Annotated in this window: 66 protein-coding genes and 1 tRNA gene; 26 read left to right on the top strand and 41 right to left on the bottom strand. The window is 42.2% G+C overall.

Annotation, left to right across the window (positions count from 1 at the left end; translation table 11 throughout):
* Nucleotides 1–40: 40 nt before the first annotated feature.
* Together ytkD and EV207_RS13260 are read right to left on the bottom strand one after the other, a co-directional pair.
* Complete coding sequence (gene ytkD / locus EV207_RS13265; RefSeq protein WP_132746637.1) at nt 41–535, bottom strand: RNA deprotection pyrophosphohydrolase; 495 nt, start codon at nt 533–535, stop codon at nt 41–43.
* 239 nt (nt 536–774) lie between these two features.
* Nucleotides 775–954 (bottom strand): hypothetical protein, encoded by a 180-nt coding sequence (locus tag EV207_RS13260; RefSeq protein WP_132746636.1) that lies wholly within the window; start codon nt 952–954, stop codon nt 775–777.
* Between the two features lie 200 nt (nt 955–1,154).
* On the opposite strand from EV207_RS13260, the gene EV207_RS13255 reads away from it, so the two are divergent.
* Nucleotides 1,155–1,484, top strand: coding sequence for a hydrolase (locus EV207_RS13255; protein WP_132746635.1), 330 nt, complete (start codon nt 1,155–1,157; stop codon nt 1,482–1,484).
* 116 nt (nt 1,485–1,600) lie between these two features.
* Here EV207_RS13255 and EV207_RS13250 read toward each other — a convergent pair whose 3' ends face one another.
* Nucleotides 1,601–1,906, bottom strand: a complete 306-nt coding sequence (locus EV207_RS13250; protein WP_132746634.1) for a hypothetical protein — start codon at nt 1,904–1,906, stop codon at nt 1,601–1,603.
* A 246-nt stretch (nt 1,907–2,152) separates the two neighbouring features.
* Between EV207_RS13250 and EV207_RS13245 the strand changes: the two genes are divergently transcribed.
* On the top strand, nt 2,153–2,602 hold the full coding sequence (locus EV207_RS13245) for an Hsp20/alpha crystallin family protein (RefSeq protein ID WP_132746633.1): 450 nt from the start codon (nt 2,153–2,155) through the stop codon (nt 2,600–2,602).
* Between the two features lie 135 nt (nt 2,603–2,737).
* Nucleotides 2,738–4,168, top strand: coding sequence for an amidase (locus tag EV207_RS13240; RefSeq protein WP_132746632.1), 1,431 nt, complete (start codon nt 2,738–2,740; stop codon nt 4,166–4,168).
* A 130-nt stretch (nt 4,169–4,298) separates the two neighbouring features.
* Here EV207_RS13240 and EV207_RS13235 read toward each other — a convergent pair whose 3' ends face one another.
* On the bottom strand, nt 4,299–5,057 hold the full coding sequence (locus EV207_RS13235) for a fumarylacetoacetate hydrolase family protein (RefSeq protein ID WP_132746631.1): 759 nt from the start codon (nt 5,055–5,057) through the stop codon (nt 4,299–4,301).
* Nucleotides 5,058–5,132: 75 nt separating this feature from the next.
* Here EV207_RS13235 and EV207_RS23090 point away from each other — a divergent pair, with 75 nt between their 5' ends.
* Nucleotides 5,133–5,291 (top strand): hypothetical protein, encoded by a 159-nt coding sequence (locus EV207_RS23090; protein ID WP_165886936.1) that lies wholly within the window; start codon nt 5,133–5,135, stop codon nt 5,289–5,291.
* Nucleotides 5,292–5,329: 38 nt separating this feature from the next.
* On the opposite strand, the gene hutH is transcribed toward EV207_RS23090, so the two are convergent.
* A complete protein-coding gene (hutH, locus tag EV207_RS13230; RefSeq protein WP_132746630.1) occupies nt 5,330–6,853 on the bottom strand; it encodes a histidine ammonia-lyase in 1,524 nt (507 codons plus the stop codon).
* A 523-nt stretch (nt 6,854–7,376) separates the two neighbouring features.
* Here hutH and EV207_RS13225 point away from each other — a divergent pair.
* The 4 genes from EV207_RS13225 to EV207_RS13210 all read left to right on the top strand — a co-directional run bounded on the left by EV207_RS13225 (nt 7,377) and on the right by EV207_RS13210 (nt 12,203).
* Nucleotides 7,377–8,876, top strand: a complete 1,500-nt coding sequence (locus EV207_RS13225; protein WP_132746629.1) for a spore germination protein — start codon at nt 7,377–7,379, stop codon at nt 8,874–8,876.
* Nucleotides 8,877–8,900: 24 nt separating this feature from the next.
* Complete coding sequence (locus EV207_RS13220; protein WP_132746628.1) at nt 8,901–9,995, top strand: GerAB/ArcD/ProY family transporter; 1,095 nt, start codon at nt 8,901–8,903, stop codon at nt 9,993–9,995.
* Nucleotides 9,992–11,101 carry a Ger(x)C family spore germination protein gene (locus EV207_RS13215; RefSeq protein WP_165886941.1) on the top strand — a complete coding sequence of 370 codons (1,110 nt, stop codon included), beginning with the start codon at nt 9,992–9,994 and terminating at the stop codon, nt 11,099–11,101. The genes EV207_RS13220 and EV207_RS13215 overlap by 4 nt, the downstream gene beginning before the upstream one ends.
* Nucleotides 11,102–11,186: 85 nt before the next feature.
* Nucleotides 11,187–12,203, top strand: coding sequence for a DUF3231 family protein (locus tag EV207_RS13210; protein ID WP_132746626.1), 1,017 nt, complete (start codon nt 11,187–11,189; stop codon nt 12,201–12,203).
* 45 nt (nt 12,204–12,248) lie between these two features.
* Here the strand turns inward: EV207_RS13210 and EV207_RS13205 are convergent, their stop codons facing one another.
* Nucleotides 12,249–12,455 carry a DUF1657 domain-containing protein gene (locus tag EV207_RS13205; RefSeq protein WP_132746625.1) on the bottom strand — a complete coding sequence of 69 codons (207 nt, stop codon included), beginning with the start codon at nt 12,453–12,455 and terminating at the stop codon, nt 12,249–12,251.
* Nucleotides 12,456–12,586: 131 nt separating this feature from the next.
* On the opposite strand from EV207_RS13205, the gene EV207_RS13200 reads away from it, so the two are divergent.
* Nucleotides 12,587–12,769, top strand: coding sequence for a cold-shock protein (locus EV207_RS13200; RefSeq protein ID WP_132746624.1), 183 nt, complete (start codon nt 12,587–12,589; stop codon nt 12,767–12,769).
* 85 nt (nt 12,770–12,854) lie between these two features.
* Here the strand turns inward: EV207_RS13200 and EV207_RS13195 are convergent, their stop codons facing one another.
* Nucleotides 12,855–13,040: a hypothetical protein gene (locus EV207_RS13195; protein WP_132746623.1), complete on the bottom strand. Its 186-nt coding sequence runs from the start codon at nt 13,038–13,040 to the stop codon at nt 12,855–12,857.
* Nucleotides 13,041–13,452: 412 nt separating this feature from the next.
* Here EV207_RS13195 and EV207_RS13190 point away from each other — a divergent pair, with 412 nt between their 5' ends.
* From EV207_RS13190 to EV207_RS13170, 5 genes are all read left to right on the top strand, one after another.
* Complete coding sequence (locus EV207_RS13190) at nt 13,453–13,818, top strand: cupin (RefSeq protein WP_132746622.1); 366 nt, start codon at nt 13,453–13,455, stop codon at nt 13,816–13,818.
* Complete coding sequence (locus EV207_RS13185) at nt 13,815–14,354, top strand: ribonuclease FAU-1 family protein (protein WP_132746621.1); 540 nt, start codon at nt 13,815–13,817, stop codon at nt 14,352–14,354. Before EV207_RS13190 ends, EV207_RS13185 begins: the two co-directional genes overlap by 4 nt.
* On the top strand, nt 14,351–14,824 hold the full coding sequence (locus EV207_RS13180; protein ID WP_243647063.1) for a GNAT family N-acetyltransferase: 474 nt from the start codon (nt 14,351–14,353) through the stop codon (nt 14,822–14,824). The genes EV207_RS13185 and EV207_RS13180 overlap by 4 nt, the downstream gene beginning before the upstream one ends.
* 62 nt (nt 14,825–14,886) lie before the next feature.
* A complete protein-coding gene (sspL, locus tag EV207_RS13175) occupies nt 14,887–15,030 on the top strand; it encodes a small, acid-soluble spore protein L (RefSeq protein ID WP_132746620.1) in 144 nt (47 codons plus the stop codon).
* Nucleotides 15,031–15,240: 210 nt separating this feature from the next.
* Nucleotides 15,241–15,777 (top strand): hypothetical protein, encoded by a 537-nt coding sequence (locus EV207_RS13170; RefSeq protein ID WP_132746619.1) that lies wholly within the window; start codon nt 15,241–15,243, stop codon nt 15,775–15,777.
* Between the two features lie 45 nt (nt 15,778–15,822).
* Here the strand turns inward: EV207_RS13170 and copZ are convergent, their stop codons facing one another.
* The 14 genes from copZ to EV207_RS13100 all read right to left on the bottom strand — a co-directional run bounded on the left by copZ (nt 15,823) and on the right by EV207_RS13100 (nt 30,320).
* Entirely contained in the window at nt 15,823–16,029 is a 207-nt protein-coding gene (copZ, locus tag EV207_RS13165) for a copper chaperone CopZ (RefSeq protein ID WP_132746618.1), read from the bottom strand.
* A gap of 14 nt (nt 16,030–16,043) precedes the next feature.
* Nucleotides 16,044–18,461, bottom strand: a complete 2,418-nt coding sequence (locus EV207_RS13160; RefSeq protein ID WP_132746617.1) for a heavy metal translocating P-type ATPase — start codon at nt 18,459–18,461, stop codon at nt 16,044–16,046.
* Between the two features lie 19 nt (nt 18,462–18,480).
* Nucleotides 18,481–18,810 (bottom strand): metal-sensing transcriptional repressor, encoded by a 330-nt coding sequence (locus EV207_RS13155; RefSeq protein ID WP_279389193.1) that lies wholly within the window; start codon nt 18,808–18,810, stop codon nt 18,481–18,483.
* Between the two features lie 99 nt (nt 18,811–18,909).
* Nucleotides 18,910–19,668 carry a sulfite exporter TauE/SafE family protein gene (locus EV207_RS13150; protein WP_132746615.1) on the bottom strand — a complete coding sequence of 253 codons (759 nt, stop codon included), beginning with the start codon at nt 19,666–19,668 and terminating at the stop codon, nt 18,910–18,912.
* A 14-nt stretch (nt 19,669–19,682) separates the two neighbouring features.
* Nucleotides 19,683–20,507, bottom strand: coding sequence for a YihY/virulence factor BrkB family protein (locus EV207_RS13145; protein WP_132746614.1), 825 nt, complete (start codon nt 20,505–20,507; stop codon nt 19,683–19,685).
* Nucleotides 20,508–20,579: 72 nt separating this feature from the next.
* Nucleotides 20,580–21,362 carry an alpha/beta hydrolase family protein gene (locus EV207_RS13140; RefSeq protein ID WP_243647062.1) on the bottom strand — a complete coding sequence of 261 codons (783 nt, stop codon included), beginning with the start codon at nt 21,360–21,362 and terminating at the stop codon, nt 20,580–20,582.
* A gap of 5 nt (nt 21,363–21,367) precedes the next feature.
* Entirely contained in the window at nt 21,368–21,919 is a 552-nt protein-coding gene (locus tag EV207_RS13135) for a Uma2 family endonuclease (protein ID WP_132746612.1), read from the bottom strand.
* 126 nt (nt 21,920–22,045) lie between these two features.
* Nucleotides 22,046–23,710, bottom strand: a complete 1,665-nt coding sequence (locus EV207_RS13130; RefSeq protein WP_132746611.1) for a glycerol-3-phosphate dehydrogenase/oxidase — start codon at nt 23,708–23,710, stop codon at nt 22,046–22,048.
* Between the two features lie 941 nt (nt 23,711–24,651).
* On the bottom strand, nt 24,652–26,145 hold the full coding sequence (gene glpK, locus EV207_RS13125) for a glycerol kinase GlpK (protein WP_132746610.1): 1,494 nt from the start codon (nt 26,143–26,145) through the stop codon (nt 24,652–24,654).
* Between the two features lie 15 nt (nt 26,146–26,160).
* Complete coding sequence (locus tag EV207_RS13120; protein WP_132746609.1) at nt 26,161–26,994, bottom strand: MIP/aquaporin family protein; 834 nt, start codon at nt 26,992–26,994, stop codon at nt 26,161–26,163.
* A 178-nt stretch (nt 26,995–27,172) separates the two neighbouring features.
* Nucleotides 27,173–27,727, bottom strand: a complete 555-nt coding sequence (locus EV207_RS13115; protein WP_132746608.1) for a glycerol-3-phosphate responsive antiterminator — start codon at nt 27,725–27,727, stop codon at nt 27,173–27,175.
* A gap of 156 nt (nt 27,728–27,883) precedes the next feature.
* On the bottom strand, nt 27,884–28,390 hold the full coding sequence (locus EV207_RS13110; protein WP_165886940.1) for a DUF1259 domain-containing protein: 507 nt from the start codon (nt 28,388–28,390) through the stop codon (nt 27,884–27,886).
* A gap of 68 nt (nt 28,391–28,458) precedes the next feature.
* Complete coding sequence (locus EV207_RS13105; protein ID WP_132746606.1) at nt 28,459–29,217, bottom strand: SDR family NAD(P)-dependent oxidoreductase; 759 nt, start codon at nt 29,215–29,217, stop codon at nt 28,459–28,461.
* A gap of 140 nt (nt 29,218–29,357) precedes the next feature.
* A complete protein-coding gene (locus tag EV207_RS13100; RefSeq protein WP_165886939.1) occupies nt 29,358–30,320 on the bottom strand; it encodes a GH25 family lysozyme in 963 nt (320 codons plus the stop codon).
* Nucleotides 30,321–30,619: 299 nt separating this feature from the next.
* Between EV207_RS13100 and EV207_RS13095 the strand changes: the two genes are divergently transcribed.
* The 5 genes from EV207_RS13095 (at nt 30,620) to EV207_RS13075 (ending at nt 34,738) form a co-directional block, all read left to right on the top strand.
* The gene (locus tag EV207_RS13095) at nt 30,620–31,126 is read left to right on the top strand and encodes a peroxiredoxin family protein (RefSeq protein ID WP_243647061.1); all 507 of its coding nucleotides are present in this window, start codon (nt 30,620–30,622) and stop codon (nt 31,124–31,126) included.
* Nucleotides 31,127–31,245: 119 nt separating this feature from the next.
* The gene (locus EV207_RS13090; RefSeq protein WP_132746604.1) at nt 31,246–32,532 is read left to right on the top strand and encodes an NCS2 family permease; all 1,287 of its coding nucleotides are present in this window, start codon (nt 31,246–31,248) and stop codon (nt 32,530–32,532) included.
* A gap of 16 nt (nt 32,533–32,548) precedes the next feature.
* Nucleotides 32,549–33,568 carry an NADP-dependent oxidoreductase gene (locus EV207_RS13085; RefSeq protein WP_132746603.1) on the top strand — a complete coding sequence of 340 codons (1,020 nt, stop codon included), beginning with the start codon at nt 32,549–32,551 and terminating at the stop codon, nt 33,566–33,568.
* A gap of 113 nt (nt 33,569–33,681) precedes the next feature.
* Nucleotides 33,682–34,017, top strand: coding sequence for a L,D-transpeptidase (locus EV207_RS13080; RefSeq protein ID WP_132746602.1), 336 nt, complete (start codon nt 33,682–33,684; stop codon nt 34,015–34,017).
* Between the two features lie 256 nt (nt 34,018–34,273).
* A complete protein-coding gene (locus EV207_RS13075; protein WP_132746601.1) occupies nt 34,274–34,738 on the top strand; it encodes a hypothetical protein in 465 nt (154 codons plus the stop codon).
* Between the two features lie 68 nt (nt 34,739–34,806).
* Here EV207_RS13075 and EV207_RS13070 read toward each other — a convergent pair whose 3' ends face one another.
* The 3 genes from EV207_RS13070 to EV207_RS13060 all read right to left on the bottom strand — a co-directional run bounded on the left by EV207_RS13070 (nt 34,807) and on the right by EV207_RS13060 (nt 35,647).
* Nucleotides 34,807–35,028 carry a hypothetical protein gene (locus EV207_RS13070; RefSeq protein WP_132746600.1) on the bottom strand — a complete coding sequence of 74 codons (222 nt, stop codon included), beginning with the start codon at nt 35,026–35,028 and terminating at the stop codon, nt 34,807–34,809.
* Nucleotides 35,029–35,171: 143 nt separating this feature from the next.
* Nucleotides 35,172–35,247: transfer RNA gene (locus EV207_RS13065), tRNA-Ala, on the bottom strand.
* Nucleotides 35,248–35,350: 103 nt separating this feature from the next.
* Nucleotides 35,351–35,647, bottom strand: coding sequence for a YggT family protein (locus EV207_RS13060; RefSeq protein WP_132746599.1), 297 nt, complete (start codon nt 35,645–35,647; stop codon nt 35,351–35,353).
* Nucleotides 35,648–35,746: 99 nt separating this feature from the next.
* Here EV207_RS13060 and EV207_RS13055 point away from each other — a divergent pair, with 99 nt between their 5' ends.
* Nucleotides 35,747–36,505 (top strand): potassium channel family protein, encoded by a 759-nt coding sequence (locus EV207_RS13055; protein ID WP_132746598.1) that lies wholly within the window; start codon nt 35,747–35,749, stop codon nt 36,503–36,505.
* Here the strand turns inward: EV207_RS13055 and EV207_RS13050 are convergent.
* The 3 genes from EV207_RS13050 to EV207_RS13040 form a co-directional block, all read right to left on the bottom strand.
* Nucleotides 36,491–36,895: a YugN-like family protein gene (locus EV207_RS13050; RefSeq protein WP_132746597.1), complete on the bottom strand. Its 405-nt coding sequence runs from the start codon at nt 36,893–36,895 to the stop codon at nt 36,491–36,493. The genes EV207_RS13055 and EV207_RS13050 overlap by 15 nt on opposite strands.
* Before the next feature lie 93 nt (nt 36,896–36,988).
* Nucleotides 36,989–38,341: a glucose-6-phosphate isomerase gene (locus EV207_RS13045; protein WP_132746596.1), complete on the bottom strand. Its 1,353-nt coding sequence runs from the start codon at nt 38,339–38,341 to the stop codon at nt 36,989–36,991.
* A gap of 147 nt (nt 38,342–38,488) precedes the next feature.
* Entirely contained in the window at nt 38,489–39,652 is a 1,164-nt protein-coding gene (locus tag EV207_RS13040) for an iron-containing alcohol dehydrogenase (protein WP_132746595.1), read from the bottom strand.
* 153 nt (nt 39,653–39,805) lie between these two features.
* Here EV207_RS13040 and EV207_RS13035 point away from each other — a divergent pair, with 153 nt between their 5' ends.
* On the top strand, nt 39,806–40,036 hold the full coding sequence (locus tag EV207_RS13035; RefSeq protein ID WP_132746594.1) for a DUF378 domain-containing protein: 231 nt from the start codon (nt 39,806–39,808) through the stop codon (nt 40,034–40,036).
* 44 nt (nt 40,037–40,080) lie between these two features.
* Here the strand turns inward: EV207_RS13035 and yugI are convergent, their stop codons facing one another.
* Together yugI and asnB are read right to left on the bottom strand one after the other, a co-directional pair.
* Nucleotides 40,081–40,485: a S1 domain-containing post-transcriptional regulator GSP13 gene (yugI, locus tag EV207_RS13030; protein ID WP_132746593.1), complete on the bottom strand. Its 405-nt coding sequence runs from the start codon at nt 40,483–40,485 to the stop codon at nt 40,081–40,083.
* A gap of 196 nt (nt 40,486–40,681) precedes the next feature.
* The gene (gene asnB, locus EV207_RS13025; RefSeq protein ID WP_132746592.1) at nt 40,682–42,574 is read right to left on the bottom strand and encodes an asparagine synthase (glutamine-hydrolyzing); all 1,893 of its coding nucleotides are present in this window, start codon (nt 42,572–42,574) and stop codon (nt 40,682–40,684) included.
* A 333-nt stretch (nt 42,575–42,907) separates the two neighbouring features.
* On the opposite strand from asnB, the gene EV207_RS13020 reads away from it, so the two are divergent.
* A complete protein-coding gene (locus tag EV207_RS13020; protein ID WP_132746591.1) occupies nt 42,908–43,735 on the top strand; it encodes a cobalamin-binding protein in 828 nt (275 codons plus the stop codon).
* 25 nt (nt 43,736–43,760) lie between these two features.
* Here the strand turns inward: EV207_RS13020 and EV207_RS13015 are convergent, their stop codons facing one another.
* From EV207_RS13015 to EV207_RS12985, 8 genes are all read right to left on the bottom strand, one after another.
* A complete protein-coding gene (locus EV207_RS13015) occupies nt 43,761–44,351 on the bottom strand; it encodes a 3D domain-containing protein (RefSeq protein WP_132746659.1) in 591 nt (196 codons plus the stop codon).
* A gap of 159 nt (nt 44,352–44,510) precedes the next feature.
* Nucleotides 44,511–44,828, bottom strand: coding sequence for a YuiB family protein (locus EV207_RS13010; protein WP_132746590.1), 318 nt, complete (start codon nt 44,826–44,828; stop codon nt 44,511–44,513).
* A gap of 170 nt (nt 44,829–44,998) precedes the next feature.
* Nucleotides 44,999–45,121, bottom strand: a complete 123-nt coding sequence (locus EV207_RS23085; protein WP_165886938.1) for a YuiA family protein — start codon at nt 45,119–45,121, stop codon at nt 44,999–45,001.
* 498 nt (nt 45,122–45,619) lie between these two features.
* On the bottom strand, nt 45,620–46,840 hold the full coding sequence (locus EV207_RS13005; protein WP_132746589.1) for an NAD(P)/FAD-dependent oxidoreductase: 1,221 nt from the start codon (nt 46,838–46,840) through the stop codon (nt 45,620–45,622).
* Between the two features lie 795 nt (nt 46,841–47,635).
* Entirely contained in the window at nt 47,636–48,004 is a 369-nt protein-coding gene (locus tag EV207_RS13000; RefSeq protein ID WP_165886937.1) for a HesB/IscA family protein, read from the bottom strand.
* 73 nt (nt 48,005–48,077) lie between these two features.
* Nucleotides 48,078–48,944: a diaminopimelate epimerase gene (gene dapF, locus EV207_RS12995; RefSeq protein WP_132746587.1), complete on the bottom strand. Its 867-nt coding sequence runs from the start codon at nt 48,942–48,944 to the stop codon at nt 48,078–48,080.
* An 18-nt stretch (nt 48,945–48,962) separates the two neighbouring features.
* Nucleotides 48,963–49,193 carry a hypothetical protein gene (locus EV207_RS12990; protein ID WP_132746586.1) on the bottom strand — a complete coding sequence of 77 codons (231 nt, stop codon included), beginning with the start codon at nt 49,191–49,193 and terminating at the stop codon, nt 48,963–48,965.
* A gap of 77 nt (nt 49,194–49,270) precedes the next feature.
* Nucleotides 49,271–49,507, bottom strand: coding sequence for a YuzB family protein (locus EV207_RS12985; protein ID WP_132746585.1), 237 nt, complete (start codon nt 49,505–49,507; stop codon nt 49,271–49,273).
* Nucleotides 49,508–49,664: 157 nt separating this feature from the next.
* On the opposite strand from EV207_RS12985, the gene EV207_RS12980 reads away from it, so the two are divergent.
* On the top strand, nt 49,665–50,726 hold the full coding sequence (locus tag EV207_RS12980; RefSeq protein ID WP_132746584.1) for an NAD(P)/FAD-dependent oxidoreductase: 1,062 nt from the start codon (nt 49,665–49,667) through the stop codon (nt 50,724–50,726).
* 54 nt (nt 50,727–50,780) lie between these two features.
* Here EV207_RS12980 and EV207_RS12975 read toward each other — a convergent pair whose 3' ends face one another.
* The gene (locus tag EV207_RS12975; protein WP_132746583.1) at nt 50,781–51,101 is read right to left on the bottom strand and encodes a YuzD family protein; all 321 of its coding nucleotides are present in this window, start codon (nt 51,099–51,101) and stop codon (nt 50,781–50,783) included.
* A 178-nt stretch (nt 51,102–51,279) separates the two neighbouring features.
* Here EV207_RS12975 and EV207_RS12970 point away from each other — a divergent pair, with 178 nt between their 5' ends.
* Nucleotides 51,280–51,501 carry a NifU family protein gene (locus EV207_RS12970; protein ID WP_132746582.1) on the top strand — a complete coding sequence of 74 codons (222 nt, stop codon included), beginning with the start codon at nt 51,280–51,282 and terminating at the stop codon, nt 51,499–51,501.
* A 402-nt stretch (nt 51,502–51,903) separates the two neighbouring features.
* Entirely contained in the window at nt 51,904–52,476 is a 573-nt protein-coding gene (locus EV207_RS12965) for a YkoP family protein (RefSeq protein ID WP_243647060.1), read from the top strand.
* An 11-nt stretch (nt 52,477–52,487) separates the two neighbouring features.
* Here EV207_RS12965 and EV207_RS12960 read toward each other — a convergent pair whose 3' ends face one another.
* A complete protein-coding gene (locus tag EV207_RS12960; RefSeq protein ID WP_132746581.1) occupies nt 52,488–53,462 on the bottom strand; it encodes a 2-hydroxyacid dehydrogenase in 975 nt (324 codons plus the stop codon).
* Nucleotides 53,463–53,740: 278 nt separating this feature from the next.
* On the bottom strand, nt 53,741–54,721 hold the full coding sequence (gene yutH, locus EV207_RS12955; RefSeq protein ID WP_132746580.1) for a spore coat putative kinase YutH: 981 nt from the start codon (nt 54,719–54,721) through the stop codon (nt 53,741–53,743).
* A 144-nt stretch (nt 54,722–54,865) separates the two neighbouring features.
* Between yutH and EV207_RS12950 the strand changes: the two genes are divergently transcribed.
* A complete protein-coding gene (locus EV207_RS12950) occupies nt 54,866–55,354 on the top strand; it encodes a phosphatidylglycerophosphatase A family protein (protein ID WP_132746579.1) in 489 nt (162 codons plus the stop codon).
* Here the strand turns inward: EV207_RS12950 and EV207_RS12945 are convergent.
* A complete protein-coding gene (locus EV207_RS12945; RefSeq protein ID WP_132746578.1) occupies nt 55,351–56,115 on the bottom strand; it encodes a TIGR01457 family HAD-type hydrolase in 765 nt (254 codons plus the stop codon). The two genes, EV207_RS12950 and EV207_RS12945, sit on opposite strands and share 4 nt — an antisense overlap.
* Between the last annotated feature and the right edge of the window lie 113 nt (nt 56,116–56,228).

Below are 56,228 nucleotides of genomic sequence, written 5' to 3'. Positions count from 1 at the left end.
CTTTCTGATTAACTAAAAATAAACTTAAAGGCATCGCTGGTTATTCCGGCGATGCCTTTAAGTATTGCTTTTTAACTTGCTTCACACTGTGCGTTAGAACGTCATCCTTCATCATAAAACTGTATTTATCAATCCTTTTGATATCGCGGGGAATATCATGAACCAGCACCGGTCCATTTGTCTCTAAATAGTCATCTTTAACCTTAATCTGACTGATCGACGCATAATACACATTTTTTACAATTGAGCCGCTCTTGCCGTCTACCTTGTATTGTCCGATATAATATAAATCTAACACACTCGCTCCTGTCTCCTCATAAACCTCCCTCACCGCTGCTTCCTCAGCTGTTTCGCCCTCTTCTACTTTACCCCCTGGAAATTCCCAACCTCGTCTTGGGTGCCGGGTTAACAGCCATTGATTATGAAACCGGCAGATGATCCAAACGTGTTTTGGATCCTTTGAATAGGGGTGATCTGTAAAAGAAAAGGTCACTTCATTTTGATAATAATCTCTAAAAGTGTACGTATCATTCATACTAATAACTCCATCCTATGTGAGTGCCGTTCCTCTTTTTATTCGCGATAGGTCTATTTTAAAGAACTTCACCCTCTCTTGTCCAATACCACCCTAACCGTTTTAAAGAACATCATAGTTATAGTTATGGATAACTGGTCACAAATGTGAATGTTAAGGCCTTGCCAAATAGAAAAAAAAAAGCAACTTGGCGGCTGCCGGCCAAGTTGCTTTTTTTTTCCCGTGTTAATTAAGAAGGTTTACCCAATACCCGGTTCGTCTCTCCCTTGGTAGCGCTTCCATTCCTCTTCAAGCTCAGACAATGTTAAACTGTTGAGATGCTGTTCATTGTTTTCATTTTCCTCAAGAGTCATGAGGCAGCGGATCAAATGTTTTTTTCTGCTCTCAACAGCCATCCTTAATAAGTTTTTATGTTCCACAGCCGACACTCCACAATTGTTTTCTTTATCCATGGTCCTTAACAATGGGTTGGATTAGACGTAGTTTATGATGATTATTGTAAGTTATGAATAATCTAAATGATAGTTGCCAATTTGTAATAGAAATCAGCGGCCAGGATACAATATAGACATATAAAAAGTATAAGTGAGAATGCGGCACTTAAGAAGGGGCGGCGTAAATGAGCTATAAAAGGCGTTATTATATTACTGTTGGTTCGGGAGAGATTCTTCCTGAGCGGACCATGTCGGAGTGGGAATTCGAAATTGATGCATCTGAAGAAGAAGTCATGCAGCTGCAGTCAATGTTCGAGGAAGCTAATACGGATTCCTGGGAAGCCTATTGGCGCGCGCATATTCCTATTCTTCCATATCATCATGATGACTCCAATGATAAATACGACGATGACCTCGTTCTTATCTACCAAAAGCTATATGATCTGGGTACTCCTGAAACCAAGGAACATATTAAATCAATGGGTATTCTAAAAGAAGATGGTCAAAACAATTAAATTATTATTGAATATGTTTAAAAAATCTTCCTTAGGGAAAAATATAATCAACCCTAACCCCAACACACTTTCATCCTTATCCTGCCAACGAAAGATTTGGCAGGATCTTTTTTTCTTTAAGTTTCTTCAGACGTTTGATCAGCTGTTTGGGAATCAGAAAGACCCTGCAGCAAGGAAGGCAAAAATTGAGAGTCAGTTTCGGCAAGCATATCGATAAAGTCTGGATCGTTCAGCAACGCCCGGATCCCCTCAAGGTTATTGTTATCACCGGTAATACTCCCAAAACCCTGGTTCTGCTTTTTCTTGCTGTTAAAATGGCTTGGCTGGTTGTTGCCCATGTTCAAACAAGAAGCATCACTTATGGTTCCAACACGGATTTGCCCAATGAAAAAGGCCGGGGAAAATAAATGGCTCAAGGTCATATCCCTCCTTTGACAACGATTCAGAAAATAAAAGGCGGCGTCTTTATTGCTCACCCTTTTGCAAAGCTTGAATAAATTATAAGTAGGATAACTTAGCTATTGATATTAACATTTGATTGGATCACATAAATGCCACCAGACCCCCTCCAATGGAAAGGTCTTAATATAATGTTATTACTAATGAAATGAAATATTTCAGAGAATTATGGAGGTGGAAAAATGTTTCCTTTTTCAGGAGCAAATGATATGGATTCTTTTATGAATCGTCAATTCAAACAACCTTTTGCAGGGGGGTTACCCTTCAGCGGTGAAAACATACAAAAAATGGTGAACGATTCGATTGCAAACAGCATGCCTGATTTCCTAAAAAATAATAACCGCGGTGCCCCTTTTAATACTGGACCTGGACCAAAACAGCAGGCACCATCACACAATGTCTTTGAAACCCATGATATGGTCATAGCCCGTATCCCTGTTAATAATACAGCGGAGCAAGTCAGGCCTCGCATCCTTGTAGACAGCCATAAATTATATGTAAAAGGGTTAACGGACGAGGACGAGGGTCTGGACATCCCTTTACCGGCGCCTGTCAGGCCAAAGCAAACAAAAGCCGAATTTAGAAATGGCGTATTAGAGGTGATGATGCAAAAACGCGGACCAGAGCCATTGACTGAAATTAATATGAATGATATTTAAAGAAATACTTGCCGCTTAAGGCAGGTATTTTTTTAATGGATTTTACTCATAAAAAAAGCCTGGCATTTTAAAAAGGTGAACAGATCAACTATAATGTTGTTAACAACCATAATGCGAAAAAGGACGAAGAAATCAATGACAGACATTCACTCTTTAACAGCCGTAGAACTGTTATCCAAATATCGATCAGAAGAATTGACACCTGTTGAAGCCGTAAAAGCCCTTTTTGAGCGGATTGAAAAGTATAATCCCGAGATTAACGCGTTTGTCACTTTGAATAAAAACGGCGCCTTATTACAGGCTGAACAGGCTTCCCGGGTGTACAAGCATCAACACCCTGCGCGGCCGTTGGAGGGCATCCCGGTAGCTATAAAGGATTTAACACATACAGAAGGCCTTCGGACAACATATGGCAGCCCGGTTTTCAAAGATAATATTCCGGATCGGAATGCCACTATAGTTCAAAGGTTAATAGACGCCGGAGCGATTATCATGGGAAAAACCAACACCCCGGAATTTGGTTATAAAGCGACGACAGACAATCCTCTCTTTGGTCCGACGCGGAATCCTTGGAATATGGAAAAGGCTGCTGGAGGATCAAGCGGCGGTTCAGCGGCTGCTGTTGCCGCGGGTTTTGTACCCATTGCCGAAGGAAGTGATGGCGGCGGCTCGATAAGAATTCCTGCAGCTCTTTGCGGTGTCTATGGTTTCAAACCTAATTATGGCAGAATCCCGCATGACAATCATTTGGATGGTGTTTTTGGATCACATGAGCCGTACCTTCATTTTGGCACACTAAGCCGCTCCACCCTCGATGCCGCGCTTATGTTTGACATCATTCAAGGCGCGGCGGATACCGACCCATTCTCGCTGCCGGCTTTACAAGAATCAGCTTATAATGCTTTAGAACGTGTTGGAAAAAAGCATTTTAAAATTGGCTGGACAACTGATTTTGGCATTTATGAGATTGACGCCGAAGTCAGATCGTTATTCGAAGCGGCGGTTCAGAAACTCGAATCGACCGGCTGCGTGGTCACCCCGCTCCACATTAACATGAAAAAGACTCTGCCTGAGTACATTCATTACTTTGAGACATTATGGACTGCGGGTCTTGCAGCCGGAGCAGGGGATCTTTCCGAACAACACCCTGATAAGCTGTCCAAAGGTTTTAAAGAAATGGTTGAGAGGGGGAGAAAATTATCAGCTGTTGAATTTAAGAGCCTCGAGAAATACCGATCGTACTTATGGCATACATTACAAGATGCCTTTCAAACTTACGATGTCATTGTTTCTCCGACCCTTGCTGTCACTGCCTTTAATTATGACTTAGAAGGTCCCGGTCATATTAATAGCAAACCAATTAAAACTGATTCAGACTGGGTCATGACTCAGATCTATAACTTGACAGGCCATCCCGCTATGTCTATTCCTATCGGTTTTAACCATGAGCATCTGCCTGTGGGCATGCAAGTGTCCTGCCGGCGTCTGCATGACATTGACCTGCTCCAATTTACTAAAATGGCCGAAAATGTGCTTCAAACCGAGACATTGACGACACTTTTTTAACTAAATATTAAATTCAACTTGAATAATTTTGCATTCGGATGGCGTTTTACCATTTTGTTACTTATGAAGACGCTTTTGCACCTTTTTACGGTATCGTAAGGAAACGAAGGGCTACAAGCCCTTCGTCCTTTTACCCTATTATCTTATTTCTAAGCTGTCCAATTCCATCGATGTCAATTTCCACTTCATCTCCAAGGCACAATGGACCAACGCCAGCTGGTGTTCCTGTCAGTATGACATCTCCTGGGTAGAGCGTCATTACTTCAGTGACGGCCGCAATAATTTTTTCTATAGAATGGATCATATCCTTCGTTGTCCCGTCCTGCTTAACTTCACCATTTTTCTTTAGCCTAACTGACAGGCTTTGGGGATTGAGATTCGTTTCGATCCATGGACCGATGGGCTTGTATGTACGAAATGACTTGGCTCGGGTAAACTGCCCGTCCTTTTTTTGTAAATCACGATCTGAGATATCATTCGCACAAGTGTAACCAAAAATATATGAAGAAGCATCCTCCTCACCCACATCCTTGGCCTCTTTTCCAATGACAATGGCAAGCTCTGCCTCATAATCAATCCGGTGACCGTCGCGGGCAAGTTGTATCTCATCATTTGGACCAATAACAGCACTTGGCGACACCATGAACATCATAGGTTCTTCAGGAAGCTTTTTATTTTGTTCCTTTGCATGGTCACTATAATTTAGGCCAATCGCAATAACCTGCTTTGGGTCGACTGGGCATAACAGCTGGACCTCATTCAAAAAATGGACGCGATCCGTTGGAATGGACACCTCATTATTGTAGGATCCGACCAATTCAATCACCCGATCAGCATCCACCATACCGTATTTCACTTGGTTATCATCTAAGAAACGGCAATATTTCATATTTATTCTCCTTTCTCTATACTTTCTTATTTATTTTATCATAATATTAAGGCAAGTTGATATTTAAGGGAGGCGATGAAAATCAGGGAACCAGTCGGTCCTTGCATTGACTGCGGGAAAATGGTCTATTGCGTCAGCGGCTTTCTAAATGGCATCGTTCTCGACAATCATAACATCCGCTGCTACGATTGCCATGAAGAAATGGAAGGGCTCGAAAAAGAAGAAGGAGAGTAAAGGGTCAATGCCCTTCCCACTCTCCTTCGTGTCCTTAATTATAAAACCTTTTCCTGCTCAGTTTTGGTGAACAAAGTATTCCAATCCTTTGTTAGCAGCCATTCAGCCAATTTTTCTATATCCTTTGAGAACACACGGTCATTCTCTACAACCGGCGCCTGCTCCCTTCCATTCTTATAAATCGTCTTAGTCATCGTAGCCATTTTCGTTTTATCTCTATATTCCAGGGCCTGCATTGCGCAAAATAGTTCAATCGCCAAAACTCTTCTCACATTCTGAATGATTTGATGGGCATGTCTGGCACCGATTGTTCCCATGCTGACATGATCCTCCTGATTTGCCGATGACGGAATGGAATCAACACTTGCCGGATGAGCCAATGTTTTGTTTTCCGATACCAACGAGGCGGCCGCATACTGTAAAATCATAGCCCCTGATTCCAGACCCGGTTTGCCGCTCAAAAACGGCGGCAGATCATTAAGCTGTGGATTCACTAACCGCTCGACCCTCCGCTCAGATATATTGGCCATTTCTGCCATAGCTATACCAAGAAAATCCATTGCAAAGGCAATTGGCTGCCCATGGAAATTCCCGCCCGAAATAACTTTCTCACCATCATCAAAAATAAGCGGATTGTCAGTTGCAGCATTTATTTCTATTTCTAATTTTTCTTTGACATAATTCAATGTTTGCCATGTTGCCCCGTGAACCTGAGGAATGCATCGCAGCGAATAAGCATCCTGAACTCTAACTTCACCCTGTTCTGTCGTCAGTTTGCTATCTTTTAAATATTCGCGCATGCGGCGGGCAACATCGATTTGTTCAGCGTACCCTCTTGCTTGATGAACGTCATCATCAAAAGCAGTTATGATACCGTTGAGCGCTTCTATAGTCAATGAAGCAATCCCTTCCGCCTGGTTAACGAGATTGAGCGCCTCATTCATTGCTACAACACCTTGAGCGGTCATCGCCTGGGTGCCGTTAATCAAGGCGAGGCCTTCTTTGGCTGTTAATGTTAACGGGAAGATGCCAAGCTTTTGGAAGACCTTCTCTGTTGGTGTGCGTTCACCTTCATAGAAAACCTCGCCTTCCCCAACCAAAACTAAAGCAAGATGCGAAAGAGGCGCTAAATCACCGCTTGCTCCAAGCGAACCCTGCTCAGGAATGACGGGATGAACCTTTTTATTCAACAGCTCGATCAATCTTTCTATTAATACCGGGCGAACGCCAGAAAAGCCCTTCATAAGTGCATTGGCGCGCAAAAGCATCATCGCACGGCTTACCTTTTCAGGGAAAGGTTTTCCGACACCGCAAGAATGGCTGCGGATTAAATTAATTTGCAGGTCTGGAGCGTCTTCTTTATTGATAAGGACATCACTCATTTTTCCAAAACCGGTCGTAATACCGTATACCACTTTACCTTCCTGAACAATTTTCTCAACAGCCTCCCTGCTCTTCACGACACGCTTCATGCTGTCTTCGGAAAGCTGAACCTCTTCGAAATCATCTAATACCTTCTTAACCTGGTCCAAAGTCAAGTTATTTCCGTCTAATATAATCATGATGCCACCCCTTCTTTGTAAATTAAGATTTAACCATACACTTGCGTAAAAAAACAAAAAGAGGCCGCACACTGATCGATTAAATAAATCAGTGTACAGCCCCCTGATAACTAAATGCTATGGGCATTAATTAAATTAGTTTCCTTCACTAAAAAAAGAATAGATAAAACTTCGTCTAATAACTCATCACTATCTTTATTGTATCCGCATACAAACACGGTGTCAATAACCAATCGTTTACAAATGATTAATTCAAGCCCGCTTGGTTAAACTATCAGCAAAAATAATAAAAGGCGGAAATGATGTTGTCAACCTTATTGTATTTAAGCTTTTGGCCGCTTGTTATTTTATTTTTCATTTTTGTTCAATTTAGATTGCACATGCTTGCACTACTCAGTATGTATTGTTTGCTTGTCTGGTTTCTGTTCATACCCCTTTTAGCTATTTTTTTTGAAGAACGAAAGGGTGAAAACCACAATGAGCACCCATGAATAGGCAAGATATAAAGAAAGGGGGGAAGAAGATGTTTTGGCGAAATAGGCAAAAAAAGATCCCGACTAAACAGGAGAGAGCAGCAACGATTAAAGACCTTTTTCATGATCTTGAAGTATCCAATGATTTTACAACATTTGAACACAAAAAAGAGACCATGTCTTGCTGGATTTCCTTTTTCAAAACATTAGTGGATGTCGAATATGTCCACCGGGATGTTCTCCCTTTTATTTATGAAGGAAAGATCCAAAATTTAAAGGATATTAAGGCGAATCTCCCTGTGGAGGATATCATCCTAACTAGGGATGCACACACAGTGCAAGAAAAAGTCATGCAAGGGTATATTGTTGTACAAATGAAAAAATATGATTCCGAATGCTTAGTTTTCTCTGCCATTGCTATACAAGGAAGACAAATTGATAAACCTGAAATCGAAACGAGCATCATCGGCCCGAAAGAAGCCTTTGTGGAATCTATTGATGCCAATTTGAACCTGGTTCGTAAGCGTGTGCCAATCCCTAAATTCCATGTCAAAGAAATTCAGATTGGTAAGATTTCCAAAACAAGAGTTAACATGCTTTATATCGAAGGGATCGCAAATAAGGAAAATGTGAACACTGTCCTGCAAAGATTAAACGAAATCGAGTATGATCATATGATCGATGCCGCTGTCCTATCACAGATGATGGGGGATAATCAGCATTCACCCTTTCCACAATTCATTGATACGGAAAGACCTGACCGTGTCGCTGGCACGTTGTATGAAGGAAAGATCGTTATATTAGTGGACGGTTCACCGCATGCGTTGACATGCCCGACAACAATTGTCGAGTTCTTCTCAGCTTTCGATGATTACTTTCTTGTTTGGCATTTTGCTTCAGCCTTTCGTCTGCTGCGCTTATTCGCGGTCGCCTTTTCCGTCTTATCATCACCAATGTATGTCGCGGTCTTGACTTATCATTATCAGCTGATACCGAAAGATCTTTTGCAAACACTTATTTCATCGAGAAGCATGATCCCTTTCCCGCCCTTTTTAGAAGCTCTCATTCTCGAACTATTGATCGAGCTCTTAAGAGAAGCCGGGGCAAGGCTGCCGACCAAGATCGGTCAGACAATCGGTATTGTGGGCGGTATTGTAATTGGGACGGCTTCGGTCCAAGCCGGCCTGACAAGCAATGTATTGCTTATCATGGTTGCAGCGGCAGCCCTTGCATCATTTACAACACCGAATTACCTGATGGGTACAACCATTCGTTTAATCCGTTTTCCTTTTCTTATTGCTGCCCAGCTCTGGGGCATTATCGGAATCGCTCTCTGCTTTGGCTTTTTCGTTGCCCACTTACTAAAGTTAACGTCATTGGGCAGACCTTATATTGAACCGATTTATCCTTTAAGAATGACCGACTTGAAAGATGCGTTTATCCGCTTGCCTTATGGCAAACAATCGACTAGGCCTATGTTTCTCCGGCCGCAAGACCCAGGCAGATTTAACTACGACCGTGCCCGGGAAAAAAATGATATTGACGAGTAAGCAAGACGTAGTGGGAGGGATTTGATGAAAACAAATATAAGTGAAAAATCCCAAGTTTCTCCGGTTATGACTTTATTCCTTATTCATGCTATGCAGGTCGGGGTCGGTATCCTAGGCTTTGAACGGTATATTTCTGCCATTGCCGGCCATGATGCCTGGATGGCAGTCATTACTACCGGTATCAGCACTCATATTGTTCTATGGATCATGTACCGACTTTTGGAGAAAAGTAGTGGCGGTGATCTTATCGCACTTCAACAGGAGCTTTTCGGGAAGTATATCGGCTGGGGACTTAACTTTTTAGTTCTCATCTATTTCCTGAGTTTTGTATTAACCATATTAAGAACATACATTGAGGTCATCCAAGTTTGGATTTTCCCGGAATTTTCAGTGTGGGCACTCGGCTTTATCATCCTTCTATTAGCCCACAGTTTCGTTATTGGCGGCTTTCGAACGGTGACCGGCATCTGTTTCTTGAGTTTTATATACGGTGCTCCATTATTTATTGTAAAATATTTCCCGTTGCAGTACGCCAATTTTAGCAATCTCATGCCGATTATGGAGCAATCACCTCTTGCCATATTAAAGGCGACAAAAGTCATGACACTAAGTTTCTTAGGATTTGGTCTTTTTATGCTGTATTATCCATTCATTAAACGGCCGAAGCAGTCAAAGAAATGGGCCCACTTTGGTCTGCTGACCACGACCTATACATATTTAGTAACAGCACTCGTTTCATATGTCTACTTCAGTCAAGGACAATTAAAGCATACGATTTGGTCAACATTATCATTATGGAAAATCGTCAGTTTTCCAGTCTTTGAACGATTTGAATATGTCGGTATCACCATTTGGCTATTTGTTGTCCTTCCGAATATATGTCTCGGGATTTGGGCGGTCACACGGGGTGCCAAACTCTTGTTTTCTGTAAGACAAAAAATCATCATACCCACTGTCTTAATCATCCTGTTTATTTCTAATGGCCTTTTTCAAAACCGTATCCAAGTTGACACTCTGAACAGTTTGATTTCAACAGTTGGTTTTTACTTTCTCTATGTTTATATTCCTTTCATATTCATTTACCAATGTGTCCTGTTAAAAGTGAGGAAGCCATCATGAAAATTAAAAAGTTATGTTTGCCAATACTTTTATTATTCATACCGACCGGCTGCCTGCATTCTACTGTCATTGATGACATCAGGCTCGTTCAGGCCATCGGTTATGATTATGTCGGAGATGATTTGGTTTTAAGCACGGTCGCCGTCCCTAACTACACCATGGGAGGGGGAGAAAGCGGCGGAGGACCCAGTTCCTCAGCGACAACGGATTCGTTTTCAGTCATCTCTCACACTGGTAAGGCGATCCCGACAAAAATGCAAACGAAGGCACAACAACCTTTAAAGCTTGGCAAAGTGAATACCATATTATTTGATGAAGATTTAGCCAAGCATGGCATAGATGATTTTGTCGATTATCTCAATCGCGACCCTGTAATTGGCCGAAAACTTTACTTAGCTGTCGTTGACGGCAGCACACAGGAATTGCTTTCCGGCCAATATGAAGAGAGTCAAGCCGTCTCCATTTATTTAAATGATTTGATAAAACAAAACATCAAATATAATTTGCCTAGAATGAACTTGCATGAATTCCTATATAGTTATTTTGGGCAAGGCAAAGATCCAATACTGCCGATTTTGAAGAAATCAGGTGATCATATTGAAATTACAGGGATTGCCCTATTTAGAAATGGGAAATATGTTGGCAAGATTCCCATCCCTAATAAGACTTTTATTTTTAAACTCATGTCTCAGCCTTTTGAAGGGGGTGCATACGAATTTTATTTGAAAAATAATCCATCAGCATATATTTCAGTCCTAAATACGGGTTCCAAAGTGACATATAGCGTTAAAAACGGTAATAGTGCTTCACCGGATATTCTTATCCACGTCAAAATGAAAGCTATCATTACAGAGGCACCTCTAAGGTCAAACCCAAAAGAATATATTAATAAAATATCTAAGGCAATGGAAAAGGACATTGAAAAACAAGGTGAACAATTGGTGGAAAAGTTCCAAAAGATGAGTGTTGATCCCCTTGGTTTGGGTGCTAAGACGAGAAGTCAAACAAGAGGCTGGGATTTTGAGAAGTGGAAGGATCATTATCCCAATGCTGATGTGAAGCTGAAGGTTGACATTCAAGTTAAGCAAACAGGCATCACCGAGTAATAATACTATTTACTGCAATCAAGACTGAATGACTTATCCTTTTTTGGAAATAGTAAAAAAGATGCATTTCTAAGGAGGACCGAAAATGACTGAAAATCATATACCTTTGACCTCGTCCGAAATAGCTTCTCTTTGGACATCTTATTTAAATAACACAATGAGCCATTGTATCATGGGTTATTTTTTGGAAACAGTGGAGAATGCCGACATAAAACCGATAGTGGACTATTCATATCAATTAACCAAGGAGCATACCACTTTTCTAAAGAACACTTTTTCTAAAGAAAACTTTGCAATGCCCGTCGGTTTTACCGACTCGGATGTTAATTTTAAGGCTCCTCCGCTCTATTCTGACGAATTTATCCTTGAATATATAAATCAGATGGCAAAGGTCGGAACATTTGTATATGGCGGTTTCTTGGCCATGAGTACTAGGAAGGACCTGAGAGAACATTTTTCTGCCTGTCTAGCCGGAACCATTAACTTATATAATTTGGGTACGGATGTCAGCTTGGAAAAAGGCCTCTATACTAGACCTCCGACCATCCCCGTACCATGCCAAGCTGATTATATTGACAACAAGTCCTATCTTAGCGGACTCAACCCCTTTAGTGAGAAGAGACCGCTAAATGCCATTGAGATTTCCCATCTTTTCCTTAATATTGAAACAAACCTCTTGGGGAGTTTACTGTGCACCAGCTTTGCTCAAACGGCTAAGGATGAACACGTGAGGAAGTTCATGGTAAGGGGCAAAGACATCTCGAAGAAACATATTAAAGTTTTTGGTGAGACATTATTGAAAAGTGAGATTGAGCCCCCAATGGCATCATCATCAACATGCCTGACTGCTTCAACGATTGCCCCATTTTCCGATAAACTGATGATGTTTCATATCGACTTCTTAAGTGCCGGAGGAATGGGGAACTATTCAACCGCTGGCGCTGCAAGCCAGCGCACTGATGTCATCTTAAATTATCAGAGGTTAGCAATAGAAATCGGCAACTTTGCTAAAGACGGCGCGGATATAATGATAAAAAATAACTGGATGGAGCAGCCTCCATGTGCACCTGACCGGGATAAGCTGATAAATCAACCTAAATAATTAAAAAGAGAAGGTTAACTATTCACCTTCTCTCCTTTTATGGCTTTATTGTTGATTATATTGGGGTTCTTGGCCTTGTATATACTGAAGGCGTTGATTCAAGCCGTCCAATATGGTTTGTTGGGATTGGGCCATTGCTTGGTAGGCCTGCTTCGCATTTTGATCCTGTGTTTCTAAAGCAAAGCTATGAAGGTTGGCTAATGTGCTTTCACAGCTTGCAATTGACTGTTGGATTTTATTTGCAACTGTCATATAAATCACCTCCCCTATTAACATGTCTTTAGAAAAACGGAAATATGTAATGATGGCGGGGGTTCATTTATTTTATTTATTTGGAAATATAGGGTATAATAATAGTAATACCTAGAAAGGGGATCATTGATATGGCGTTTAATAAAGGCCCGCAAGAACCGGTTCCTGAAGCTGAAACTAATGTTTGGTCCTGCACAAGCGAAAGCTGTTCAGGCTGGATGAGAGACGATTTTTCATTTGAGGACCATCCAAAATGCCCCCTATGCCAAGCCGAGATGGTGAAGGAAGTCAGGGTGTTACCCGTATTGGATTAACTCACATCGTTTGATATTATTTATAAAATGCAAGTAGCGCCATTCCATACTCGCGGAAATGGCGCTTTTTGTGCATTATCAAGCCTTATTTCATTTTGTTGTCGATTAGCGCTTCGATATCTTTCATAAGGGCTTTGTTGTTCTCGACAATTATTTTTTCCAGCCCAATTCGCAGCTGATCGATTGTTATCGTGTCACCGCTTTTTAAAATATATTTATCAAGCAAACGTTCCAAAGCAATAGGGTCAATGCCAATATTCTTTTCTTCCATATGTATCATCTCCTCTCAGTTATTATTCCCTCTTTTAATACGTAAATAAACATACTTAAGCTTATGCATTTTCATCCAGGGGATTTGCGTCCTCATTTCGATTTATGCGTCTTCATCTGGGGGATTTGCGTCCTCTTTCGATTATGCGTCTTCATCCGGGGATTTGCGTCCTCATTTCGATTTATGCGTCTTCATCTAGGGATTTGCGTCCTCATTTCGATTTATGCGTCTTCATCTAGGGATTTGCGTCCTCATTTCGATTTATGCGTCTTCATCTAGGGATTTGCGTCTTCATCTAGGGATTTGCGTCCTCATTTCGATTTATGCATCCAAATGCGATCCTTAAGCCTAAAAAGGACTTTTGACCTTCACATAGAATGTTTTATACTGAGATGTGAAAGGAGGATGGCACATGGACATTTACCAATTTGAAAAAGTGGCCGGCAAAAAAATCACCCGCTTTGGCTCTGATTTTAATATGGCAAAAATTGTGGATGCTCAAGGTTCAATCCATATCGGGATGATGTTTCTCGGCGAAAATGGCTTAATTGGTGAGCACGAAGCTGTTGTTCCTCAGCTGTTCCTGGTTATTCAAGGGGAGGGCTGGGTTTACGGTGCGGGAAAAGAAAGAATGAAGATCACCGCCGGAGAAGCAGCCTTTTGGCATAAAGGAGAAAGTCACAGCTCTGGAACGGAGTCAGGGTTAACAGCGCTTGTCATCGAATCCGACGCATTGGATCCGCAAGCTATCATGGCCAAACTAAAAATAAAAGAATGAAGAGAAAATATGCTGACCGGCCGGGATGGGGCAGGATTTTAGATAAGACGATTGTTCTGCAGCACGATAAAGGCGACACATACGTCCATCTGTCATTGGTTAAAGTTCGAGACCCCTTGTTTGTCACTTATGGTGAAACAAAGTTAAAGATTGTAGATCATAACTTTACCTGGTTAGAATTTTTTCCGAAAAATGAAGGGTTCGTCATAACTGCTATGTTTGACGACAATCATCAGCTCATCCAATGCTATTTCGATATTATTCATCAAATTGGAATAGGGGAAAATGGCATCCCTTGGTTTGATGATCTGTATCTGGCCGTTGTCTTACTACCGAATCATAAGATAATTCTGCTTGATGAGGATGAACTTGATGACGCTTTAGAAGCTGGTGTCATCACAAAGAAAATGCATCAAAAAGCCTGGAAAAATGCTAAGAGTTTACTCCATTTCCTTGACCTGCATCCTGATTACTACATAAAGCTAGCCCAAGATCTGCTTTCCAAATTCAATGACATAGAGGAGGAATTATCATGACAGTATCACTCATTCCCATGACACAAAATGATTTCGCACAGTATACCTCATCCGCTATCAAGGAATATGCAGATGAAAAGGTGAAGGCTGGCACGTGGACGATTGATGAGGCTCTTACAAAATCGAGCCGGGAATATCAACGTTTATTGCCTGATGGTATGGACAGCCATCATCAATATTTATATGTGATAGCGGATAGCGAAGGGCGGAAAATAGGCTGGCTGTGGTATAAATTTGATGAAAGGCACCCGCAAAAGGAAGCATTCATATTTGACTTCAAAATATTTGAGGAAAAACAAGGCTTAGGATATGCCAAAGCGGCGTTAAGAGCGTTGGACGATCTTGCTGTCAAAAGGGGGATAAAGAAAATCAGTCTCCATGTCTTTTCACATAATAAAAGGGCCATATATCTATATGAAAAGCTTGATTATAAGGCAACTGATATTAATATGTCAAAATGGCTTGAGTGACTTCGCGCATAAAGAATAAAATTCCCCCACATTCAGCACCTTAATAGTGGAGGTGTTGTTAAATGACACATGAAAAAGAATTCCGGGCTCCCCGCGGTAAAACGGCATCAAGCGTGAATCCGCAAGGCCATAGCGAGGATGTCGCCGATCAACGGCCAAAGTCACAGCTTGAAGACAGAGCAAAAAAGAAAAATACCAAAGTTTAAAACCGCGGTGAACCCGCGGTTTTCCTTATGGACGCGACGTTTTTCCTGGGCGGCGCGCGTATATTCTCCGGGGCGCGCATATATTCCCGGCGGCGCGCATATATTCCCAGTGGCGCGCGTATATTCCAGAGGCGGCGCGCATGTCCCCATTTTTATTTTCTTTTAGGTAGTGTACAATAAAATGACTTGATTAATTAAAGGGGACATCACATGTTTGATCCGACTGTATTTGAGAATTTGAAGGTCGTTTTAGAGGGAGCTGTATATGAATTAGATCTGAGTGAAGTTATCGCGATTACCAATCGGACAAACATCATTGATCTGGCTAAAATGAACCGGGCCTATGGCTTATCTTTTGTTAGGGAAAATGGAACAGCTGAAGCGAGCCTGCTTATTGAGGCAAGCACCCAGACACTGTCAGCGGAAATCCTTGAGGAGGATTCAAAGAATGCTGCCTGTGATTTCAGCATAACATTTCATCTGCACATACAGCATCCGAAAAACGATTGCGAAGCCATCCTTTTTCTTATAAATAAATATTGGCGGCCATACCGTCCAGCCGTCACCCAGAACCTCTCACAGACTTACGGCGATGATCAGCATCTTTTCAAAAATGACGTCACACTTCTCTTTAAAGAAGGCATTGATGAGTCCAACATTGACGATATCCAAATGCTCCTTACCGCTGTGTTGGCGACCTTAGATGGCCTCGACCACAACTTTCCGCCAAAAAAGCAACCCAAATAATTTTAAAGGCAGCCCGTTTGATAAAACGTGGCTGCCTCTTATTTTTCAAACAACATCATAACCCTGATCTTCGATAGCTTCTTTCATTTGATCAAAAGATACTTTACCATCATGGAAAGTGACATCGACCTTGCCATTATCAAGATGGACCTTTACCTCTGATACACCGCTGAGCTCTTTTAAGGCATTCGTAACAGCCGCTTCGCAATGTCCGCAAGTCATGCCTTTCACATTAATTGTTGCTTTTTCCATAGTTGGATCCCCTTTCACAATTCTTTTAATTTTACACGCTTTAATCGCAATGCATTAGTCACTACTGAGACGGAACTAAATGCCATCGCCGCGCCGGCAACCCATGGTGCCAGGAGTCCAAGCGCCGCAATCGGAATGCCTATCGCATTGTAAAACAGCGCCCAGAATAGGTTTTGGCGAATGTTTTTCATTGTTTTACGGCTCAAGTCAATCGCTTTTGGGATATGAGCCAAATCACCGCTCATCAACATAATATCGGCCGTTTCAATGGCAACATCCGTACCCGTGCCAATCGCCATGCCGATATCGGCTTGTGCCAATGCCGGAGCATCATTGATGCCGTCCCCGACCATCGCCACCTTAAGCCCTTTATCCTGCAGCATTTTGACTTTATCCGCTTTGTCGCCCGGAAGCACTTCGGAAAAAACATGCTTAATACCGGCTTCATCGGCAATCGCTTCCGCCGTCCTTTTATTATCCCCTGTGATCATATAGACATCAAGTCCAAGCGCTTTTAATTGTCTGATCGCCAAACTTGAGGAGTGTTTGATCCTGTCAGCCACAGCGACAAGTCCGCTGATTTTGCCATCAAATGCAATAAGCATCGCGGTCTTGCCTTCGGATTCTAATTTAATCATCTGGTCGACGATTTCCCTATATGAAATGGCTTCTCTGTCAAGCAAACGGCGTGTACCGATTAAAAGCCGTTTACCGTCATATTCTGCTTGAATACCATAGCCTGGTATTGCCTCAAATGATCTGATCATCAACTTTTCAACAGCCTGTTCCTTGCTGTAATCTATTATTGCTTGTGCAAGCGGATGCTCACTTGACTTTTCAGTAGCGGCCACAAGAGCTAACAGCCTTTTTTTATTTCCCTCATCAAGTGCAATGAAATCAGTCACCTCGGGCTTACCATTTGTAATAGTCCCTGTTTTGTCCATTAATATAACATTCAGGGATTGTGTCGATTCTAAATATTCTCCTCCTTTGAAAAGAATGCCAGCCTCAGCACCCTTCCCAGTTCCCACCATAATGGAGGTTGGTGTTGCCAAACCTAGTGCACAAGGGCAGGCAATCACAAGTATAGCGATAGCGACTTCCAAAGCCCTGGATAAGTCGCCAGGAGAAGCGAAGATAAGCCAAATGGCAAAGACAATGACAGCGATCGCGATAACAATCGGTACAAAGATACCTGAAATAACATCGGCCATTCTTTGTATCGGCGCCTTTGACCCTTGGGCTTCTTCAACAATTTTAATAATCCCCGCAAGGGCAGTGTTCTTGCCGACCTTTTCTGCTTCGATTTGCAGCGTCCCATTTTTATTGATCGTAGAACCAATCACTCTGTCGCCGACCGTTTTTTCAACCGGAAGAGATTCACCGGTAATCATCGATTCATCAACTGAGGATTTCCCCTCAACAACTACCCCGTCAACAGGAATTTTTTCTCCAGGCTTGACAAGCAATAAGTCACCTACCTGGACCTCTTCGACTGGAATTCGTAATGCTTCTCCGTCTCTTATTACCGTCGCTTCTTTCGCCTGAAGATCAAGCAACTTTTTGATCGCTTCCGTTGTCCGTCCTTTAGCCCTAGCCTCAAACAATTTACCTAATAAGATCAAAGTGATCAAAATCGCACTTGTTTCAAAATACAAATCCGGCCGTGACACTCCGCCTGTCTGGTAACGGACAAGCTCCGCAACACTATAAAAATAGGCTGCCGAAGTTCCCATGGCAACAAGGACATCCATGTTTGCACTTTTGTTTTGCACAGCGCGTGCGGCCCCGACATAAAACGGCCAGCCGATATAAAACTGAACAATGGTTGCTAAAACAAATTGGAACCAAGGATTCATGAACAGTTCGGGAACCGGAAGCCCCGAATCAAAAGGTAAATGGGCGGCCATTGTATATAAAAGCGGCAGCGATAAAATAATTGAAATGATCAGCTTGCGTTCTTTTTCCCTTATTTCCTTTTTCTTATAATCTTCTTGACCTTTTTTATCCTTTTTTAAAACCGCTTCATACCCAAGTTTTTTCACCTTATCCATGATATCGTCAACCGACACGACCCCTTGCTCGTATTGTACGACACCAGATTCAGTCGCCAAATTAATGCTCGCTTTTGAAATGCCAGTTAATCTGCTCAATCCTTTTTCGATCCGCGCAGCACATGCAGCACAAGTCATGCCGCGAATAGCAAACTCCGTCTTCTCCGTTCTAACGCCGTAACCAAGCTTCTCAACTTTGGCAACAATATCATTCAATGTCGCTTTGTCCTCCTCAACGCTGATCTTGGCACTTTCTAGGGCTAGGTTAACGTTTGCCTCGACGCCGTCCATTTTGTTAAGGACTTTTTCGATCCGGGAAGAACACGCAGCGCATGTCATACCAGTGATGCCAAGCTGCCATTCCTTTTTTTGGGCCATTGTTTCACCCCACTCAACATTATTTTGAAAATTGCTGGATGACCTTCATGAGCTCATCAATATGATGAACACCCGCGCCTTCCTTCATTGCCGAAGCCACACAGCTTTTGGTATGCCGCTCTAATAAAGAATACCCTGCCTTTTTTAATGCAGCTTGTATCGCGGAAATCTGAATAAGAATATCCACACAATACCTGTCATCCTCCACCATTTTTTGCAGGCCTCTCACTTGACCTTCCACACGTTTCAGCCGATTAATAACCTTTTGCTTCTCCGCCTCTGTTCGCGGCACAAGCGGTTTCTTTTCAGGCTGCATCTCTATATCTGTCCGTTGTTCGCCGTGGGTCATTATCATCACACCTTTATTGGTTTTACACCCATTATACCCCCCTATAGTATAACAATGCAAGTTTAAAGCCCATTTAGCAAATGGACCTTATGTCTTTATTTAAAAGAAAAGCAGCTTTATGGCCATGCCCACAACCGCAACAACAAGGAACACCCTAATCAGTTTTTCCCCTTTGCTTACAGCCAGGCTTGACCCGATCCATCCCCCAATGGACATCCCAACAGCTAACGTCACACCAAGCAGCCAGTTCACTTCGCCATGATAAATAAAGATCAACAGGGAAACGAGGACATAAACACCGCTGACAAAGGTTTTTATCGCGTTAGAACGAACGAGTGACAGGCCAAAGATAGCAGTCAAGGCAGTAATCATAAAAAAGCCTGCTCCTGCTTGAATAAATCCTCCGTAAATGCCAATAAAGAAAAACACAAGTATCGCAATAATAAGCCGCCATTTGCTGTTTTCCTTGTCTTTCTTTTTTTGAGAAAGTCTTTTGCTCGGGTTCCATAAAATAAATATGACCGTGATGACCATCATAATGGCAAGGACTGTGTTGAACAGCTTGTCGGAGATTGTAATGGCAAGATTAGCCCCTACAATCGCCCCTATTATTCCGGGTATGGCAAGCACCGGTCCTAATTTCTTATCAAAATAACCCTTACGATAAAAATTAGTTGTTGCCGTCATGCTCATGACGACTATGGCGATTCTGTTTGTCCCATTTGCGACTGACGATGGCAGCCCCAGGAATATTAAAACAGGCAGCGTCAGCAGAGAACCGCCTGCCGCCATCACATTAATGATTCCAGCAACAATACCAGTGGCCAGAATCAAAACAACTTCAGTAAATACCGACATGTTTCTAACATCCTTTATTTCCTATTATTTTTCCTTGTTCTATAAAAAGCTGCATTAACTTCTCCGCCTATGATTAGCATGATGCCAGTAAGAAAAAGCCAAATCATTAGCACGATGACAGTGCCAAGGCTGCCGTAAGTTGCTGAATAATGGCTGAAATGACTAACATAGAAGGCAAAGCCTAATGAGATGGCTTGCCAGCCGATGGTAGCCGCTACTGCTCCGGTTAAGCCTTCCCGGAAATTAAACGTTTGGTTGGGAGCGAAGTGATATAAAACCATAAGCGTTAAAACCATAATAATAATCGCAGCCACCCACCGCAAAACATTGATTAACGAAACTACTGAATCAGGAATGTAGATGAAATGTTGTATAAATTCTAAAATATAATGACCGAAAATAGGCAATGCAAGTGTGATAACAATGATGAAAATTAATGCCAAGGTTAATCCAAGAGCCATCAATTTGACTCTAATAAATGAACGGGTTTCGTCGACACCATAGGTGCGATTAAGCGCCCGAATGAGAGCGTTCGTTCCGCTTGATGCCGACCACAAAGCGGCGATGATCCCAAAAGACAAGATACCGCCGTTTGGATGGTCCAAATAAGCCGTCACATTTCCTTCAATAAGCTGGCTCGTATCCCCCGGGGCATAGCTATCGATCATTTGGACAATCATATCTTGCGGCAAAGAAAGAAACGGGATTAATGAAATAATAAATAATAGCATTGGAAAAAGGGATAGTAAGAAATAATAGGCAAGTGCCGCCGCCATATCACAAACGCCATCTTCCTGCACATCTTTTAAAACTTGATTAAAGACCTTTTTCTTTCGCATCCATCCTCCTCCTCACCTATGACATGATTTCCCTTAATGCGTCATGAGTAAACGAAGGGTGATGTTTGGCCTTTACATATCCAATAGCTTTTTCACTTCTGCAAGAATGGTCGGCCAAGCCTCGGATTCCGGGTCTATCAATTTGTAGTGCTCGGCAGAAGGCATCTCAATTAGCCCGGCATTGTCACCCGACTCCTTGGCAGCTTGTATGTAATGATGACTGATCCCAACGGGGACTTCAATATCAAGGGAACCATGAATGAGCACCTGCTGGATGCCGATGGGCAGCAATTGAATCGGTGAGGCTTGTGCATAACGTTCAGGAACATCCTTTGGAGACCCTTCAAGAAAATCTTTTACTGGGTCGTTCTCCCCTCTTAACTCATGCACCTCTTGCATTAACGCCAGATCGCTCACGCCGGCAAGGCTTATTGCTCCGCATAATTTAATTGGAGCAGGGGAGACATTCAGTTCACTATCTTCAGGAAGATTATGGCGCCCGGCAAGCCAAAGGGCTAAATGACCTCCCGCTGAATGGCCGATTGTTATCACCCGATCCAAGTCAATATTAAAATCATTTTGGAGCTTCGGAAGATAATCTGTGGCACGTGCCGCATCGATCAGGGTTCCGGGCCAGCCGCCGGCATGTCCAACTCTCCGGTATTCAATATTCCATGTCGCAATACCCTTAGCCGTTAATGCTTCGCAAAAGTCATCCATCAAATCCAGACCATAGGCTGAGCGCCAAAAGCCACCATGTATGACGACTGCCACAGGAAATGGCCCGACTGAATCAGGCAAACGCAAATCGCCATATTGAAAGTCTTTATCGCCGTAATATTTTCGTTTTTTCATTGATGTCATCCTATCCTTTTTTGAAATAATGTCTCGAGTGGCATGTCGATGCACGCAAAGTTTGGGGAAGTGATGATATCATCCGTATTTAATACTTTTAAAAGCCGCAATTGACCGCTCTCCAATATGAACTGTTCTAGCAGCCGATAAATTGGGTCTATAATCCAATACTCCTTTACACCATAACGTTGATAGACAGTTTTTTTATCAATCTTATCTTTTTTTGCCGTCGATGGTGACAAGATCTCTACAATTAAGTCAGGAGCACCCTCAATCGCTTTATCCTTAATAATTGGTTGCCGTTCCCTTGATATAAAGACAAAATCGGGCTGTAACACATATTCATTGGAAAAAATGACATCTACAGGTGCAAATAAGAAGTCTCCTGCCTTAGAACAATGTTTCTCAAATGTCTTAGTTAAAAAACGCAGAATTCTTTGATGTTCGACAAGCGGTGCCGGTTCCATGACATTTAATTCGCCATTAATAAGTTCATATCGTCTCCCATCATCGGGCATCCCTAGATAATCATCATACGTCAGGCCGCGTGTCATCATATCCCCACCTTTACCGAAAATACGTTCCAAAATAAATATATCATGTATCAGATTTATTGGACAATCTATGATAAGGAAAAAGGAACAGACGCGAAAAGCCTTCTGTTCCTTTTCATAACTTACTATTTATTCCACTGGTGTGACTGCTTCTGTCAGTGCCAGCTCCAGTTCCTCGATATATCCGGCTCTTTGTTCATCTGACCAGCCAAAACGGTCTGACATGTAACGAATCACCGCTTCCTTCCATGTCTTTACCCATTGAATATGGAAGAGGGTTGCTCCCCGCCGGCGGGTGAAATAGTCGACTGGCGTGACAACCATCTCATTCTCGATCCCATAAATGACTGTTGCCAATATGTCAGCTGGCAAGCCGTATCTTTTTGCAGTATCTTTATTATCCTTGGCAATGTCAAAAATCCATTCGGCATTGGACCCATATTTTTCTGCAATCGCTTTTGCTTCTTCATCACTGAAGCCTTCATGAACACCTTTTTTCACCATTTCTCCAATAAAATCTTCGAAATGGCCGGATCCGCCGACATCACCTCCAGAAAGCTTGATGATGTCTGTCATGCACCTTCCAAATTCTCTGCCGTCTTCTTCATGCAGCTGTTGGCTGACAAGATCAACAACGCGTTCGGCCATCTTCCTGTACCCTGTTAGTTTACCGCCAGCGATCGTAATCAGATTCGAATTGGATACAAAGATCTCGTCTTTCCTGGAAATTTCCGATGGTGACTTTCCTTCCTCATGAATCAGCGGTCGAACCCCCGCCCAGCTTGATTCCACATCTTCAGCCGTCAGCTTCATCGTCGGGAACATGCCATTGATAGCCTCAAGAAGATAGTCACGGTCAGTACTTGTCATCCGGGGGTTGACCGGTTCATCTTTGTAAGTTGTGTCAGTTGTGCCAATATAGACCTTGCCTTCTCTCGGAATCGCAAAAATCATCCGCCCGTCGCCATTTGTTGTATCAAAATAAATCGCCTGGTCCATTGGAAAACGCCCGCCGTCAATGACAATGTGGATCCCTTTTGTCAGATGAAGGTATTTTCCTTTTTTCGAATGATCAATCTCTCTTAAATCATCGACCCACGGACCCGTAGCATTTACAACCTTCTTCGCGTAGATCTTATAAGTCTCATTTGTCAATAGATCCACTGCCTTGACACCAACGAGCTTTCCTTTGTCATCGTAAAGCAAGTCTTCCGCTTTCGTATAGTTCACGGCAGTCACACCCCGCGATACCGCCCCTTTCATCACTTCGATGGTCAGTCTGGCGTCATCTGTCCGGTATTCGACATAATATCCTCCGCCCTGAAGTCCTTCTTTTTTCAACATCGGCTCTTTCTCAAGTGTTTCTTCGCGGCTGAGCATCGTTCGGCGTTCATGCCTTCTTACCTTTGCCAAGAAATCATAGACTTTCAATCCAATGGACGTCGAAAATTTACCGAATGTCCCCTCTTTATAAATCGGCAGCAGCATCCACTCCGGTTGGGTGACATGCGGGGCATTTTCATAGACAATCGCCCGTTCTTTGCCGACTTCAGCTACCAGCTTTACTTCAAATTGCTTCAAATAACGCAATCCCCCGTGTACTAGCTTTGTCGATCGGCTTGACGTTCCCGCGGCAAAATCCTGCATATCAATAACGCCGGTTTGGAGTCCTCTGCTACTCGCATCCAAGGCGATCCCGGCTCCGGTAATCCCTCCGCCAACCACCAAGAGATCCAGTTGTTGATCTTCCATCTTATTTAGGTTTTCAGTCCTCTTAAGCCCGGAAAAAACCATATCCTTTCACCTCTATAAAAATATATTTTTTTATTAATGCAAAAGAAAGAGACCAAAATACACCTATTACTCTGTCCGGTATGGTCCGCATCAAAGCATAGGGTATAATGGTCTCTCAAATGTTCTCTTGACCGTTATTAACTTACCCTTATTATACCGCAGAAAGCCGTTTTTGCAAAGGATTAACCCTATGTTTTCAACATCGACCGTCTTTTTCTTATTCCCCTGATTAAACTTTTCATCCAAAAATGAAAAGGATTAATTATTTTACTGGGAGTATATGGATGGTTGGCATCAACGTTTCCAAAAGGAAAAAGGAGGAAAAACCCCTCACCGCCGTACCCAGTCCACGGGCACGAATAACCCCTATTCGTTACCGCAGAAGCGCTTTTTCCCAGTTCATGGGCACGAATAGCTCCTATTCGTTACCGCAGAAGCGCCTTTTCCCGGTTCACGGTAACGAATAGCTCCTATTCGTTACCGCAGAAGCGCCTTTTCCCGGTTCATGGGCACGAATAACTCCTATTCGTTACCGCAGAAGCGCTTTTTCCCGGTTCATGGGCACGAATAACTCCTATTCGTTACCGCAGAAGCGCTTTTTCCCGGTTCACGGGCACGAATAGCTCCTAATCGTTACCGCAGAAGCGCTTTTTCCCGGTTCATGGGCACGAATAACTCCTATTCGTTACCGCAGAAGCGCCTTTTCCCGGTTCACGGGCACGAATAGCTCGTATTCGTTACCGCAAAGGCGCTTTTTTCCAATTCACGGGCACGATTGCTGTAAAAAAGCAAAAGAAGCCCTTGAACCTTGAAATATCCGGGGAGATCTCCGCACTATATAAGGTTCAAAAGCTTCTTATGATGTTTATGTTAACTTTTTCCGGTATATCAAATGCCCCCCTGTCTTAATGGGCATTTGTTATCATTTTTAAAGAATGCTGTTATTTAAAAGCCTGCGCTGCCTTAACCGCTGTCTTCCAGCCGGTGTACAATGCTTCACGCTTGCCCTCTTCCATAGCGGCTTTGAAGGTTTGATCGATTTTCCAGTTATTCGAAATCGCATCGCGGTTTTTCCAGAAGCCGACGGCAAGACCCGCGAGATATGCCGCTCCTAACGCCGTTGTTTCACTAATATTTGGCCGGTCCACAGACACGCCAAGAAGGTCGCTCTGGAACTGCATGAGGAAATTGTTTGAGACTGCCCCGCCGTCAACGCGAAGTGTCTTCAATCCAATGCCTGAGTCTGCCTCCATCGCATCGAGGACATCTTTCGTTTGGTAGGCCAGGGATTCCAGTGTGGCGCGAATGACATGCTCCTTACCCGTCCCGCGTGTCAAGCCGAAAACCGCACCCCTTACATCACTGTCCCAATAGGGTGTTCCGAGACCGACGAATGCTGGAACAACATAGACACCATCTGTTGAATCAACTTTTGCAGCAAATTCCTCACTTTGGGGTGCACTATCAATGATCTTCAAGCCGTCACGCAACCACTGAATCGCTGATCCAGCGACAAAGATGCTGCCTTCCAACGCGTATTCTACTTTGCCATCCAATCCCCAGGCAATGGTTGTCAAAAGGCCGTGCTCTGAACGAACAGCTTCTTCCCCTGTGTTCATCAACATAAAGCAGCCCGTGCCATATGTGTTTTTCGCCATCCCTTTTTCGAAGCACGCCTGCCCGAATAAGGCGGATTGCTGGTCACCTGCAACGCCTGCAATCGGCACCTCTTCACCGAAGAAATGATAATCAATCGTATTGGCGTATATTTCTGAGGACGGCCGTACTTCTGGCAGCATTGATTTCGGCACATCGAGAATCTCAAGCAGCTCATCGTCCCACTTAAGATCATAAATGTTATACATTAGGGTACGTGAGGCGTTAGAATAATCAGTGACATGTGCTTTGCCGCCGGAGAGCTTCCAAATCAGCCACGTATCCATTGTGCCGAACAGCAGATCGCCTTTTTCTGCCCGTTCTCGCGCCCCTTCAACATTCTCCAATATCCATTTGACCTTGGTCCCTGAGAAATAGGCATCGATTAAGAGACCTGTTTTATTTTTAAATAGATTATTGTAGCCATTATTCTTAAGCTCTTCGCAAATGTCAGCTGTTTGTCTTGATTGCCAAACAAGGGCATGATAGACCGGTTTCCCAGTATTTTTATCCCATAAAAGCGTCGTTTCCCGCTGATTTGTAATCCCGATCCCAGCAATTTCTTTTGGAGACACCTCTGCTGTTGAAAGGACTTGGGCAATGACTGCCAAAACCGACGCCCAAATCTCGTTGCCATCATGTTCAACCCAGCCTGGCTTTGGAAAATGCTGAGTGAATTCCTTTTGAGCAATCTTGACAATCTCTGCCTTCTGGTTAAATAAAATCGCCCGCGAGCTTGTAGTCCCTTGATCGATAGCAAGAATGTATTTTTTCTCCACTTTATATCTCCCCTTTTATTTAGTATTAATAGATTCTTGTTCTGTGTAACGCCTTGCAGGTATTTTCTTTTCGGTTACATAGGCGGCAACAATAACTAAAAGCATAATGATTGCGACAATCCAAAAGCTTGTTGTGAATTCCCCAAGAAACATCGACTGATAAAATAACGCGCCAAACATGCCTCCAAGAATCGGTCCGACTACTGGAATCCAAGCATATGGCCAGTTCGAACTGCCTTTTCCCGCAATCGGCAAGACGGCGTGAGCGATTCTTGGGCCCAGATCACGGGCGGGGTTGATCGCATACCCGGTTGTACCCCCAAGTGATAAGCCGATCGCAAAAATGAGAAACCCGACGATCAGCGGATTTAAGCCCTCTGTAAATTCATTAGCACCTATAGATAGAAGACCTAATACCAAAACAAAAGTACCGATAATTTCGCTTAGCAGGTTCGAAAAGGTATGAGGAATGGCAGGACCTGTGGAAAAAACACCCAACTTAGCAGCTGGATCCTTCGTTGCTTTCCAATGCGGTAAATAATGCAGATATACGATACATGCACCAAGAAAAGCGCCAATCATTTGCGCTGTAATAAACGGCACAACTTTTGCCCAAGGCAGCTCACCGACCATGGCAAATCCGATAGTCACAGCAGGGTTAATATAGGCGCCGCTAAATTTTCCGACGGCATAAACAGCGATAGCAACAGCAAACCCCCAGCCGAATGTTATCACAATCCACCCTGAATTTTGCGCGTTCGATTTATTTAAATTAACCCCCGCACAAACACCCGCTCCTAGAATAACTAAAATCATTGTACCAATAAGTTCTCCCAAAAATGCAGACAATGTCTTCTCCTCCTTAAACTAAAAAACCCATAACCAATCGGCCATAAATATGCATCATATTATGGCGGGCTATGAGTTCTCATCATCTCAATCTCATTTTATTAACTTAATATACAAATTATCACACATGTGAAAGCGGTGTCAAATCAAAATAATTATTTTATAGAATAGAAACGGATTAAATTTTAAAAGGCCATAGGCTTTTTAACGACGTAGTCACGGCTGAAGCACCGGCTTTAAAGGCATGATCGACATCTTCCTTGGAACGAATCAACCCGCCTGCAATTACAGGAATGCCCGTCCGGTCTTTAATCTCGGAGATCATGTTTGGCACGAGTCCCGGCAAAACTTCGATCACATCAGGGCGGACCCTTTCTAGTGAGCGATAACTTGTTTCAAGGGCCATTGAATCCAACAGAAATAAACGCTGAACTGTTATTAATCCTTTCTTTTTTGCAACGCTTAATACATTGGCCCGAGTGGAAATAATCCCTGCCGGATGGATATCTTGGCAGAGAAACTCAGCGGCATATTCGTCATTCTTCAAACCGTGAATTAAGTCAGCGTGCAGCAGCACACTCTTTTTACTGGCCCGGGCTAATTTAACCAATGGTTTAAGTTGGGCGATGTGACTATCCAAAATGACAATAAATTCAACAGATGTTCCCATCAGTTTCTCGAAATCCTTCATCTTGCGTACCGCAGGCAGCACACTTTGAGATTTAAACACCATGTTCTATTCACCACTTCCAATTCAAAAGACAATTTTAATATTTCCTCATTATCATAGGCTTAATTCAGATGACAATTCAAGCCCGAAAATGAAGGGAAATAAAAAAACCATCAGCCAAGAATACTTCGGTTGATGGTTTCGTTCTAATCCCAATTGTTATTGGTTTTCTTTTAACGGAACGACATGCATTGGTTTATCACCATTCGTTGTTGCTATAGATGCTTTAATTGTTTTAGCCAATTTAACGGGATCACCTGTGCCTTGCATATGGAGAAAATAAATCTTTGGTGTTTCTCCGATCATATGATTGTGAATAGCTGAGATATTAATACCTCCTTTACGCAAGGCATCGATCACATGGTTCACCTCGTTACCCAACAAGGCAAATTCACCTGTTATCGCTGTGGTGTTACCGACTTGTTCGAAATTCACCATGAATCCAAGCCCGGCGGCTTCCGCTTCAATCTTTTGTCCGTTACGGACTAGGCTTATATCCTTTCTTGGAATACTTAACCGACAGATATCACCTTGTTTTTTCACCTGGGTTTTAAAAATTTGACCCAGTTTCTCACATCCGTCAGGCGCCGCTGCATCCCCCGCTATATTAATGCTTAATACCCCTAACAAGATAAGAATTGAGAAAATAAGCCGGCATTTTTTCATTTTAATAACTCCTTGATAATTTTTCATGCCTCCCTATTTTCTCCTAATTGTTCTTCGTTTATGTCTATTTAAAAATTCATATAAGATTGACCGCCGTCAACATTAAGAGTGGCGCCAACAACCCAAGAGGCTCTTTCAGAGGCCAAAAAAGCGGCAACATCGGCAATTTCCTCAGCGCGGCCAAATCTTCCTGCTGGTATGTTTTCTTTTACAAACTGTTTCATTTTCTCCGGGTTTTCATCCAGCCGCTTTTGCCAGTTCCCTGTTGAATGTAATATTGACCCAGGGGCGACACCGTTGACACGGACACCGTCTTTAATGACTTCGTCAGCAAAACCTTTAGTAAAACTGATCAGCGCTGCCTTGGCATTATTATACGTGATTTTCCCGCCGCTCTCCCGTCCGAAGATGGAAGTAATATTTACAATACTGCCGCATGATTCGGTCATTTTCATCGATTCAGCAGCCATTTTACTAAAATGAACGGCAGCTATGTAATTAAGTTCCATGGCCTGGCTGAATGCATCCAGATCTGTTTCCATTGCTTTTCTGCCGCTTGAGCCGCCGGCATTGTTCACCAAAATATCAATCCCGCCATGATCTTGGATGAAATCTCTAAAAACCTTGCTGCGGTCCGCAGCTTTTAAAAGATCACCTTGGTAGGCTGCCACATCGAGTTCATGCATGGTTTCTTCAAGTGCTTCTCTTCCCCGTGCAACAATACCGACACATGCCCCTTCCTTAACAAATATTTTGGCAATCGCTTTACCAATTCCTTTTGAACCGCCCGTAATGAGCACACGCTTCCCTTTCAATTGTAAATCCATGATCATCACTCCTAAAGTCAATGCTCTTTTTATTATAAATGAGGTATATAAAATGAAAGTCTGTCAATAATGGCAAATAAGCTGAATATCTTCTCCCCCTTAAAGGCCCTTGACTACCCAATCAAGGGCTTTTTCTTTGTTCAGGGAATGAGGATCCTTGCCCCAATTTGCAGTTTTCTTGTGTCCAAGTCAGGATTTAATTGCTTAAGTGTACCATGTTCCCAACCGTGGCGTTTTTCGAGTTCCCAGAAGGTGTCTCCGGATTTTATGATATAATTTCTTGACTTGGTTCCCTCAATTGATGCCGGCCTTTTAACTTTTTGCCCAACTTTTAATAATTTGGGATTCATGTCTGGATTTAATGTCTCCAGTGTACCGTGCGGCAAATGCCACTTCCTCTCCAAATCCCAGAAGGTTTCACCTTGTTTCATTTTATAAAATGGCGTTTCTGGTATTTGATTGTCAGTTGCACCGGTTATTGTCTCAGCTTTGCTGCATCGCTCCATTAGACTTGGCTCCATGAGATTGATATCGACATGCCCTTTTATACCATTAATTTGCCCTTCACTTGTATATTGAAAAACAGACCACTTATTCCAAATGCCATTGTTCTTAGGCTGGGTGACACCATAGTGGGCAATCCAAAGAGGAACGTATTTTAATAGCGATGTTAAATGCCTTCTGGCAAAATTCGTGAAGGTGTAAAGCATGACATCGTGTTTCGCTTCTGACTTTACCGTATCCAGAAATGTGAGGGCTGCTTTGGACAGGTCTTCTTTCGCAACACCATTTCCAGTTTCGAGATCAAGCACCAGCGGCAAATGGGCTTTTAAACCATTAATCGCTTTAGTAAAATGCCTGGCTTCGGCTACCGCTTCCCTTTTGTTCGAAAATCTCGCGAAATGATAATATCCTAATAACAGCCCGGCTTCTTCTGCCCCATTGCTATGTTTGGCCAGCATTGGATCTACAAATGTCTTTCCTTCCGTTGCCTTTATAAAAACATAGGCCACGCCATCTTTTCTAACTTGTTCCCATGAGATTTCTCCTTGCCAATGACTAACATCGATTCCTTTTATATGATGCTTTGTTCGTGCTTGCATGCCATCATCCCCCTTTCTTTGATCATAAGGATAGGAATGTGTCATCTCAAATCAGCAAAAAAGCAAAAACGCATATAGGAATGCCGCAAAACATTAATTTCTGCTATGCATTTTTTAAAAAATAAAGGATTCCACCACCGTTTTTGTTAAAAATACATGAAACCCTATCTTACTTTCCTCTTTTCCTTCTTGTAATATGAAATAAACGTTAAAGAAAATGTTTTAATATCCTTAAAAGCAGGAAAAATAATAATGATAAGTACCTCTTTCTATCTTTCAATTCATAAAGGGAGGACAACATGATGAACGAACTTAAACTTGGCGAGAAGGCACCTGATTTCAATCTCTTATCGACCGACGGCGGGCTATTTTCATTCAGCGATCACCAAAAAGGGCACAAGGCATGGCATTTGATTATATTCTTTAGGGGTGAGTGGTGTCCGGCATGCAACGATTATTTAGAAGAAATTGAAAAAAGCACTGAAAAGTTTGCCAATCAACACACACATATTGTCGCGATTTCATCAGATGAGATTGACCGATTAAAAGAATTGGTTTCAGCAAAATCGCTTTCATTCCCAGTCTTAAGCGACAAAGACCGGGCAGCTGTCAGAGGTTACGGCGTCTATATCCATAAAGAGGATGGTCCTTACGAAGATCACGGAGACCATAATGAACCGGCTGTATTTCTCGTTGATGATAAAGGCAACCTCTTATTTCAACAAAAACAAACCGGACCATTTGGCAGGCCGTCCCCGCATGACCTTGGCAAGACCATTAAGTATATTAGCAAAAATTTGCGATGACAGTCTACCCTGCAGATACATTCTTCATTCTGCAGGGTTTCTTCTTATGTGGTATAATTCAAACGTTATGCACGCGCATAATGGGTGGGTGAGGGACAATTTTATAGAGATGACACATCATGTTTCAATTATTAATAAAGCATTTTCGATTGAAGGAAAATAAAACAAATGTCAAAAAGGAAGCTGTCGCTGGGCTCACGGCCTTTTTCACGGCCGCCTATATTATCATCATTAATCCCCTTATTTTAAAGGATGCGGGGATTCCGCTTGATATTGGTGTCACGGCAACTATTTTGTCTTCTATTGCCGGATGCTTAATTATGGGTCTTTGGGCTAACTCGCCGATCATTCAGATTCCTGGGATGGGCGTTAATGCCTTCTTCACCTACACAATCGTTCAATCAGCCGGTTTGACAGCTGAACAGGCTCTTGCGGTCGTATTTTGTTCCGGGTTCATCTTCCTATTTATAAGCTTTAGCAGACTAAGTAAAGCTTTATCTATCGGTATACCGGAAACGTTAAAACACGGGATTACGGTCGGGATCGGCCTCTTTCTTGCATTTATTGGTCTGCAAAAAGGCGGGCTTGTCGTCAGCGGCCGTTCATCATTTGTTGCTCTAGGTAATCTTAGCAGCCATGAAGCTCTATTGACGTTATTCGGATTGATCATTACGTGCACGCTTTTTGTCAGAAAGGTTAAAGGCAGTTTCATCATCGGCATGCTTGTCACAACATGTGCATATTACCTTTTGGGGCCGGCAACAGTTCATCAGGCCACAACTCCATCGCTAAAGACTTACATGTCAGCGTTTGGCAGCTTGAATTTCACTGACTTTTATCATTTGCCATTCATTCTGTCAGTCTTCTCATTGACGATGCTGATTGTATTTGAAAATATGGGCCTCTTGCACGGTATGCTGCCAAACAGCAGCCGGTTCGATGCCTCTTATAAATCAGCTGCAGCTTCGTCGATTCTTTCAGCTTTATTTGGCACGAGCCCGACGATTTCGGCAGCCGAGAGTGCCTCTGGCATCCAAGAAGGCGGCAAAACCGGTTTGACATCCGTTATTGCTGCAATGCTGTTTGGATTATCTTTTATTGCCATTCCAGTGATTGGATTCATTCCAAATAGCGCAGTTGCACCAATTCTTATTATTCTTGGTGCACTTATGATGCAAAATGTGAGGTATATCCCCTTTCATGATTTCTCGGAAAGTTTCCCTGCCTTTCTGATCATTTTATTAATCCCTTTGACCTTCAGCATTGCCGATGGGTTGGCTTTCGGTTTTATCGCCTATCCTTTGTTAAAGTTGCTGTTGGGAAAGGCGCGGCAGGTATCCCGTGTACTATACGTTATAGCTTTTTTGTTCCTGCTCAATTTTATCGCGGGTACAATTATGACATAAAGAAAGGTGTGGAACCATGCATCCTGAAACAATCCAACAAATTTTGCTTGTTAGACGCCCTAAAGGCATGCCTGTGGAAGAAGATTTTAAGTTTGATCAAGCGCCAATGCCAAAGCCTGTCTTGAATGAGGTCCTGTTAAAAACGCTGTATGTTTCGGTTGATCCTTACATGAGAGGGAGAATGAGTGACAGGAAATCATACGTGCCGCCCTTTCAATTAGATGAGGTCATTAAGGGTGGCGTCATCAGCGAAGTGATTGCATCTCAAACGCCTGAATTTAGTGAAGGTGATCTTGTCATCGGCAACTTAGGCTGGCGAACCTATCAAACGGCACATGAAGATGAACTAAGAAAAATTGATGAGAAACTTGCCCCTATCACAACGCACCTCGGGGTTCTTGGCATGCCTGGCTTGACGGCTTATTTCGGCCTGTTAGACATTGGCCAGCCAAAAGTTAACGAGACTGTAGTTGTCTCTGGAGCAGCCGGTGCAGTCGGCTCTGTGGTCGGACAAATAGCCAAAATAAAAGGAGCCCGAGCGGTGGGCATCGCCGGTACCCAAGAAAAATTGGATTTTCTTAAAAATGACTTAGGCTTTGATGAAGCCATTAATTATAAAGACGGTGATTTTTACGAGCAATTAAAACAAACATGTCCGAACGGTGTGGATGTTTATTATGATAATGTTGGCGGGGAGGTTTCCGACGCGGTGCTTCGCATGATCAACCACGGCGCCCGGATTCCTTTATGCGGTCAAATCTCGCTTTACAACCTTGAAAAACCGGACATCGGTCCGCGTGTACAAAGCCAGCTGCTCATTAACAGCGCCTTAATGAAAGGCTTCATCGTCTCAGATTATGCTAAGGAATTCCAAGAAGCTGAACAGATTCTAGCAAAGTGGGTGCAGGATGGGAAAATAAAATACAGAGAAACGATTGTTGAAGGCTTTGACAATATCATTCAGGCATTCCTGGGCCTTTTTGAAGGCGATAACATTGGAAAGTATCTTGTTAAAATTGCTGATCAATCGAAATAATGACTGCCGGGTGCACACGCGCCCGGCAATTTTTAAGTGTCAAAAAAAGTCACTCCCATCTTGAATCCATCATTTAATAAAGCAGGGCGATTGACTCAAGGAGGGACATGAAAATGACTTATTGGATTGATGTTGCTTTAAAAAAGCATCGGATGACACTTTACAATGGCAGCCATGTTATAAAAAGGTACCCCATAGCTGTCGGAAAAATGCTGACTCAAACCCCAACAGGAAACTACCATATTATAAATAAAGACCCAAATCCCGGGGGACCATTTGGCGTCATGTGGATGGGATTGTCAAAACCGCATTACGGTATTCATGGGACTAACAATCCATCATCGATCGGAAAAGATGTCTCACATGGCTGTATCCGTATGTATAACAAAGACGTATTAGAGCTTTCACACACTGTGCCAATCGGAACCAATGTTTACATTCATGCTTAGCATCCAGAAAAGGAGAAAAAGGTTTCTGAAGATCTTTCCTTCAGAGACTTTTTTCTCCTTTTTGGTCCTTTCGACGTATCACAGAAGCTCTATTTGATCATAATATTCATAGATTGTAAAGAACTTTTTTTAAAAATTTGTGTCAAACCATTGAAAATTATCTGACTTCTGGTTATAATAAAAATAAATATTAACATTCTGTGAACAACATGTAGATAATTTGTGAACTTTTAAATTTACAAGAGGAGTGATAAAGATGGCTATGGTATTATCGGAAAAACAAAAGGAACTGAGGCCCAATCTTGGCTTGTTTACCGCGTCTTACATCGCCCTAACAGCCATTTGCAATTCAATCCTGTTTTATAGCGCCCCAACAATAATGGATATGCGGATTATGATTCCTTTTATCGGGATTGCAGTCGTATTATTAATCGGGCACATCATTGCATATATCATTAGGTGGAAACAATTTATATCACATATGAACAACATAATTGAAGCATTGCCTCTTTCAAAGGAACAAAAGGCTTATCTTGTGATCGAGTTAAAGAAAAGGTCCAAAGGCAGCAGCCAAGATTTTATTAGTAAAAAAATACACGAATTAACGACAAAGATCGAAGAAGACAAAAAATTGACCAAACGGGAAATTGAAGCTGTTAATAAAATCGTGTTTGGGCATCAGCAAATCCGTCCGATCATTGAAAATAACTTAAATCAATAATATTAAAAAAGCGCTTCTTTCGCTTCTTTATGGAAGCGCTTTTTTTAATATTACTCTTCGATTACCGGTCACACCTCATTTAACCTTTCTACTTTTACCTGGATGACCGGCTTCTTATAAGCCTTCATCATTAATCTTTTATTTTTTTCCATTTCAAAATCAGACATCGTCTTTTCACTTAAGCTGTAAACCTCTTCTAATGTATCTGAATGATCAATAAATCCAAGGTGATAAATGTATACATAATTAAAGACATTAGATTCAAACACTTCAGCTGCCGTCTGCATCATTCATATCACTCCCTTGTTTGTCTCTACTGTCATCATAGCCTGGAAATTTAAATGTCGTTTAATAAAAATGTAAATCATTTGTTAATAAAATAAAAACGCGGTTTTCCCACTTGGAGAAAACCGCGTTGTAACGTTTAAAATTATGGTGGAGCATAGCGGGCTCGAACCGCTGACCTCTTCGCTGCCAGCGAAGCGCTCTCCCAGCTGAGCTAATGCCCCTTAATATCGGACAAGAATTAATATATCAGATTTTTGTTTAATCGTCAATGGTATTTTTTAAAAAAGGAGAGACAGGCTTTTTGGGCCTGCCTTTTAAAAACGTTTATCCTTTGCCAATTGAACCGAATATTTTTATTAAAATATAACCAATGACACTGTAGACAATCAGCGCAAAAACAGCCGATAGATCCAATACGTATTGGCCGCTGAAGGTGACAGGATCGAAAATACCCTTGAATGGATTCAACAGCGGATCTGCAAGTGAGTTAATCCAGCTGACAAAGGGGACTTTGGCCGCCCCGAAAAGCTTTAAAACAATAAACAGACCTAAAATAATTTGAACAATACTTAGTACAATATTTATAAATCTTACAAATACTGATGGCTTTTTGTTTTTCATTTGCTTCTCCTCTCTCCTAACAATCATTCCATACCCAAATCATTCGTCTAGAAAACTTATGCTTGGCAATAATGATGATAATTCATAGGGGGTGAAAAATTGGATTGGGAACGACTCAAATCCTATTACTTTAGATTACCTGAGCTTTTGCGTCTGATCATTATTATTTTACTCCTCATCGTTGGCATCGGGATCTTCATGCACATCATTGAGCCAAATTCATTTAAAACGATTCTTGATGGCATTTGGTGGGCGGTTGTAACTTTTGCAACAATCGGATACGGAGACTTTGTTCCAAAAACAAATTATGGGAAAATTATTAGTATCTTTTTTATCTTTTTAGGCGCTGGATTTATTACTTACTTCCTGACTAAATTGGCACAGAATGTGATGGCGGTCCAATTAAAACAACATCAGGGCAAGGCATTTTATAAAGGAGCTGATCATATGATCATTGTTGGCTGGAATGAGCGTGCAAGCCAGCTTATTAAGGCGATTCACGCAAGGGGAACTCCTTACCAAATCGTTCTGATCGATGATTCCTTGGATGCTTCCCCAATAAGTAACCTTCAATTTGTAAAAGGATCATCATATGAGGACGAAACCTTGGTGAGGGCGAACATAACTCAGGCAAAGCAATTAATCATTACAGCTGATCCTAATAGGAAAGAAAGAGAGGCGGACATGGTGACGATTATGACCACCCTTGCTGCTAAAGGACTGCATCCTGATATCTATGTTATTGCTGAAATATTAACGATGAGCCAGTCCGATAACGCCGTTCGCGCGGGCGTTGACGAGCTTATTCACACGAGTCAAATCACAACACGTGCCATCTCTGAATCACTGAGACATTAGTTCACTTTCAAGCTTATTAACAAGTTCGCGCCCGACACCCAAATATTTATCAGAACCGGCATCTTTTTCGACCGGTGTTTGGAATTGATTAATTGACGCTGTCACACTGCCGACATCGACATGATCATCAGGTCCTTTACGATATTTATGCCTTAAAATAAACGGCTCACCTAAACTGACGACTGCCCCGTCCTGATCAAGCATTCCATTAATGGCCTGAAAAGGAAGCCGCAAATAAATATAGCCCTCATCTTCTTTTATTTTATAATCAAAATAGCCGTGATCATAGTCCCAATTCCCGCCAATGACGTAACCAAGCGGTTTTAATTTATTCTCAAGCTCAATTAAAGAAAATTCTTGCCCTGAGAGCCGTGAATCAATTGTTTTCATGCAAACAACTCCTTTTTTAAGTTATTGTCTGCAAAGCCCGATTATAACATACAAATAGCCTCACCGTTTATAAGCGGTGAGGCCTGCCGGCTGCTATTTCAAACGTTTTTCAAGCTCAGCCTTTTCAGTTTCGAATCCCGGTTTCCCAAGGAGTGCGAACATGTTCTTCTTATATGCTTCAACGCCAGGCTGATCAAATGGATTAACCCCAAGAAGATAACCGCTCATTGCGCACGCTTTTTCAAAGAAATAGACAAGGTATCCAAAGTAATATGGGGTTAGATCTGGAATATTAACGACAAGATTTGGCACTTGACCGTCAGTATGTGCCAAAAGTGTGCCTTCGAATGCCTTCTTATTGACAAAGTCCATTGTTTCGCCTGCAAGGTAATTCAGTTTGTCAAGGTTATCCTCATCTTCTTCAATAGTGATTTCCTCGCGCGCCTCTTCAACAAACAAAGCTGTTTCGATCAATTGACGCCGGCCTTCCTGAACATACTGGCCAAGAGAATGCAAATCAGTAGAAAAATCTGCCGAGGCGGGATATAAACCTTTATGATCCTTACCTTCACTTTCCCCAAACAGCTGCTTCCACCATTCCGCAAAATAATGAAGTCCCGGTTCATAGTTGATTAAAAGCTCAATTGATTTCCCCTTATTATAAAGAACATTGCGAGCTGCTGCATACTGGTAAGCTTGATTATCTGAAAGACTGGCAGAACTGAAATCTTTTTGGGCATCACGTGCGCCGATCATCATGTCATCGATATTAACGCCGCTCACAGCGATCGGCAGTAAACCGACAGCGGTTAATACGGAATACCGGCCGCCGACATCGTCAGGGATGACAAAGGACTCATAGCCTTCATTATTTGCAAGTGTCTTCAAAGCACCTTTTTCTTTGTCTGTTGTGGCATAGATCCGCTTTCTTGCCTCAGTTTTACCGTATTTCTCTTCAAGGAAGCTTCGGAAAAGACGGAAAGCAATGGCCGGTTCAGTCGTTGTCCCAGACTTGGATATCACATTAACAGAAACATCCTTGTCCTTCAGGATGGCAAACAGCTCCTTCGTATATGTGGAGCTTATGGTGTTGCCGACGAAAAAGATTTGCGGTGTTTTCCGATCTTGTTTGTCCAGCAAATTATAGAATGAATGATTAAGCATTTCAATGGCGGCTCTGGCACCCAGGTATGACCCTCCGATGCCAATAACAATCAGGACATCTGAGTCCTTTTTGATTTTCTCGGCCGATGCCTTGATCCGGTTAAACTCTTCTTTATCATAACCGGTTGGCAGATCAAGCCAGCCAAGAAAGTCGTTGCCTGCGCCTGTCCCATTATGCAAGGCTTCATGTGCTGCCTGAACAGCCCCGGATAAGTAATCTATTTCATGCTGGGAAAAGAAAGCCAATGCATTACTGTAATCAAAAGTTACTCTTTTGTTCATCTTAACAGCCTCCAATATGTAAGTTCTTCTTCTTTACTCTACAAAACGATTTGTACTTATTCAAGACACACATAAAAAGAGAGGACCGTATTTACTGGTAATCCTCTCATATATTATATCCAATTGACTAAGCAGGTATTGCATCCCCTACAAGCACATGGTCAAAAGTTTCGTGACATCCTCTTTTTCCATTGAATAAAAGCCGCCAAAAGAACCTCTAGCCATTGCCTTTTCAGAAATGGTGTCAATGGATTTCTTACCGATGTGGTAGTCGCCAAGCGTCTCGGGCGCTCCGATTTTTGTCCAAAATTGTCTAAGCCGCTCAATGCCTTCCATTGCAATATCCCGGTCTGATTTGCCCTCTGGATCGACCCCAAATATTCGGACGGCTAACTGTTTGCTCTTATCTAATCCTTTATCCATCGTTACTTTCAACCAGTTCGGGAAGATGATAGCCAAACCGCCGGCATGAGGGATGTCGTGAACAGCTGAGATGGCATGTTCAATATTATGCGAACCCCAGTCGCCTTTGGTTCCCATTTGCAGCATCCCATTCAATGCAATGGTTCCGCTGTATAGAATGGTCTCCCGGTAGTCATAGTTATTAAGTTCTTTCAACAGCTTAGGCGCCGTTTCCATCACCGTCATCAACACAGCCTCGCACATTCTGTCTTGAAGCGGTGCATTAGGTTCGTTATGATAGTATTGCTCAAGCACATGTGTCATCATATCGACGATACCATTAACGGTCTGATCCTTTGGTACAGTAAAAGTGTTCTCAGGATCAAGAATAGAAAACCTCGGAAAGAGCAGCGGTGAGCCCCAGCCGTATTTTTCATGGGTTTCCCAATTCGTAATAACAGCACCTGAATTCATTTCAGAGCCTGTCGCGGCTAACGTTAACACAGTCCCTAGTGGCAATGCATCCTCTAAAACAGCCTTTTTAGTAATAAGATCCCAGACATCACCATCATAAGTAGCACCGCCGGCAATGGACTTAGAACAGTCAATCACACTGCCCCCTCCTACAGCCAGGACGATATCGATGTTTTCCTTCTTGCAAATGTCTATGCCTTTTCGCACTGTCTCCAGACGAGGATTAGGCTGAACACCGGACAATTCATAGACCTCAGCATTAACTGCCCTTAGGTTTTCTATAACTTGATCATATATACCGTTATTCTTAATGCTCCCGCCTCCGTAGACAACAAGAACTCTTTGACCATATTGAGGAATTTGGTCTTGCAAAGCTTTGGTTTGCCCTTTGCCAAAAATAAGCTTCGTTGGGTTATGATATGAAAAGCTCTTCATCTTAATCAACCTCCCGATATCATTATCCTTCTGAACTTAATAAATGTAAAATCCCCTGCTTATATTCCTTAAATAACTCTTTGATGAATACTATTTATTATTAATGGAAACATAATATAGAAAAATATTAGGTTCTAAAGGAGGCACACTTTTATGAGTGGCTTACAGCGCACTGCACTTGCAATTCTCGTCATTGGCGGGTTAGACTGGGGACTTATGGGTTTTTTCCAATACGATCTGATCGGAGCCGTCTTCGGTGGACAAGGCGCCGCCATATCCCGTATCATTTTCGGTATCGTTGGACTAAGCGCGTTATATTGTTTAACACTGCTCTTCAAACCATCCGAAGAGCTTGAGACAGATGCGGAGCCTACTCCCCGATAAAACTGGTTAAGCTAAAAAGAAGGCCCCTATTTTAGGGGACCTTCTTATTTCTTTAAGCGCTTGTTCAATTGCGCTTGGCGTTCATTCGATTCTTTTAACCAATCTTTCAGTTTTGACTCTAATGTATTAAAGCCGGGTTTACTTGCGGATTGATTTTTGGTATTGCTTTTTGGCGCGCTCGGGCGTTTCACTTCAGTTTCAGGCTTCGGTTCTGTTGCTCGGATTGATAAAGAAATCTTCCCTGCATCTTCATCAATAGTCAAAATTTTAACCTTAACAACGTCCCCTACCTTTAAAAACTCATTAATATCCTTAACATATTGATGAGCGACTTCCGATATATGAACTAGCCCCTGATGTTTATCATCTATAGCAACAAAAGCCCCAAAAGGCTTAATTCCCGTTACCTTCCCCTCGATGATGTCGCCAACGTTATAATTCTCCGACATGAAAACAACTCCTAAACGATTTATTAACTTTTAAAGTATAACATAGGGTATGCCAGAAAACAAAGAACATCCTTTGCATGATATGGGCCTTTGTTTAATAAGATCAGCTAATTTTATGTCATCTCCCATCATGTCCCGGGAAATAATTTGCCAGTAGAGGTCGAAAAATAATGAAAAGCCGAAGCGCCTTCTTTCTCTAACACCCTACATTGGACAATGCACTATTTTGATGAACAATAACAGACTTTTCAATATAGATTTGATGCCATAGCATAAAGACCAGAACGGTCCAGATTTTCCGGCTGTTGTCCCGCTTTCCGTTTTTATGATCATCCAATAGTTTTAGCACATAGGATTTGTTAACCATATCGTCAGTCTCGCTGCTCTGAATGAGATTCCTTGCCCAATCATAGAGTTCGTCCTTAAGCCAGACACGAATCGGAACAGGAAATCCTAACTTCTTCCTAAAAAGAATAGAATCCGGAACAATCCCTCTCATCGCTTCCCTTAAAGCAAATTTGGTTGTCTTTTGCGCTGTTTTCAGTGATGCAGGGATGGATTTAGCCACTTCAAAGACCTCTTTATCAAGGAATGGCACCCTTAATTCCAGCGAATGTGCCATTGTCATCCTATCAGCTTTGACTAGAATATCCCCGCGCATCCATGTATGAATGTCGACATACTGCATTTTTTCAACATCAGCATAACCCGCCGCCTGTTGATAAATCGGTGCTGTTACCTTTGTAAAATGTGTGCCGTTATGATGCTGTTTCATAACAAACTTTTTCTCATCTTCATCAAACATATTCGCATTGCCGATATATCGTTCCTCAATCGGGGTACAGCCGCGAATCAGATAGCTTTTGCCTTTCACATCTTCCGGGAGTCGTTCCGCAAGCTTTTTCAACATCCACTTACCAGGCTTTGGCACTTGATTAAACCAATTAAGTGCAAGCGGCTCGCGATATATGTTATACCCGCCAAAAAGTTCATCCGCACCTTCTCCAGATAAAACGACCTTCACATGCTTAGCTGCTTCTTTGGCAACAAAATAGAGCGGTACCGCTGCAGGATCAGCAACAGGGTCGTCCATATGCCAAATAATGCGGGGAAGTTCTTCTATAAATGCCTCAGGGGTTATGACAGTATGAATATTCTCCACACCAAGCTTTTCCGCTGAGTCCTTGGCGATATCGATTTCACTGTATCCTTCCCTTTCAAAGCCTACAGTAAACGTTTTAATCGCAGGATGGAATTCCTTAGCTAGAGCAACAATACTTGTCGAATCAATCCCGCTGGATAGGAAAGCACCAACCGGAACATCGCTTCGCATATGGATTTTCACAGAATCCCTTAGGACGTTTTGAATCTTCTGTTTGGCGTCATCAAGTGTTTGCCGGACAGGGTGAAAACTTGGTTTCCAATAAGGCTGAACCTGCATGCCTTCACCAACCTTTTTGGTCAGGTAATGTCCAGGTTCCAGACGTTGAATATTATTGGACATAGTCAGAGGTTCCGGTACAAATTGGTATGTCAAATATTGCTGAAAAGCTTCCTTAGAAACAGGATCTGTATCTTCACCAAGCAACAAGCTTTTTTTCTCTGACGCAAAAAACGTTCCGTCGTTTGTTTCCATATAATAAAACGGTTTAATACCGAATGGATCTCTTGCGGCAAAAAGCTTTTGCTCTTCCTTGTCCCAAATGACAATGCCGAACATACCGCGCAAATATTTAACAGCCTCTTCCTTTTTTTCAGCGTAGAGGGCCAAGATCACTTCTGTGTCTGATGTTGTTTGAAATGCATAGCCTTTATCTTCTAAATCCTTTTTTAACTCGAGATAATTGTAAATTTCACCGTTAAAAATAATATGATAACGTTCATCTTCATAAGCGAGCGGCTGATGCCCCCCCTCAAGGTCAATGATACTCAACCGGCGGAATGCAAGTTGTACTGTATCATCCGTATAAAAACCATCGTCATCCGGTCCTCTATGGGTAATGATATTAGCTCTTTCAATCATTAAATTTTGTCCGTGCTCATTTGGTTCTAATAGTTTATTTGAAATATATCCGACAAATCCGCACACACTGCTTGCTCCTTTCTAAAGCACTGCTTTAAGCCTTGCCGTCTGCTTCGCGGCAAGACTAACATTTTCATCATCATTTAAGTTTATCATTCAAGATTGAAAATGCCTAGCATCGTTATGTCCCTTTTATAGTTTTAATATAAATTTGTCATAATTAGTCGCTGAAGGCGCTGATTTTATGTCTTAGCATGCACTTTTCGGACAGCTTCTCCTCCTTTTTATTTTCATAACCTATAATACAAAATTGTTTGCCATCATGACCTGCTATACTATAACATAGGAAATAGTGCAGTGTTGCTAAGTTTCTGAAACGTTTGCAAAAGGTGGGATAGCATGCGAATTGTCTCGATATGTCCTAGTAATACGGAATTATTAGCTTACCTAAATTTAATCCCTCATGTTGTCGGCGTTGATAATTATTCTGATTGGCCAAATGAGATCAGGACATTGCCGAGATTGGGACCCGATTTGTCAATTGATTTGGATAAAGTAGAAGCGCTTCGGCCCGACCTTGTTGTTGCTTCGCTGTCTGTCCCAGGAATGGAAAAGAATATTGAAGGCTTAAAAGAACGCGGCTTGCCCTATATAACATTAAATCCAAATTCTCTTGAGGATATTGCAGATGACCTCATCACACTCGGTGAATTAACTGATACCAAAGATCTCGCAGAAGAAATAGTCAAAGTTTACAGCGAGACGATTAATTTTTATCGAAGAGAAGCTAAAATGATTGTCTCCCAACCGAAAGTATATTGGGAATGGTGGCCAAAACCCGTTTTTACCCCTGGAGGAGAGAATTGGTTAACAGAAATCACCGAACTTGCCGGCGCTAAGAATGTATATGGACAATACAAGAAGGCCAGTGTTCAAACAACTTGGGATGATGTTGTTGAAAAGCAGCCGGACCATATTTGTATGATCTGGGTCGGTGTCGACAGTCATAAGGTTAAACCTGAATTTGTTTTAAAAAGGGAAAATACCGATAAAATGAAGGCTATTGCTAAGGGAAATATACACGTTTTAGAAGAACCCTACTTTTGCCGCCCTTCACCCCGGCTATTGATCGGCCTTCGCAAAGTTGCAGCCCTTTTGCATCCAAATGTTTTCCCCGCCTTTCTAGATGAAGATGCATTGATTAAGATTGCGCAAAAAAGGGGCTGACCCTAAAAAGGTCAGAACCCCTTTTTTAATTCCGCTCAAATACTTGCTGTGTTTTGGTATTATTAAGGGCTTCCATCACATTTTCTGTCAAACTGCCATCACCTTTTTCAATGACATAGACATCTAATGTTCTTTTCCCCCAGCGTTCATATACATCTTTTACCGTTGGATAATAGAGATCAAGCTCATAGCCTTTAATTGCAGATCCGGTGTCTGCGACAACACCATAACCGTAATTTGGGATAAACAATACAGTGCCAATTGGGAAAATGTCCGGATCGGCAGCCACAGTAGAATACAGATCCCTGCGAACCTTGACACCGCTGTATGTAATACCGAAAGATGGATCGTCTTTGGTTTTTCCGGTTGATTCTATGCCGGCAGTATAACCGGTTGCTACAACCTCATGTGAAGGATATTTTTTAAAATCTCGTTTATCAAAGGGTTCCCGCGCATGTGCCTGTTTTATAGACAAATGGCCTGCCCTGCCGGTTTCTTTACCCTGCTGATTATGGGTGATCCACTTAATAATATCATTCGCCTGGAGACCCGTAACAGTATAAAGTGTCGTAAGAATGGCAGCTATGAAGAGAATCGCCATAATTGTCCTTCTCATGACGCTCCGAGTTGTTTTCAATACATTCACTCTCCTCCTGTCTATTTTTCACCCTAATCTAGGAAAAATATACATAGAGGAGCTGACGCAATTATGTGTGTAAGAAAGTTTATACTTTATTAACTAAAAAAAACAACCCTTTAAATTAAAGGATTGCTGTTAAAACATTTGGTAGCCTCTTACCCTGAGCATTTTAATGACAACGCCCGCTATAATTGCGCCGATGAAACCCATAGCCAAAACCAAAATGTCAACGGATGTCAATGATGCAAGCCTTGCGCCAAGGGCGGAAAATGACTCTCCCGGATTTATGACATATTCCCAGGTTGATAATTTATCGATCATAATGATAACAATAAATGGATAACAAACGGCCATCACCCAAGATGTCTTCAATAACATATTAATAATAAAACCAATTCCGAAAAATAAGACCATAAATAGCAGCATGGATATAATTAATTGAGGCAAGAACATCCCTGTGATCCCCCTAACAAAGAAACCGTACTGAAAACGCTACTCCTCTCTATTTATAGTACTAATAAAGGCATGGATCGTCAAACGAACCTATAGCAAATAAGGTGTGAAAAGCGATGTTCGCCTCTCACACCCTTGATCGCTCTCATGCACTTCTCCGGGGAGGATAACTACGAGCTTTTGCCTGTACCAGAGCAATGGTCACAGGTTTCCGACCCGCCGAGAAGAAGTTGAAAATACCCTATACCTTTACAATATGGACACTGATTCAACTTATTATCAGACTTTCTCATTTAGCACACTCCCCTTTCGAATTTTCAGATAATAATATCAGTTTTTTGCTGTCTTGGAAAGGCACAATTTGAGCCTTGTATAAAGATGTAAGCGAATTCATCTTTCAAATACGCTTTATTCTTTTCATTTACTGCTATTTTCTAATTCTGAAAATTTAGTTATATCACCAATGCTCTTGTCCCATTGTTAGTTTGATTTTCTCCCCTCGTATTTATTCTACTTTTCCAAATAAATTCTACCATTTCTTACGAAGGCCTGGGCTTATTTATTGGCTTTGGGTCTTCATCTCTGTTATGAAAGACCTTTCTACCGATTTTTTACCGCTTCAGGGTGTTCATCACACTCATGAAAGACCTTTCTCTCCCTTACTTGTGAATTTCGGGCTTTGATTTGGATCATATTGATATTTATGTAAATAATTAGGTAGAAAGGAGGGGGCCAAATGATGATACCAGAAAAAAAAGCAAAGGCCCGATTAAAGCCCTTGCTTTGTTTGACTAAAACAATTTCAACTTGCCTTTTTTAAGTAATAATCCAGGTCCACCGAGAAGGAAAAGATAGCGGTCGTCGATGACCTTTTTCATTGCTGCCGCAGATGTACCCTTAAGCTTCTTATCTCCAAATACTACTCCAATCGCATCTCCGTGACCGAGTGAAGCAACGGTTCCTTTGGATTTATAAGTAAACTTCTCAGTAGGTTCACCATTAAGCAGATGCTTCATGTTTCTTGCCAATGTGTAAGATTCTTGAATGGCAATTTGTGCAGTTGGCGGATATGGACGGCCTGATTCGGGATCCATGATCAATGCACAGTCACCGACAACAAAGACGTGATCATCGTCAGGAGCGCGAAGATCGTCATTCACCGGAACCTTGCCCCGGTTTGTTTCGAAGCCGGAGTTTTCAACGATGGAGTTAGCACGAACACCGCCTGTCCATACAATCGTACCCGCTTTAATTTCATCTGTTTCTTCACTGTCTTTGGTACCGACAATGACACTGTCTTCCGTGCACTCTTTGATCATGGTGCCGAGCTTGAACTCTACACCTTTGCTTTGCAGCAAATTAAAGGCATAATCGACAAGTTCCTTATCAAATCCAGGAAGGGCTGATGGTGCCGCTTCGATATTAATAAGACGGACTTTATCACGATCGATATCATATTCACGACAGAGCTGAGGCACACGGTTTGCCAGCTCCCCTACAAATTCAATTCCGCTGAACCCCGCACCGCCGACGATAATATTAAGCTTATCATCATCTTTATCATTGTCGTGGTGATAGCTTGCGAATTGATATTCGATATGTTCTCGGATCTTTCGCGACGTATCAACACTGCGAATGCTAAAGGCATTTTCTTCTAATCCTTTGATGCCGAATGTTGCTGATTCGAACCCAAGTGAAATAACAAGATAATCGTAATCAAGTTCACCATTTTCCATGATAACTTTTTTCTCATTTTTTTTAATTTCTTTAACTGTGTCTTGAACAAAATGAATGCGGTTCGTGTTAATAACATTCTTAATCAGCATCCTGGTGCGATCGTGGTGAATGGTACCCGCTGCTGCCTCATGAAGCCATGTTGTCTGATAGTGATAATTATGTTTGTTGACCAATGTAATCTCCGCATCCTGCACACTTAGCTCTTTGGTCAATCGAACTGTACTCATCATTCCGCCATAGCCGGCGCCAAGAATAAGAATTTTTGGCTTACTCAATAGTATCACTTCCACCTTTTTGATATGATATTTTATCAAATATTTCGAATTATAAGGCTATGTGATGAATTTCACTAATTTCTTCAGCCTTATTGAACTAATACCAATAATATGTCTTTTGCGTTTATTTTTCAAGCCCTTCGATGTTATGAATGTGCTGAAAGTTTCCGTTAGTTTGCCCCTTTCTACCGAGAATATAAGTGATACTAAAAATACTAACATCTCCACTCTGGCATTCATCACCTTTTGGCAAAAGTGAGCATGAATATCCAGTCCAACAAATTTCTAAAGCATATGATAGCAATGATTTGTCAAGACTGTTTGTGGTGATGAATAATGTGGATAATAGACATCTTTAAAAAAATTAAAAACTTGTTAAATAAGAAGAGCCCAACCGATAACAATGTTCCTCTTACAGTAGAGGGGCGACAATCGGGGATAACTCCCAATCAACGTTATTTATATGAAACCTTTAAAATGAGGGGTATTCAAGCAAGAATGAATGAGCCCTTGGGTCCTTTCACTGCCGACCTTCTCCTGCCCCGTTTGAGGATTGCCGTTCTCTGCCTTCGGAAGGACAAAAATGATCCTTTAATTAAGGTGAAAATTCATCAGTTAAGGAAATACGCGAGGACACTGGGCTGCCGTTTGTTCATCGTTAGAGATCAGAGTTTTTACAAAGACATGGAAAAAATCCTTTTATATTCAGAGTTTTATGCCAAGAACCGACAAGGCCAAGAAGATAAGGGAAATTAAAAAAGCTTTCCGGAATCGGAAAGCTTTTTCGCTTTTCTATTAACAATCCTTCGACGGCGTGCCGGCATTAGTCGCTGTTTTAAATGACGAACCACAGCCGCAAGTGACCATGGCATTAGGGTTGTCGATCTTAAAGCCCCCGCCCATCATATTTTGCTTGAAATCTATCGTCACATCTCTTAAAAGCGGTGCGCTTTCGTTATCAATAACCACTTTGACGCCATCATCTTCAAAGGATAAATCATCTTCCTTAAGTTCAGTATCAAAACCCATGCCATAGGTAAGTCCTGTACATCCGCCGCCCTTAACACCGACACGAAGGAACAGGTTGTCACCTTCTTGTTCAGCCATCATTTCCTTCACGCGATGATTTGCGGCTTCTGTTAATGTTAAAATCATGAAGCTCATTCCTCCTCCATTCTTTCCTAATATTATATCCCCAATAGAGGCTTACCTCAAGAAAACAAGCTTTGGATAGATGTTACAAGTAAAAAGTCCCCTCGCAAATGGTTGTGGCTGCACCTGTCATTAGTACATGCTCTGTATCCGATGACCATATGATATCCAGATCACCGCCGCTTAGATGAACCGTTATGTTTTGGTCCTTTTTTAGCCGATTTTCCAGAATGCCTGCCACAACGGCTGCACAAGCCCCAGTCCCGCATGCTTGTGTTATGCCTGATCCTCTTTCCCAAACCCGATATTCAATAGTATTATCCGTTAAAACTTCAATAAAACCTACATTTACACCTTCGGGGAACAGCGGGTGGGTATCAGCGAGAATTGGACCTAACTCGTGTATAGGTGCTTCTTCGATATTATCTACAAAAAACAATGCATGAGGATTTCCCATCGAAACAGCTGTGACCGAATAACCTTTTCCTTCGAGGAACACGGATTCCTTAATCACTGGCCTGCCCACGGGGTTTCCTGCCATCGGAATGTTTTTTCTTTCAAGAATTGGCGCCCCCATGTCGATCGTGACACGTTCAACATGCTGTCCTGCTAATATAATTTCAGCCTCGACAATCCCGCCTAACGTTTCAATCGTAAATTTCTGTTCCTTTACAAGGTTATGTTCAAAGGCATATTTGGCCACGCATCTCAGGCCATTGCCGCAATTCTTTGCTTCCGATCCATCTTTATTAAATATGCGCATGAAAACATCCGCCTTATTTGACGGTAAAATAAGGATCATGCCATCCGCACCGATCCCCGTATTCTGGTCAGCCACCTTCACCGCTGTTTCGGCGTAGGTCCCCATCTCAAGCGGACGGCTAATTAGATCTATATAAATGTAGCAATTGCCAAGTCCATGCATTTTAGTAAAAGGAATGTTTTTTACCATTTTTAGCAGCCCCCTATTCTATCTTAAACACCGGTCAGACCAGATATAGTCGTCATCCATGCTGACGATAACAAGTTTTTCATGGCAGCATGGCATGACAACGTGTGTTTTCACTCCGTCAAAAGCCTCTTTTATCGCGTCACTTTTTATATTAAGCATAACGGACGATTCCCGGCAGAACGGACATTCATTAAAATAAAGGTCTTCCATTACCTTCTCATATGGCCACGTATGGTTAAAATCAAACATATTGCTCCCCCCGTAAGATGAGTCTTTTTAAAAAAGCACCGCAAACAACCGCGGTGCCTTGCTATCATATCTATTTTTTAAAACATTGGATTTTCTTCAAGATAATCGTAAATATTATTAACTAAATCATCAGTCGTCTCTCCTGAAACAAACTCACCATTGACAAGGGCATATGGGCCTTCATAACATAACCCGCAATTTCCAAGACATGTATATTCAACAACATCAAGGTTGGGATCCTTTTCAAGAAGTTCCAATGCCTTTTGCGAGCCGCTGGCGAGATTGCTCATGCAAAACTCAATAATTGGTTTCATTAAGGGCTCACCTCTTCATTATACTAACGTCAGAGTGGATCTCGCGTCAATAAGAAAGAACCGGATATTAAAATTATCACCGGAAATCTTGTGATTATGTGAACAGTTCGATATACTTTTTTATGGGATAAATGTGCAATAGAAAGGATATTAACTGATGAAGAATTTACTTATTTTAGGCGGCGGATACGGAAGTATGCGAATCATGCAGCATCTTTTTTCTGGAAAGCTTCCGGAGGATCTCCATGTCACACTTATTGACCGCGAACCATACCATTGCATGAAAACAGAATATTACGCTTTAGCTGCTGGAACAATTTCTGATAAACACGTGCGCGTTGCTTTTCCTGAACATCCTCAGTTAACGATTGTTAACAATGAGATAACCGGGATTGACCTTAATAATAAACAAGTATTAATGGGTAATGAATCCCTGTCATATGATAAATTGGTTATTGGTTTGGGTTGTGAGGATAAATACCATGGCATTTCTGGCGCCAAAGAACACACTCTGAGCATCCAATCAATACGGGCGGTTCGGGAAACGGCTCAGGTTTTGCAATGCCTGCCGACAAACAGTGTTGTCTCCATCGTCGGCGGCGGTCTGAGCGGCATTGAGGTCGCTAGTGAGCTTCGTGAAAGCCGAAAGGATGTTAAAATTCAATTGTTTGACCGCGGCGAACGGATTTTATCGCCTTTTCCCGAGCGTCTTAGCCATTATGTTCAACAATGGTTTACGGAAAATGGCGTTGATATTGTTAACTGCAGCAATATCACCAAAGTCGAACCGGGTATTCTCTATAATAAGGATGAGCCTGTAGAAACGGATGCGACTGTATGGACTGCTGGCATTCAAGCTCATCATCTTGTCCGCGGGCTCGAGATCGAGAAGGACCGTAACGGCCGTGCTGTTGTCACGGATCATCATCATTTGTCTAATAATCCTGATGTCTTTGTTGTCGGCGATTGTGCTGCTTCAGAACATGCTCCAAGCGCTCAGCTTGCTGAAATTCAAGGCGACCAAATTTATGAAGTGCTTAAAGCGGGGTGGAGCGGTGAAGAACTCCCTAATCTGTCTCCAATTAAACTTAAGGGTATTATGGGATCATTAGGTAAGAAAAAAGGCTTCGCATTATTGATGGGCACTCCTGTTACAGGACGCGTCGCAAGGCTGTTAAAGTCAGGCCTTCTTTGGGTCTATCGTTATCATAATGGGTAAAAAAACAAGAGCCTCCAGTTCTAATTCTGGAGGCTCCTGTTTTTTTCGCAGAATTTAAGCGGATTTAAAACCGTTTTCTTCAATCGTTTGAAAAATTGTTTTGAGCCTTGGATTTCCCTCGCCAATGACCTTTCCGTTAGTAACAACAAGTGGATAAAAAAGCTCATCATTTAAAATCTTATCAGTGAATGTTTTATCTTCATCAGTCTCAGGCTGATTAATATCAACATAACGAATTGATATTGAACTATCCGGGTATTTTCTTTGAATGGCTGCCCGGATCCACTCCATCGTTTCCCGAGACGAAGGAGAATGCAAACAGCTTGGGCAAGCCTGTTCAGCACCATACACCGTCATTTCCATTTTGTTATCCATCAGGAGGTCCCTCCCATTTAATTAGCATATAAGTTGTTTTTATCTTACTTTTATTTTACACTAACAATGGTCCATACTTAAAGTATTTGGTGAATTTTTCTGAAGGGCCAACCGTAGCTTTTTTTTCAATAAAATATTATAATAAAGACATAAGGCATGATGAAAGGGGTCATCCGCAATGCGTGAACAAGTTGAAGAAGTGCTCGGAAAGCTTCGCCCGTTCCTTTTACGTGACGGCGGGGATGTCGAGCTTGTTGATGTTGAAGATGGCGTTGTCAGGGTTCGCTTAATGGGTGCATGCGGCAGCTGCCCCAGCTCGACGATTACGTTAAAAGCTGGCATAGAGCGCGCACTGCTTGAAGAAGTACCTGGCGTTAGAGAATTAGAACAAGTCTTTTAATGCGACTTAGCGCATCTTTATAGCCAATAGTCATAGACCATATGAAGTCCTTTAACCAGCAGTTGTTGGTCGAAGGACTTTTTTACGTCTTTTTTACATAAAGAAAACTCGCCGATTGGCGAGCCTTTGGCGAAGACAGAGGCGTAGTTGCACTTATGTGCGTCAGAAAGTTATACTTTCTGATTAACTAAAGAAAACTTGGTATCGCCCGCGCCTTTAATGGCGGAAGCCTTAGTTGTACTTATACTTTATTCCTCTACTTTATTCCTCTTTTTCGCGTTAGCGAACTTTAATATTTTTAAAGTATAAATAAAAAATAAACAGCATGAAATGATAAATAGGGAGAAACTAAAGCCGTTAGATTGCGGGGAACATAAATTTATTTTATGCGAGGCGACATACATGGGAAAAGTGAGATGTTATATGATTTCTATATGGGCTTTTTTTGATCCTTTGTATTTTGCATTTACCAGACTGACTTATCTCGGCGAGCGCCAAACCAGCATCCTTAGGATCAAATTAGTTCGCTATAAAGGAAAGGATGTTCTTTTATCTGATGGCACTAAGATAAGAAAAAATGACGTCATGATTAAGATCCATCTGCACAATGTTTTACTGTTAAAAGAATTAAAAGAAATAAAGGGGCAAATAAAGAGAGCAAGATTCATATACAGGCAAATGCAGCAAGCAATGCCAGGGTTGTCTGAATTTATCTATAATCATGAAAAGAATCATCAAATCAAAGGCATTGTCGGCATTACAATGTTATATAAGGGGGCGGACCGGCTGGGCTTTGACATTTTGCCTACTTCCAACCGATTTTACAGGTGGTTCAAATATATCGCCTTGTATCCCATATATTACATTGCTGCCCAACAAGAATCACCATTGTTCCTTAAATCACCAAATCCAAAATATTTGCTGATGTCAAAGAACACTTTGACATCAAAATATAAAACCCTCGAGGAAGTGTAAAGCCAGGCTGATTACTCCCGGCTTTTGACCGGCGTCACGGCCGGTTTCCCTTCCAAAATTTTCGCGATGTTCCAGCATGCCAAATCAATCATCTTATAGCGTGTTGCCATACTTGAGCTGCCAATATGCGGCAAGGCGACAACCTGGTCTAATGATAAAAGCGGGTGATCGGAAGAAATCGGCTCTTTTTCAAAGACGTCTAATCCTGCTCCCGCAATTTTCCCGCCCACAAGGGCTTTGTAAAGCGACTGTTCATCCACAACTGGCCCTCGGGAGACATTAACAAAAATAGCATCCTGCTTCATAAGCTCAAAAGCTTTACCATCAAACAGCCCCTTAGTTTCTGCCGTCAATGGCGTCAGGCATACAACATAATCCGCTGCTTCCAACACATCCTCAAACGGTGCGTATACGGCTCCGAGGGTCTTTTCTGCCATTTCATCCCTCGATCGATTATGATATAGAATGTCCATATCAAAGCCTTTGGCCCTCCTGGCAAGAGCTGTCCCAATCCGGCCCATGCCGACAATACCAATGGTTTTATGGTGCAGATCTTTCCCGGCCAGCAGAAGAGGCCCCCAATTTTTCCATTGCCCCTTCTTGACATAATCTGACGCTTCAACAATCCGGCGGGCTACAGCCATCATTAAAGCAAAAGCTAAATCGGCGGTCGTTTCTGTCAAAACATCCGGTGTATTGGTGATTGTAATCCCATGCCGTTCAGCTGCCTTAACATCAATATTGTCATAGCCGACAGCAAGATTACCAACCACTTTCAACTTATTGGCATGACTAAAAAAACTCTCGTCAACGTCTTCAGACAGCGTGGTCAATACCGCATCAACATCTTTTACTTCATTTAACAAAATATCGCGGGGCACTGGCTCCAACTCATCCGTCCACATCTTTATATTAGCTATATTTTTGAGGCGTTTGATACTGTCTTCAGGGCATTTTCTTGTGATATACACCTTTGGCTTGTTCAAGTTACATGCCTCCTTCAGCTTTCTATTATCATCTCATAGCTGATTTTAAAGAGCAAAGAAGCCGCATAAAGAAAACTCGCCGATTGGCGAGCCTTTGGCGAAGACAGAGGCGTAGTTGCGACGCACAGGACGTGCTAGTACTGGCGTTGTAACAGGATGTTACGTCTTTAGCCAGTGCACTTATGTACGTCAGAAAGGCTACTGCTTGAATCAGCTTCTTTGCTGCCTTGCGACAAAACGAAGTGGAGGAGCATAACCATACTTAATGATTAACTAAGTTAGCTAAGCCAGTCAACGACTTTAACATCATGAAAAACACGATCTGAATACCAGCGTAAAAAGGCTACATAGCTTTCCGTTCTTGATATACAAGCCTCAAGCTTGCCGCACCACTGTTCTTCGTCCCGTTCCCCGTCCAATGCAAAGTATTCCTCCGCTATTTCAATAAAGGGGATTGGGAACAATAATCGGCCGTAAATCATCGCTTTCGTATGCGATGTAATCTCCCGTTCTTGATGATATTGATTCAAAAAGTCGATAAGTTGCTGTTCAGTTTGAATTTGGCCATTCCAAACGGAGCGCCTTAACCATTCAGCTAAATCTCTAGAAGGATGATCTATCACCCAATCAGCCGGGTTTTTGACCCTCTTGCCGGATCTGCCCCATGTTTCATTAGAAAAACGATAATGACATACAGCAGGCGGTTCAATCAAGCCTTTATCAATTCTTAGATCGGTCATATACTGAATCGCATTTTCAGCCAGCCCTGAAAAGTATGGAAAAACACTCATAAAGCGTGCTTTAAATGGTGAAAGCTGTTCTTGTCTAAGGCTTTGATAATATTGGTTTCTTAAGTCATCTATCCGTTTCGCCCAATATGTCGTCCCATTCATATAGGAGCTGTGTTCCGCTTGTTCTGCGGCAGCCAGCGTACTTCGGTTATGGAAACCAGCTAGTTCTTCGGGCATTTGAACATTTTTCCTCGAATCATTTGACACAGACAATAAAACAACGGGCACCCCTTGAAAAGTTGTGACGTACTCCCCTCGCAAGTCGGGTATCATCATCGCAATATCTTCCTCGCCCTGAAGTCTCAATGAATGGGTCAAACCAGCCAGAGCCCTCATATCCTGCAGGTAAAAATGGTTCTTTAGAAATAAAAAGAGACTGTCATTGCCATACAATAAACCCGATGACCGATTGCTTTCATCCTGCTCACATAGCAGACCATATTGTTCATAAATAAAAGGCACAAGCATCCATTTCACCCTCTTTATCCACTCTAATCCAAGCTTCTTTTATTAGTTTATGACGTCGCCTAATGGAAATGAACCATATCTTAGCGTTTGAATAAACATAAGGTGTAGAACATAACCTAGAGAAAAAAAAGGCGGTGTGCATCTTTGACTGATGTTGTAGAGAAAACAGCCAGAAAGTGGTTGAAAGAACGCGGTGTGACTAATGAGGATATCGCCGAACTCGTTTTATTTTTACAAAAGCCATACCACCCTTATTTAACGAAGGAGCAATGTCTTGAACATGTTAACGCGGTTCTCACAAAGCGTGAAGTCCATAACGCCATATTAACCGGCATTCAACTCGACCGGTTAACTGAAAAAGGGATGATTGAAGAACCGCTTCTGGATATGTTAAAACGTGATGAAAGTCTTTATGGAATAGATGAAGTCATCGCCCTTTCAATTGTCAATGTCTATGGGTCTATTGGTTTTACCAATTATGGCTACATTGATAAGAAAAAACCAGGGATATTAGAAAAGCTAAATGATAAATCATCAGGGGAATGCCATACCTTTCTTGATGATATTGTTGGAGCGATTGCAGCGGCATCTTCAAGCAGATTGGCCCACAGTAATCGTGATCAGAACGATTAAAACACCCATTCGCTTAAAGAATCAAGCGCAAATGTCGGCTGCTTTCTTTCATTGACCATTGCCTCTCTTGTTGTTACGCCGGTATGGACGAGTAACGTATCCACTCCGGCCCGCAAGCCTGCAAGAATATCTGTATTATAATTATCGCCGATCATAAGTGTCTTGTCTTTTGCTGTCCCTATTGTTTTGAGCGCCTGTTCAACAATTATTGGTTCGGGCTTGCCAATAAAAAGGGGATCAATGGTTGTTGATACGCTGACCACCGAAGTGAGGGACCCATTACCGGGTAGGAAGCCCCTTTCCGTTGGCAACGCTATGTCCGGGTTGGTTGATAAGAACTTGGCCCCTTTTCTAACTGCAAGGCATGCCTTCGCAAGCTTTTCATAATTGATATCCCTGTCCATGCCAATGACGACATAGTCCGGTTCATTTTCTTCATATGTTAATCCAGATTCCGATAACGCCTGCTTAAGACCGATTTCACCGATAAAATAAACCGTGGCATCCGGCTTTTCATTCTTAATGAACTGGGCGGTTGCCATGCTTGTTGTCAGAACCTGTCCTGGCTCAGCCGGGACGCCAAATTCAATGAGTTTATCAGCAACCTGTTCCTTCGTTCTTGTTGAATTATTTGTTACAAATAGGTAAGGATGACCTTCCTCCTTCAGCCTTTTGACAAAGTCGACTGCTTCATGGATTTGCTCCGTTCCCCTGTACATTGTTCCGTCCAAATCAATTAAAAAACCATCGTATTTTTTCAAATTAAAACCTTCCTTTATTAAGAAAAACCGGGCAAAAAGCGCCCGGTCCTTTTTTGGCTAGAGAATATCCGATAGTTTATATTCCTGACCATGTACCCCTTTATAATACTCAG

Origin of the sequence: Scopulibacillus darangshiensis (assembly GCF_004341035.1) — a bacterium.
Taxonomy (GTDB): domain Bacteria; phylum Bacillota; class Bacilli; order Bacillales; family Sporolactobacillaceae; genus Scopulibacillus; species Scopulibacillus darangshiensis.
Note: the sequence above shows the minus strand (reverse complement) of the source record. Positions and strands in the feature narration are given on the sequence as shown.

Bases quoted from the DNA above. Each gene is read 5' to 3' on its own strand.
- ytkD (WP_132746637.1), bottom strand. From the start codon at position 535: ATGAATGATACGTACACTTTTAGAGATTATTATCAAAATGAAGTGACC.
- EV207_RS13255 (WP_132746635.1), top strand. From the start codon at position 1,155: ATGAGCTATAAAAGGCGTTATTATATTACTGTTGGTTCGGGAGAGATT.
- EV207_RS13250 (WP_132746634.1), bottom strand. From the start codon at position 1,906: ATGACCTTGAGCCATTTATTTTCCCCGGCCTTTTTCATTGGGCAAATC.
- EV207_RS13245 (WP_132746633.1), top strand. From the start codon at position 2,153: ATGGATTCTTTTATGAATCGTCAATTCAAACAACCTTTTGCAGGGGGG.
- EV207_RS13240 (WP_132746632.1), top strand. From the start codon at position 2,738: ATGACAGACATTCACTCTTTAACAGCCGTAGAACTGTTATCCAAATAT.
- EV207_RS13235 (WP_132746631.1), bottom strand. From the start codon at position 5,057: ATGAAATATTGCCGTTTCTTAGATGATAACCAAGTGAAATACGGTATG.
- EV207_RS23090 (WP_165886936.1), top strand. From the start codon at position 5,133: ATGAAAATCAGGGAACCAGTCGGTCCTTGCATTGACTGCGGGAAAATG.
- hutH (WP_132746630.1), bottom strand. From the start codon at position 6,853: ATGATTATATTAGACGGAAATAACTTGACTTTGGACCAGGTTAAGAAG.
- EV207_RS13225 (WP_132746629.1), top strand. From the start codon at position 7,377: ATGTTTTGGCGAAATAGGCAAAAAAAGATCCCGACTAAACAGGAGAGA.
- EV207_RS13220 (WP_132746628.1), top strand. From the start codon at position 8,901: ATGAAAACAAATATAAGTGAAAAATCCCAAGTTTCTCCGGTTATGACT.
- EV207_RS13215 (WP_165886941.1), top strand. From the start codon at position 9,992: ATGAAAATTAAAAAGTTATGTTTGCCAATACTTTTATTATTCATACCG.
- EV207_RS13210 (WP_132746626.1), top strand. From the start codon at position 11,187: ATGACTGAAAATCATATACCTTTGACCTCGTCCGAAATAGCTTCTCTT.
- EV207_RS13205 (WP_132746625.1), bottom strand. From the start codon at position 12,455: ATGACAGTTGCAAATAAAATCCAACAGTCAATTGCAAGCTGTGAAAGC.
- EV207_RS13200 (WP_132746624.1), top strand. From the start codon at position 12,587: ATGGCGTTTAATAAAGGCCCGCAAGAACCGGTTCCTGAAGCTGAAACT.
- EV207_RS13195 (WP_132746623.1), bottom strand. From the start codon at position 13,040: ATGGAAGAAAAGAATATTGGCATTGACCCTATTGCTTTGGAACGTTTG.
- EV207_RS13190 (WP_132746622.1), top strand. From the start codon at position 13,453: ATGGACATTTACCAATTTGAAAAAGTGGCCGGCAAAAAAATCACCCGC.
- EV207_RS13185 (WP_132746621.1), top strand. From the start codon at position 13,815: ATGAAGAGAAAATATGCTGACCGGCCGGGATGGGGCAGGATTTTAGAT.
- EV207_RS13180 (WP_243647063.1), top strand. From the start codon at position 14,351: ATGACAGTATCACTCATTCCCATGACACAAAATGATTTCGCACAGTAT.
- sspL (WP_132746620.1), top strand. From the start codon at position 14,887: ATGACACATGAAAAAGAATTCCGGGCTCCCCGCGGTAAAACGGCATCA.
- EV207_RS13170 (WP_132746619.1), top strand. From the start codon at position 15,241: ATGTTTGATCCGACTGTATTTGAGAATTTGAAGGTCGTTTTAGAGGGA.
- copZ (WP_132746618.1), bottom strand. From the start codon at position 16,029: ATGGAAAAAGCAACAATTAATGTGAAAGGCATGACTTGCGGACATTGC.
- EV207_RS13160 (WP_132746617.1), bottom strand. From the start codon at position 18,461: ATGGCCCAAAAAAAGGAATGGCAGCTTGGCATCACTGGTATGACATGC.
- EV207_RS13155 (WP_279389193.1), bottom strand. From the start codon at position 18,810: ATGACCCACGGCGAACAACGGACAGATATAGAGATGCAGCCTGAAAAG.
- EV207_RS13150 (WP_132746615.1), bottom strand. From the start codon at position 19,668: ATGTCGGTATTTACTGAAGTTGTTTTGATTCTGGCCACTGGTATTGTT.
- EV207_RS13145 (WP_132746614.1), bottom strand. From the start codon at position 20,507: ATGCGAAAGAAAAAGGTCTTTAATCAAGTTTTAAAAGATGTGCAGGAA.
- EV207_RS13140 (WP_243647062.1), bottom strand. From the start codon at position 21,362: ATGAAAAAACGAAAATATTACGGCGATAAAGACTTTCAATATGGCGAT.
- EV207_RS13135 (WP_132746612.1), bottom strand. From the start codon at position 21,919: ATGATGACACGCGGCCTGACGTATGATGATTATCTAGGGATGCCCGAT.
- EV207_RS13130 (WP_132746611.1), bottom strand. From the start codon at position 23,710: ATGGTTTTTTCCGGGCTTAAGAGGACTGAAAACCTAAATAAGATGGAA.
- EV207_RS13115 (WP_132746608.1), bottom strand. From the start codon at position 27,727: ATGGTGTTTAAATCTCAAAGTGTGCTGCCTGCGGTACGCAAGATGAAG.
- EV207_RS13110 (WP_165886940.1), bottom strand. From the start codon at position 28,390: ATGAAAAAATGCCGGCTTATTTTCTCAATTCTTATCTTGTTAGGGGTA.
- EV207_RS13105 (WP_132746606.1), bottom strand. From the start codon at position 29,217: ATGGATTTACAATTGAAAGGGAAGCGTGTGCTCATTACGGGCGGTTCA.
- EV207_RS13100 (WP_165886939.1), bottom strand. From the start codon at position 30,320: ATGCAAGCACGAACAAAGCATCATATAAAAGGAATCGATGTTAGTCAT.
- EV207_RS13095 (WP_243647061.1), top strand. From the start codon at position 30,620: ATGATGAACGAACTTAAACTTGGCGAGAAGGCACCTGATTTCAATCTC.
- EV207_RS13090 (WP_132746604.1), top strand. From the start codon at position 31,246: ATGTTTCAATTATTAATAAAGCATTTTCGATTGAAGGAAAATAAAACA.
- EV207_RS13085 (WP_132746603.1), top strand. From the start codon at position 32,549: ATGCATCCTGAAACAATCCAACAAATTTTGCTTGTTAGACGCCCTAAA.
- EV207_RS13080 (WP_132746602.1), top strand. From the start codon at position 33,682: ATGACTTATTGGATTGATGTTGCTTTAAAAAAGCATCGGATGACACTT.
- EV207_RS13075 (WP_132746601.1), top strand. From the start codon at position 34,274: ATGGCTATGGTATTATCGGAAAAACAAAAGGAACTGAGGCCCAATCTT.
- EV207_RS13070 (WP_132746600.1), bottom strand. From the start codon at position 35,028: ATGATGCAGACGGCAGCTGAAGTGTTTGAATCTAATGTCTTTAATTAT.
- EV207_RS13060 (WP_132746599.1), bottom strand. From the start codon at position 35,647: ATGAAAAACAAAAAGCCATCAGTATTTGTAAGATTTATAAATATTGTA.
- EV207_RS13050 (WP_132746597.1), bottom strand. From the start codon at position 36,895: ATGAAAACAATTGATTCACGGCTCTCAGGGCAAGAATTTTCTTTAATT.
- EV207_RS13045 (WP_132746596.1), bottom strand. From the start codon at position 38,341: ATGAACAAAAGAGTAACTTTTGATTACAGTAATGCATTGGCTTTCTTT.
- EV207_RS13040 (WP_132746595.1), bottom strand. From the start codon at position 39,652: ATGAAGAGCTTTTCATATCATAACCCAACGAAGCTTATTTTTGGCAAA.
- EV207_RS13035 (WP_132746594.1), top strand. From the start codon at position 39,806: ATGAGTGGCTTACAGCGCACTGCACTTGCAATTCTCGTCATTGGCGGG.
- yugI (WP_132746593.1), bottom strand. From the start codon at position 40,485: ATGTCGGAGAATTATAACGTTGGCGACATCATCGAGGGGAAGGTAACG.
- EV207_RS13020 (WP_132746591.1), top strand. From the start codon at position 42,908: ATGCGAATTGTCTCGATATGTCCTAGTAATACGGAATTATTAGCTTAC.
- EV207_RS13015 (WP_132746659.1), bottom strand. From the start codon at position 44,351: ATGAGAAGGACAATTATGGCGATTCTCTTCATAGCTGCCATTCTTACG.
- EV207_RS13010 (WP_132746590.1), bottom strand. From the start codon at position 44,828: ATGTTCTTGCCTCAATTAATTATATCCATGCTGCTATTTATGGTCTTA.
- EV207_RS23085 (WP_165886938.1), bottom strand. From the start codon at position 45,121: ATGAGAAAGTCTGATAATAAGTTGAATCAGTGTCCATATTGTAAAGGT.
- EV207_RS13000 (WP_165886937.1), bottom strand. From the start codon at position 48,004: ATGAGCTTCATGATTTTAACATTAACAGAAGCCGCAAATCATCGCGTG.
- dapF (WP_132746587.1), bottom strand. From the start codon at position 48,944: ATGGTAAAAAACATTCCTTTTACTAAAATGCATGGACTTGGCAATTGC.
- EV207_RS12990 (WP_132746586.1), bottom strand. From the start codon at position 49,193: ATGTTTGATTTTAACCATACGTGGCCATATGAGAAGGTAATGGAAGAC.
- EV207_RS12985 (WP_132746585.1), bottom strand. From the start codon at position 49,507: ATGAAACCAATTATTGAGTTTTGCATGAGCAATCTCGCCAGCGGCTCG.
- EV207_RS12980 (WP_132746584.1), top strand. From the start codon at position 49,665: ATGAAGAATTTACTTATTTTAGGCGGCGGATACGGAAGTATGCGAATC.
- EV207_RS12975 (WP_132746583.1), bottom strand. From the start codon at position 51,101: ATGGATAACAAAATGGAAATGACGGTGTATGGTGCTGAACAGGCTTGC.
- EV207_RS12970 (WP_132746582.1), top strand. From the start codon at position 51,280: ATGCGTGAACAAGTTGAAGAAGTGCTCGGAAAGCTTCGCCCGTTCCTT.
- EV207_RS12965 (WP_243647060.1), top strand. From the start codon at position 51,904: ATGGGAAAAGTGAGATGTTATATGATTTCTATATGGGCTTTTTTTGAT.
- yutH (WP_132746580.1), bottom strand. From the start codon at position 54,721: ATGCTTGTGCCTTTTATTTATGAACAATATGGTCTGCTATGTGAGCAG.